Below are 57,671 nucleotides of genomic sequence, written 5' to 3'. Positions count from 1 at the left end.
GTCGGCGACGGCCGCGACCCGGGCCAGGAACCGCAGCACCTCGCTGCCCGACATCGGCAGCCAGTCCGGCAGCGTCACCTGGATCGCACCGGGCCGGAGCGTACGGGCCCGGGCGACCCGGGCCAGGCAGGTCTGTGCGCTCATGTGGCTGGCCCCGATCTGGAACGGCACGCCGCGCCGCTCGCAGCGCCGCGCCAGCAGCTCGTTGACCCGGTCGTACTCGTCCTCGCCGAGGGTGTGGAACTCGCCGGCGGTGCCGTGCGCGTACAGGCCGTCGAGCCCGGCGGCGACGAGGATGTCCAGGGCCGGGTCGAGACGCGCCCAGTCGATCGACTCGTCGGCGCGGATGGGGAGCAGTATCGTACCCCAGGTGCCGCCAAGCGTCTCCGACGTCAGTATCTCCACGATGCCGCTCTCCCTGGTCGACGAGACGTCCTATGTTCGCCCCGGATCGGCCGCGAGCGGGCAGGCAAGCGGCTGAGCGGGCAGGTGAGCCAGGTACGTCCGGCTGATTTCCATCCGGTACGGGCGGTGCCGCCGGTGTTACTTCCCGCACCGCCTGGCCTTCCGGGTCCGAGAGGTGGGATGTTATGACCCGAGGTTTCGACGAGCCTGGAGGCAGCATGCGAATGCGTAACGGTGGGTCGCTACAGGAGCGCATCGTCGCCCTGATCCACGAGCGCCGCCTGGCTCCCGGCGCGCCGATGCCGACCGAGCCGCAGCTGATGGACCTGCTCGGGGCGAGCCGCAACAGCGTGCGCGAGGCGGTGCGGGCCCTGCAGGCACTGGGCATCGTCGAGATCCGGCACGGCTACGGCACGTTCGTCGGTCAGGCGTCACTCGACGTGCTCACCCCGTCGCTGGCGTTCCGGGTGCGCTCCGGACCGGGCGGCGGGATCCGCGCGCTGCACGACCTGGTCGAGGTCCGTGAGCTGATCGAGACCGGGCTGATCGGCCAGGTGGCGCAGATCGTCAGCGGTCCCCGGATCGCCGCGCTGGACGCCCTGGTCACCGCCATGGACCGGGACCTGGAGGCCGACCGGGCGTTCCACTCGCTGCTCTACGAGTCGTGCGGCAACGAGCTGGTGCTCCAGCTGATCGGCCTGTTCTGGGACGTCTACCACCAGGTCGAGCCGGCGCTCGGTCCGCCGGAGGAGCGGACCGCGGAGATCGTGGTCAACCACCGCCGGATCGTGGCGGCGCTGCGCGCCCGGGACCCGGAGGCCGCCCGGGAGGCGATGCGGCTGCACTTCCGCGACGTGAAGGCACGCATCGCGCGGGCGGAGGCCCGGCCGGTCGAGGCGCTGACCGAGCCGGCCTGACCCCCGCCGGGTGGGCGGCCGGGCCCGGTCACACCAGGCCGGCGGCGGCAAGGTACTCCTTGACCCGGGCGACCTCGTCGGGGTTCAACGGGATCTGCGGCAGCGCCGTGGTCGGGTGCGCGATGATGCCGCGCAGGTGCAGCGCGGCCTTGAAGGCGCCCAGCGCCGAGGAGCTCATACCGATCCGGCCGGCGCCGACGTTTACGAGCTGGAACAGGCGCAGCAGGCGCTCCTGCTCGGAGCGGGCCGCCTCCCAGTCCCCCTTGCCCGCCGCCCGGAACAGCCTCGCGTACCCGTGCGGGTCGACGTTGCCAAGGCCCGGCACGACACCGTCGGCTCCCATCCACAGCGCCGAGTCGACGGTCAGTTCGGAGCCGGTCAGCACGCTGAACGCGCCGATTTCCGGGCGGTCCCGGCGCCCGAGGATCACCCCGCGCAGCCCGGCCTCGTCACCGCTGGAGTCCTTGACCCCGGCGAGCGTCCCCTCGGCGGCCAGCTCCAGCACCAGGTCGGTGCCGAGCTTGCTGTGTACCGAGACGGGCAGGTCGTACGCGTACAGCGGAAGTCCGCCGCGGGCCGCGATGGTCCGGAAGTGCAGGGCGATCTCGTCCGGGTGGGTCCGGGTGTAGAAGGGCGCGGTCGCCACCAGGCCGTCCGCGCCCGCCTCGGCCGCCACCCGGGCGTGGTCCAGCACCCGCAGCGCGGTCGTGTCGATGACGCCGGCCAACACCGGGACCTGCCCGGCGACGTGCCCGATCACCGTCTCCAGCACGACCTTGCGGTGACCGTCCGGCAGGTACGCGACCTCGGAGGTGGAGCCCAGCACGAAGAGCCCGTCCACACCGCCGGCCAGCAGATGGTCCACCAACCGGGCCAGCGACCCGGTGTCGACGTCGAGGTCCGGGGTCAACGGGGTGGACACCGGGGGGATGACGCCGGTGAGGGCGCTGGCGGTGGTCATGGGCGCTCCTGTGCTTGGCTGATCAGTTCGAGGTCGCTCGCCCCGTCCAGTACGGGGTGATGGCATCGGAACAGGTGGTCGTCGGGCCGGTCGGTGCTGGTCTGTACCGGCGGCATCGCCGAGGCGCAGACCTCGTCCGCCTTCCAGCAGCGGGTCCGGAAGGGGCACCCGCTCGGCGGCCGGGTCGCCGACGGCACCGGGCCGACCAGCGGGATCGGGTCGATCGGGGAGAGCAGCCCGGGCGTGGCGGAGAAGAGCGCCCGGGTGTACGGGTGCCGGGCGTGCTGCGGTACCGCTTGCGCGGGCGTCTGCTCCACGATTCGCCCCAGGTACATCGTGACCACCCGGTCGCTCATCCGGCGGACGGTCTGGATGTCGTGCGAGACGAAGACCAGCGCCAGGCCGAGCCGGTCCTTCAGGTCCAGCAGCAGGTTGAGGATCTGCGCCCGGACCGAGACGTCCAGCGCGCTGGTCGGCTCGTCGGCGATGAGCAGCTCCGGTTGCAGCGCGAGTGCCCGGGCGATCGCGACCCGCTGCCGCTGGCCGCCGGAGAGCTGGCTGGGCAGCAGGTCGGCCGCGCTGGACGGGAGGCCGACCAGGTCGAGCAGCTCGCGGACCCGCTCGTCGCGCTCCCGGCGGGTGCCTCGGTGGTGGACGTCCAGCGGGTCGCGCAGGATCGTCCGGACCGGCAGCCGGCGGTTCAACGCGGTGGACGGATCCTGGAAGACCATCCCGGTGGTCGATCCGATCACGGACCGGCGCCGGGAGGTCGCCATCGACCAGACGTCCTCGCCGCGGAACGACACCGCGCCGTCGGTCGGCCGCTGCAGCCCGACCAGTACCCGGGCCAGAGTGGACTTGCCGCAGCCCGACTCGCCGACCACCCCCACCGTCTCGCCAGCGGCGATGGTCAGGTCGGCGCCGGTGAGCGCGTAGACCCGGTCCCGGGAGAAGATCCCGCCGGACCGCGCCCGGTGCACCACGTGTACGTCGTGCAGCTCCAGCAGGGTCGCCGCCATCAGCGTGCCTCCGTTCCGACGGCCACCGGCGTCGCGATCTCGATCGCCGGATGGTGGCAGGCGACCGCGTGCCCGTGCACCGCACCGGTGAGCAGTGGCGCCTCGGTACGGCAGATCTCGGTGGCCATCGGGCAGCGGTCGGCGAATCGGCAGCCGGCCGGGAAGTCGGCCGGGGAGGGGACGACCCCGCGGATCTGGGTGAGCCGCCGCGCACCCGCCTCCAGCGAGAGCACCGAGCCCAGCAGCCCGCGGGCGTAGTGGTGGGCCGGAGCGCCGACCAGCGCCGCGGTGACGCCGGTCTCGACGATCTGCCCGCCGTACATCACCACCACCCGGTCGGTGACGTCGGCAACCAGGGCCAGGTCGTGGGAGACCAGGATGAGCGCGAACCCGAGTTCGGCGCGGAGCCGCAGCAGCAGCTCGATCACCTGCGCCTGTACCGTCACGTCCAGGGCCGTGGTCGGCTCGTCGGCGACGATCAGCTTCGGGTCCCGGGACAGGGCCATCGCGATGAGCACCCGCTGCCGCTGCCCTCCGGAAAGCTCGTGCGGGTACGCCGAGAGGGTCCGGGCCGGGTCCAGCCCGACCATCTCCAGCAGTTCGGTCGGGGTACGCCGGCCACCGCGTCGGACGACCTGCTTGAGCTGCGCCTTGATGGTCATCGCGGGGTTCAGCGAGGAGAGCGCGTCCTGGTAGACCATCGCCATGTCGTGTCCCATCAGCCGCCGGCGGGCCGAGCGGGACAGCTTCAGCAGATCCTTGCCGTCGAACCGGATCTCGCCGCCGATCCGGGCGCCCCTCGGCTGCAACCCCATGATGGTCAGCGCGGTCAGCGACTTGCCGCAGCCCGACTCGCCGACCAGGCCGAGTACCTCGCCCGGCCGGACGTCGAACGAGATGCCGGCCACGATGTCCACCCCGGCGTGCCGGCCCTCGAAGCCGATGGCCAACTCCTTCACCTGGAGCATCGGCGGACCGGACGGGAGCGGCCGGGCGCGTTCGGTCAGCCGCCGCGCCGCCTCGGCCAGGCCGGGCAGCTCGGTGAGCTCGCCGGACCCGGGGGCGGCCTGCTCCCACGCGTCGCCCTCGGCGGGCTTCTTCGCGCCGGGCACCCGCCGGGCCGTCGGTGCCGCCCAGGCGTCGGAGACCCCCTCGGAGAGGATGTTCAGCGCGAGGACGGTGACCAGGATCAGCAGGCCCGGGAAGACGGTGGCCCACCAGCCGCCGAGTAGCACCATGTTCTTGCCGTCGGCGATGACGCTGCCCCAGGACGGGTCCGGCGGCCGGACCCCGGCGCCGATGAACGAGAGCGACGCCTCGAAGACGATTGCGTCCGCGACCATCACCGTGCAGAACACCAGCACCGGCGCGGCGCAGTTGATCGCCACGTGCCGGATCACGATGTACGGCGTGCGGGCGCCGATGACCTTCTCGGCGTCCACGTAGTCCTCGCCGTACTGGGCCAGCACGTTGGCCCGGACCACCCGGGTCACCGAGGGCATGTAGAGGAACGCGATCGCGAGCACGAGCACCTGGATGCCGCCGCCGAAGACCGCCACCAGCACGGCGGCCAGCGCGATGCCGGGGAAGGCCATGATGACGTCGAGCGTCCGCATGACCCCCTCGTCGACCCACTTGCGGGAGGTGGCCGCGACGGCACCGAGCACCGCGCCGACGACCAGGGCCAGGGCGGTCGCACCCAGGCCGATGATCAGCGACCACCGCGCCCCGTACAGCAGCCGGCTGAGGATGTCCCGGTTGGCGCTGTCCAGCCCCATCCAGTGCTCCGCCGACGGGGCCCCGTCGGCGGTGGCCGCCTGTTCCAGCGGCGAGTACGGCGCCAGCAGCGGGGCGAAGAGCGCGGCGAGCGCGATGAGGAGGACGACGCCGAGCGAGATCCAGGCCGGTGCGGAGAGCCGCTTGAAGTTGATGCCCGGTCGGGCGAGACGTCTCGTCAGTCCTGGTCGCATCAGGCTGCGCTCCGAAGTCGCGGGTTGACCAGTAGATAGAGGATGTCGACGACCAGGTTGACCACCACGAACCCGGTCGCGATCGTCAGCACCACGCCCTGGACCACGGCCGGGTCCCCGTTGGTGACACCGTCGATCATCAGCTTGCCCATGCCGGGCAGGGAGAAGATGGTCTCGATGACCACCGCGCCACCGAGCAGGTAGCCGACCCGCAGACCCAGCACGGTCAACGGGTTGATCAACGCGTTGCGCAGCACGTTCCGGCCCACCACGACGATCGGCGGCAGACCGCTGCCGATGGCGGTCCGGACGTAGTCCCGGTCCAGTTCCTCGACCATCGACGTCCGGACGATCCGGGTCAGTTGGGCCGCGACCGGCAGCGACAACGACAGGGCCGGCAGGGTCATCGACCGCAGCCACCCGCTGACCGAGTCGGCGGGGTTGACGTAGCCGCCGGTCGGAAAGAGGCCCTGCTCCACGGCGAGGTACTGGATCATCAGCAGGGCCAGCCAGAACGCCGGGGCGGCCACCCCGCCGAGCGACACGACCCGGATGAGCTGGTCGGGCCAGCGGTCCCGGAAGATCGCCGCGGTGACCCCGAACACCAGCGCGGTGAGTACGCCGACCAGCAGGCCGAGGAAGGTGAGCTGGAGGGTCAGCGGCAGCGCGGTCAGCACCGAATCCAGTACCGGCGCGTTGGTGAGCACGCTGGTGCCCAGGTCACCCTGTGCCAGATCGGCGACGAACCGCACGTACCGCAGCGGCAGCGGATCCAGCAGGCCGTTCTCGACCTGGAACTGGTGGATCTGCTCGGGGGTGGGGTTGGCGCCCGCGAAGTAGGCGTACTCCGGCTTGTTCTGCGAGAACCGCATGACGATGAAGACGAAGAGGATCACGCCAAGCAGGAGCGGGATCAGGATGAGTATGCGGCGGACCAGCATTCTGGCGATCGCTGCCACGGTCGGACTCCTCGGCGATGAGTGCCGCGGCCGGCGGGGGGACGCCGGCCGCGGCACTGGCGATCAGCGGCGCTGTGCCTGTAGCAGGTTGAACCCCGGGTACGGCTGCGGGCGGATCCCGGAGATCTTCTTCGGGTCCCACGCGGTCATCAGCTCGGTGTGCACCACCGGGTAGAGCACCGCCTGCTCGGCGACCATGTCCAGGTACTGGCGGGTCAGGGCGAGCTTCCTCGCCTCGTCCGGCTCCCGGATCGCCTGGTCCATCAGGTCGAAGATGCTCTTCGCCGCCGGGCTGGTGTCCCACCGGGTGTACTTCATCCAGGTGCCGCCCGAGGTGTAGTTGTAGCGCAGGATCAGGTCGGCGTCGATGCCGAACTGGTTGGGGTTGGAGGCGGCGGCGACCACCTGGTAGTCCTGCGACTGGTCCATCTTGGTGAACAGCGCGCTGGTGTCCTGCGGCTGGAGCGTCGTCTTGACCCCGATCGCGTTCCAGGAGTTCGCGACGGTCGGCAGGCAGTCGCTGATCCAGCTCACGTTGACCGCCATCAGGGTGACCGACAGGTTGGTGACGCCGGCGGCGGCAAGCAGCGACCTGGCCTTGTCCGGGTCGTAGTTGTAGACGGTCTTCGCCCTGGCGTAGGACGGGTTCTGCTCGTTGAGGAAGCTGGTGGCCGCCGTACCGTGCCCTTTGAGCGCGACCTCGATCATCTTGCCGGTGTCGATGGCGTAGAGCAGCGCCTGCCGCACCCGTACGTCGTCGAACGGCTTGGCGCCGGTGTTGAACATCAGGAACATGTGGTTCATGCCCTTGCCGCCCTCGACGGTCAGCCCGGAGTCCTTCAGTTGGGCGATGTTGGCGTAGGGGATGTTGTCGGCGATCTGCGCCTCGGCATGTGCGCCGGAGATCTTCGCGACCCTGGCGGCGGCATCCACGATGGACAGCCAGTTCATCTTCTTGAACTGGGCCTTGCGCGGGCCGTTGTAGTCGGCGAACGCCTCGAAGGTGGTGTTCGACTTCGGGTTGTGCGCGGTCATCCGGTACGGGCCGGAGCCGACCGCCTTGCCGCCCTTGGCCGCATCCCAGCCGCCGGGCGCACCGAAGACGTGCTTCGGCATGATCTTGGCGATGGCGAGGCGCTTGAGGGCGTCCGGGAAGGGAAAGTTGAAGACCACCTCGACGGTGGTGTCGTCAACCTTCCTGACCTCCTTGAGCCAGGCGCCGAAGAAGCTGTAGAGCAGCACCTTCGCCTGGGGGTCGAGGATCCGCTGGAAGGTGAAGACGACGTCGTCGACGGTGACCGGCTGCCCGTCGTGCCACTTCGCACCCTGACGCAGGGTGAGCTTCCACGAGGTCGCCGCCGGGTCGGCGGGCAACGCGGTGGCGAGCGCCGGGTACGGCTCACGGGTGATCGGGTCGGTCTCCACGAGACCCTCGTAGATGTGCCCGATCGCGGCCATGGAGAAGGCCGAGGCCGTCATGGTCGGGTCCCAGCTCTGGTCGTTGCCGTACCCGATCACGGCGGTGACCAGGTCTTTGTCGTTAGCGGCGCCGACCGAACCGGTCGAGGCGGGGCCGGACTCGCAGGCGGAGACAGTGGCCGCGATGGTCGCCGCCGCGCTTAGCGCTCCGCTGTAACGCAGGAAGTCGCGACGGCTGAAGACGGGCCGAGATACCGGGGCGCTCACGGTGCCTCCTACAAGGCGTCGGCAGTTATGTGTGCGATGGAAGTTGGACGTCCCACATCCCATGTTGGCATTAGACTGGAGGCTAGAGGTCGATCAGTGTGCGGGTCAAGAGAGGGTTACCTGGAGATGTCAGCACGGTTTCGCCATGATCGGCAGGCGGTCACAGCGGCGTCACGACCTGCCGCCGAACATCGTCGTAGGACGTCCAGTCCGGATACGGCCCCGATCCGCCAGGCCAGCCGGCGTCGCCTCGGCGGGACGCCATGACCGACCGCCCGACCCAGCGGGAGCGCGCCGCGCCCGACCGCCGGGCCCGACCCCGGCTGAGCCGCGCGGTCGAGGTCCAGGAGGCGGTCAAGGACCTCATCCTCGAACGCCGGCTCGCGGCCGGGGACCCGCTGCCCACCGAGTCGGAGCTGATGAAGGACCTGCGGATCAGCCGCAACTCCGTGCGGGAGGCACTCAAGGCGCTGCAGGCCGTCGGCATCGTGGACATCCGGCACGGCTTCGGGATGTTCGTCGGCCGGATGTCGCTCACCGGCTTCGTCGACGAACTGGCGTTCCACAGCCGGATCACCCTGCAGGACGGGCGCAACGACCTCGGCTATCTGACCGAGATCCGCGAGGTCCTGGAGAGCGGACTGGTCCAGCGGCTGATCGACCGGCCGCAGGAGCTCGATCTGGCGCCGGTCGCCGAGGTGACCGAGCGGATGGAGGCGGAGGCGCTGGCCGGCATCGTCTCGCCGGAGACGGACCGGCTCTTCCACGAACTGCTCTACCGGCCGCTGGGCAACCCGCTGGTCGGCCGCCTGCTCGGCGCGTTCTGGGAGGTCTTCTACCAGCTCCGCAGCGAGCTGGGGACCCCGGACGAGACGCCGGCCGACGTCGCACGCCGGCACCGCGACATCTACACCGCGATCGCCGCCGGGGACAAGGCGGCCGCCGTCGCCGCGATGCACGCCCACTTCGACGGGGTACGTGGCAAGCTCGCCCGCCTCAACCAGCCGACCGACGATCCGGTGGCTGAAGCTCAGTAAGCTCCGTTCCATGGGCCACGGTCAACCTCCGTCAGTACCGGCCGGGACGCCACCGGCGGGCCTGCCCGGCCCACCGCCCGGCAGGCGAAAGGTCGTCGCGGTGCTGGTGGCGGGCGGGCTGGCCCTGGCCGTTCTCTGCGGTGCCGGGATCGCGCTGCTGACCGTCGTCGTCCGTGACCGGATCTCCGACGTCCCGAGCGGCAGCACCACGATCACCGTGGAGGCGATCGCCCCCGTCGCCGACGACGCGCTCGAACGGACCAGGCGGGCACTCGCCGGCCGGGCCGAGGCCGCTGGGTTGGCCGATCCGTCGGTGCAGCGGTCCGGCGACCGCAGGATCGTGGTGCGGGTGGCCGGTGCCCACCAGGAGGAGAAACTGCGCGCCCTGGTGGCCGTCGGCGAACTCGAGTTCCGTCGCGTACTCGCCACCACCACGCAGCGACCCGACGCCTCGGCCGCCGGCACCCCGCCGGTGCCGGGCCCGCAGACCGCACCGCCGCCCAGCCGGGACCAGGTGATCACCAAGCTCGGTCGGGCGTACGAGGTCGCCCAGTCGCTCGTCCGGGATCGGCCCGCTCCGGAACAGATCGATCCGGTGACGCGGGAGGCGCTCACCCCGTTCGCGGCGCTCTCCGGCGCCGAGGTCGCGGTGCTGCCGCCCGAGGTGGGATATGTGGTGTCGACGGTGACCTGTGCGCAGTTGCTGGCTCGCCCGGTCGACGTGGTCACCGCGCCCGGCGAATGGACCGCCACCTGCGACCGGGCCGAACCGCCGAGCAGGTATCTGCTCGACTCCGCCGCTGTGTCGGCGGCGGACATCAGCAAGGCGACGGCGACCCTGGAGACACATGGTCAGTGGGTGGTGACGATCGGCTTCACCTCGGTCGGGCAGCAGCGGTTCACCGAGCTGACCAGGACGGCGTCAGGTGCCGGGGACGGCGCGAACCAGGTGGCCATCGTCGTGGACGACGTGGTGGTCTCCGCACCGACGATCCAGACCGTACTCACCGGCGACGCCCAGATCGTCGGGAACTTCACCCGGTCGACGGCGGAGGCGCTGGTGAGCCAACTGCGCTCGGGGCCGCTTCCCGTCGCGCTGAGGGTCGTCGACCTGACCAGCGATCCGGGCTAGCCAGCATGAGGTGGCCGGCTCCAGTTCCGCCCAGTAGCCGATCTCGTGGGTCTTCCACGCCGAGCCGGGGGAGCCACACCGGAAGGAGCCGGTCGCCACGGGGAACGACGAAGCCCTCCGGCACCGAGCACGAAGCCCGGCGCCGGGGGCGCGTCGTACCGCGGGCCCGCAATGAACCTTTTTCAACCTCCCCTTGCGGTCCGACGGACCGCAAGGTCGGACGCGGTGCGTAAGCGCCGCGCGGTCCAGGTTGAAAAGGTTCAATCAGGTGGAGGCGACCGTTGGACGGGCGGGCCTAACTGTTGCTGGGTGGTACCGGTGTTGCGAAGCCGCCGTCGGCGGCCATTCCGGGAGTGCTGGTTCGTTCAACAGGTGCGGCGTGGGGCCGATTCATAGTCCCCAGCCGTACCGGACGCGGTCACGGCCGGACGCATTGCGGACCGTCAGGTTGAGATTGGTGCCGCTGCCGCTCAGGGCGAACATCGAGTAATGGTCGTAGCCGAGGCTTCCGGTGGGCTTGCCGCCAAGCGCGGGCCAGTAGGTGCCGCCCATCTGATTGTCACGCATGACCTGTGTGATGGCGCGAATGTGACGCACGAAGTTGTCGGTGCTGCTCGTGTTGGCGTAGTCGAGGCCGGTGGACATCGGCGCGCCGTACTCGGTCACGACCGCGCGGGAGGCGCAGTTCCCGAGGCGGGTCTGAATGTGGCTTCGGAAGGCGTCGTACGTCATCGCGCTGTAGAAGAAGGCGTAGTGGTGGAAGGACAGCAACGTTCCGCTGAAGCGGCTGTCGTTGCAGACGTCCCGTAGGTCTTGGCTGTAGCCGGTGCCGCCGATGAGCGTCCGGCCGGGCACCGCCGAGTAGTGGTAGCTGAGCCAGTTCGCCGCGACGTTGCGCCAGTCCGCCGAGCTGTAGCCGTGGGGCTCGTTCATCGGCTCGAAGTAGACGTTGGTATTGGAGCCGTAGGTGCTGGTCACGCGGGACCACATCGTGTTCCACGCAGCGATGTTCGTGATCCTGCCGCCGGAGGCGGCGCCGTCCTCCCAATAGGCGAGGATGACCTTGAACCCGCGGGCGGTGGCGGCATCGATGGCGCCCCGGTAGTTGTTCCACCACGTCGTGCCGACGGTGTGGGTGTTGATGGGCAGCCGGACGGTGTTGACCCCCATCGCCGCCATGTCGTCGTAGAGGGCATTGGCCTTGGCGCGCACAGTCGCGTTGCTGTCGGACTGGCTCAGGCCTTGGACGACGAGTGGGCCGGTGCTGAAGTTGTCACCCAGCACGGCCCAGTTCATACCTCTGAACTGGTTGGTGGCCGCGCTGGCCGGTGATGCGCCGCTGACGGCGCCGACCGGAATCAGCGTCACCGCGGCCAGAGCGCCGATGAGGACGCGACCCAGTGAACCTTTTTCAACCTGGACCGCGCGGCGCTCACGCACCGCGTCCGACCTTGCGGTCCGCCGGACCGCAAGGGGAGGTTGAAAAAGGTTCAGTGATCGCCGACGGGACGTCGATACCTCATCATGTCGAGTGTTGTTCATGGTTTCGACCGATCTGATGGCCTGTTGGATCGCCAAGGTCTCGTCCTTCCTCACGGGGATCCTGTTGCCAAGTACGGCGGATCCGTGCCGTCCTGCTTGTGTGTGGCTGCCCGCTCGGTGTGCGCCGGTGCGCCGACTCGGACTGGCGGCGACCGTGCCGGCGGCCGCGACGCCCCAGCAACATGTGTTTAATCCAATGTGAACTGTCGCGCCATTTATCGAACCAACTCGGTCAGAAACAGACATAGACGAACACGCGAGGGGTGGGGCGATTCCCCGGCTTTACCTCAGGTCGCGGCCCCGTGGCAGTCGGCGTTGCGTTCGTGGCGCCCGTGGCGGCCAGGGTTCGTCGCCGTCGGCCACCCGGATCGCCCGTCCAGGGGTCACGACTGGGTGCGTGTCCATTGTTGGTTGGTGCCGTTGCCGCAGGTGTATTGGGTGATGTCGGTGCCGTCGGTGGTGCCGGCGCTGACCACGTCGAGGCATTTGCCGCTGTGTCGGGCTCGTAGTTGGTGGTAGCTGCCGGTGGTGATCCATTGCCACTGTTGGTTGGTGCCGTTGCCGCAGGTGTACTGGACGATGTTCGCGTTGTCGGCGGTGGAGGCGGAGGCGACGTCGAGGCATTTGCCGCTGTTTTGGTTGATGATCCGGTAGTAGCCGTTGCCGGCGTCCTGGAATTCCCATTTCTGGTTTCCGCCGCCGTTCCAGCCGTATTGTTTGACCTCTGCGCTGTTGGCGGTGGAGTTGCTTACCACGTCCATGACTTTGCCGCTGTGCCGGGCGGTGATGCGGTAGTAGGGCGGTGACTGGCCGGTGATGGTGCCGGTGTCGGTGTCGATGGTGATCGACGGGTACCAGGTGAGGCTCATGCTGGTGGTGGAGGGGAAGGTGATCGGTAGCCAGACGTACTGGGAGTCGTTGACCGGTCCGTTCCAGGCGCCGGCCCAGCGGTCGCCCATGTAGAGGTAGCTGGTGGTGGTGGTGCCTTGGATCGGGAGGACGAACGTCGGCTGGGATCGGAACGTGGTGGAGTCGCCGACGTTGGTCCAGCCGGTCCATGGGCCGGAGATGCTCGGCGCGGTGGCGTACCGGGCCTGGTTGGGGTTCCAGCCGGTGGCTGCTGAGGTGAGGAGGAAGTAGGTGTTGCCCCGCTTGAACATCGCGGGTGCTTCGCGGTGGGCGTCGTTCCAGAAGTTGCCGACCAGGGTGGACACGTTGAGGAAGTCGGCGGTGAGTCGGTAGATGTGTAGGTCGTAGTTTTCGTCGGCGGCGGAGATCATGTAGGCGGTGCCGTTGTCGTTGTAGAGGGTGATGTCTCGGGACATGTGTTGTCCGAGTGGTCGGAAGCTGCCGTGGTAGGTGTAGGTGCCGTCGATGGTGGTTGAGGAGGCGACGGCGGCGCGGGCTTCGCTGTAGTTGGATCCGTTCTCCTTGTGCATCCACATCACGTACCGGCCGGTGCTGGTGTTGTAGATGACTTTCGGTCGTTCGATGTTGGCGACCTGGAGTTCGGTTGCGGATGACTGGGTGAGGACGTTGTTGCGGAATTCCCAGTCGCGTAGGTTCGTGGAGCGGTAGACGGAGACCGCGCGGAAGGTGTTGTCCGGGTTGCGGTTTTCGCCGAACCAGTAGTAGTGGTTGCCGACCTTGAGTACGCCGCCGCCGTGGGCCTGTAGCGGGTTGCCGCCGGTGTCTGTGAACTGCGTGCCGTTGGTGATGGTGACCGGTGTCGCCTGGGCGGGCGTGCCTGTCCCGGTCACCACGGTCATGACCGCTGCGGCGGTGACGGCGAGTGACATCCCGAGCGATAGGAAACACCTGCTCCGTCTCACTTTGTGTCCCTTCTGTTTGGTTTCTGTGGTCGGGTGGCCGAGGGCCTTCTGGTGCCGTCCTGGCGCATCCCCGGCCCGGCCCTCCCGCGGTGGCACCGGCCCCCGGCTGGCTGCCCCTCCGGACCGCGGGTGTTGACGGTCCGGCAACACCTTGGTAATCGAGCGTGCACCGGCACACCAGATCCTGAACCGATTTATCCATGGAAGTTGATAAATGAACGTCGGTGGTTGCCGCGACGCGTGTTGCTGGTACTAGGATTCTTTGCCCAGCTCAGGGGCGTGGCTGGAGGTCCTCCAATAGATCACTGACTATGTCCTCCCTGGATGGTCGGCGTCGTTGCGGGCACGTGGCGGCGGTGTCAGCACGGCGCGCCGGCTCGCGGATCGGCCACCAAACCGACTCGGATCGTCCTCCGGGGACGGTCGTCTCGTCCGTCCGGGCCTGCGTCGCCCCGAACGACGGCGGCCCGTCGTTTTGAGCAGGACCTCGGTGGGGCATATCCGTCAGTCAGCGGAAGGGAGCGGACGAGATGAGTGACCTCACCCGGGACGGCCCGGCTGGTCCCGCGCAGGCGTCGACCGCCGAACTGGTCCGCCAAGCCGCCGAGCAGATCTCGCGCCTGGTCCGGGACGAGCTGGCGCTGGCCAAGGCGGAGATGACCGAGAAGGGTCAGAGAGCGGGCCTCGGTGCCGGCCTGTTCGGCGGCGGCGGGCTGGTCGCCCTGTACGGGGTGGCGGCGCTCCTGGCCAGCGTCATCCTCGCGACGGCCGAGGCGATGCCCGGCTGGCTGGCCGCGTTGATCGTGTCCGTGGTGCTCTTCGCCGCTGCCGCCGGGCTGGCCCTCGTGGGCCGCCGGCAGGTGCGGCAGGCCAGCCCACCGGTCCCCGAGGAAGCGGTCCGCAGCGTCAGGGCCGACATCGATGAGATGAAGGAGAGGGCACACCCATGAGCACGAGTACCGGTAAGAGCGGGCATACCCGCACCACGGCCACAGGCGTGCCGGATGTACCGCCGACGGACGACCCGGACGTGATCCGTGCCGACATCGCCCAGACCCGGGCCGAGCTGGGCGACACCGTCGAGCATCTGGCGGAGCGGGCGGACGTCAAGACCCGTGCCAAGGAAAAGGTCGCCGAGGTCAAGGGCCAAGCCGGGCAGGTCAAGGACCGAGCGGCGGATACCGCCCAGGCGGCCGTGGCGGGCGCGAAGGACGCCGTCCAGGTCACCGCCGTGCGGGCTAAGGAGGCCACCCGGCGCACCGTCGGAAAGGCGCGACAGCGGCCGGCGCAGTACGTCGGCGTGCTGGCCGGGCTCGTCACCGCCCTGGCAGCGGTGCTGCTGGTGCGCCGCCGCCGCGCGGCCAAGGGTGCCCGGCTGCGGCGGTGGTGGTCGCGGTAGAGGCAGGCCGCTACGAGACCTGAGAGGCAGGCTCCGCGATGGTGGACAACAGCACCGACCGCGCCTATCGCGACCACCAGACCGCCGACGGCGAACCGACCGGCGGGGGTCGGGGCGCGTCGGCGCCGCAGGCCGGCTCGCACGGGGCGGGACAGGCTCCGGACCAGCCCACCAAGCTCGGTGTACGGGGCTGGTGGGGCGTCCTGCGGCGTACCGTGCGCGAGTTCGGCGACGATCGCCTGACCGACTGGGCCGCCGCGCTCACCTACTACGCGGTGCTGTCGATCTTCCCCGGCCTGCTGGTCCTGGTCTCGGTGCTCGGCCTGATCGGCGACTCGGTACTTCAACCGCTGATCGACGACATGGGCAGGATCGCGCCCGGCCCGGTCGGCGAGATCCTGAAGACCGGGGCGCGCAACCTCATCGAGGCGCAGGGCACGGCCGGACTGTTCGCCGTCATCGGCCTGGTCGTCGCGCTGTGGTCCGCGTCCGGGTACATCGCCGCGTTCATGCGCGCGTCCAACGCCATCTACGACGTACCCGAGGGCCGCCCGATCTGGAAGACCCTGCCGATCCGGGTCGCGGTCACCATCGTGGTCGGGATCCTGCTGGCGGTCAGCGCTCTGACGGTCGTCTTCACCGGCAAGCTCGCCGAGTGGGTCGGTGACGCCCTGGGCGCGGGCTCGGCGCTGATCACCGGCTGGAACGTCGCCAAATGGCCGATCCTGGTGGTGCTGGTCAGCCTGATGTTCGCCATCCTGTACTGGGCCGCGCCCAACGCCCGCCAAGGCGGCTTCCGGTGGATCACCCCCGGCGGGCTGGTGGCCGTCGTCGTCTGGATCATCGCCTCGGCCGGGTTCGCGTTCTACGTCGCCAACTTCGGCACCTACAACAAGACCTACGGCACCCTGGGTGGCGTCGTCATCTTCTTCGTCTGGCTGTGGATTTCCAACCTGGCGGTGCTGCTCGGCGCCGAATTCGACGCCGAACTGCACCGTGGCCGCGCCATTGCCGGCGGGCACCCTGAGGACGAGGAGCCGTTCGTCGAACTCCGCGACACCAGGAAGATCAAGAAAGGCAGAGACAGGGGTCTGGCCTGATCGGCCGGCGTTGAGTGGTGGTTGTAGGTTCACCCCATGGTGTCGAGCCCGGCGCACCGTCCGTTGATCTTTCTCGACGTGGACGGACCACTGATCCCGTTGGTCGCACGGCCCGCCAACCCTGGACGTCCCGCACGCCCCGCCGGGTCGAGTCCACCCGACACAACGGGGAACCCGCTCCTTGACCGGCTCCGTCCGGAGGATGGGCGGATGCTCCTGGAGTTGGGATGCCAGCTGGTCTGGGCGACGACGTGGATGGCGGACGCCAACGACGTCATCTCGCCGCGGATCGGTCTCCCGGAACTGCCGGTCGTGGACTGGCCCGACTCGGACGACGAGCCGCGGGCCGGCCTGCACTGGAAGACGATGTACCTGACCCGGTGGGCAGCCGGACGTCCGTTCGTCTGGCTGGACGACGAGATAACCGACGCCGACCGGAGATGGGTCTCGACCGAGCATCCATCGCGGGCCCTGCTGCATCGCATCGACCCCTACATCGGCTTGACCGGGGCAGACCTCGCACTGGTTCGCCGATGGCTCGCGGAGTGACGACAGACCTTCGGTTTCGTCCTGGCAGGCCATGGGAACGAGGTAGGCATGCATCCGCACCAGCCGGCCGTGCCCGGCATGCCGACCGAGCCGCTGCCCATCGCCCAGGTCAACCCGGGAATGTCGGTGGTGGACGCCGCAGGCGAAGCCGTCGGGACGGTCTCCGCCGTGCAGCAGCCCGGCACCGACGTGCGGCCGGATGCGCCAGCCGGCGAGGCGGAACGCCTGATGGCGACCGGATATCTGCGGGTCGATGTCGCCGGGCTGATGGCCGGTGACGCCTACCTCGGCGGCGACCAGGTTGCCCACGTGTCGGAGGCCGATCCGGGCATGGTGACGCTAACGGTACTGCGCGGTGCACTGGCTCGGGCAACCTGACGTCCGAGGTCAGAACGTGTGCCGGTAGAGGGAGCAACCCGGCACACGTCGGGTGGGTCGTCGCCGGAGAGACGCCGGCGGAACTCGCGGTACGCATCGCCGTACCAGATCTGGGAGAAGCTCTGCTCGGCCAACCGTCCCAGCGACACCCGGTCGTCGCCCATCACCATGCAACAGGGCTGTAGCACGCCGGTGCTGGTGACGTAGGCCGCCTCCCAGGGCCAGGAGCAGCCCCGGCCGTCGGGCACCCCGGTCACCGGTGGCGTGCCCGGGCGCGGCAGACGCAACCGTACCCGGTGGTCCCGCGCCACCCGCCTCGCCTCGTCGAAGACGGCGGCCGCCCGGTCGCCGTCCTGCCCGGTCCACAGCGCCTGCTCCGCGGTGAACCGGCGGATCTCGTGGTAGCGGCCGGTCGGGTCGGTGTCCGAGAAGCTGTGCGAGAGGTTCTGCACGTGCAACTCGTCCACGCCGAGGCGGCCGAGCAGGCGCACCAGGTCGGGTAGTTCGGCGACGTTGTCGCGCATCGCGACGAAGACCACCCGGACCCACGGGGTGCTGCTGCCGGCAGCGCGTCTGGCCCGGACGAGCCCGGCGAGGTTCGAGACGACGGTGTCGAAGTCAGCCGTGTCGCGGACCGCATGGTAGGTGGTTGCCGATGCGCCGTCGAGCGAGACATGGAGCCAGTCGACCCCGCTGTCCACCAGCTCTTCGGCCCGGTGGCGGTTGAGCAGGGTGGCGTTGGTGTTGAACCCGACGACGATCCGCCGAGCGACCGCCGCCGTGATCATCTCCATCAGGTACGGCGACAGGAGCGGCTCGCCGAGTCCCTGGAGGGTCAGCCGGTTCAGAGTGGGCACCTGGTCCAGGATCCGGTGGAACAGCTCCGGCCGCATGGCACCGGCGAGCTTGTTCACCGGCGGCCGGTACCGCACCAGGCACATGACGCAGCGCAGGTTGCATGCCGAGGTGATCTCGAGCTGCACGTGCGCCGGCAACGGCGGGTGCAGAGCGTCGGCCGGCATGTTCTCCGATGCCCCAGATCCATCCGAGCAAACCTGCCTGCCCCGCGCACGGTCGAGCATGATCGCGCTCGGACGGCCAGTGCGGCGGTTGGGTCGATCTTCGGCGGCATGACCAGCACTGAACCTTTTCAACCTGAACCGCGCGGCGCTCGCGCACCGCGTCTGACCTTGCGGTCCACCGCACCGCAAGGGGAGGTTGAAAAAGGTTCACTCTGTGTGGTGGTGGCGATCCGAGACGTACGGGAGTCGGAACCGGTGTGACTGGCCGGAGCGCCGGGGTAGGGGTATCCGGAAAGACCGATGAGAGAAGAGGTTGTCATGGATGTGCAGTTCCTGCGTCCGCTCTTCGACCGCCGGGGACCGTGGGCGTCCGTCTACCTGGACGCGACCCGGTCCGTCGAGAACGCCGACCGCCAGGTCGATCTGCGGTGGCGCGCGCTCCGCGACCGGCTGGCTGGTCAGGGCGCCGACGAGGGCACCCTGAACGCCATCGACAGCGCCCTCCGGGACCAGCCGTACCAACCCGGCCAGTACGGGTTGGCGGTGTTCGCCCAGGCCGGCGAGATTGTCATGGTCGAGCCGCTGCCGGCACCTCCGCCCAGCGACGAGGCCCGTTACGAGGCGCTGCCCCACGCGATGCCGCTGCTCGCCCAGCGGGGCGAGGAGGTGTCCTACGTCCGGGTGCTCGCCGACCGTACCGGTGCTGACCTTGAGGGGCTCGCGGTCGGCAGGGCGCCTCGGCGCCGTACCGTCGAGGGCGGCGAAGATTTTCCACTGCGCAAGGTGCGGGTCGGCGGGTGGTCGCACCGCCGGTACCAACGGGCTGCCGAGGAGTCCTGGGAGCGCAACGCGGGGGACATGGCCGCCGCCGCGGTCGACCTGGCCGAGTCCGTCGGTGCCGAGGTGATCGTCCTCGGCGGGGACGTGCGGGCAGTGCAGACGTTCGTCGAACAACTACCCAGGCGCTGGCAGGACAGGGTGGTACGGACCGACGCCGGCTCGCGGCGTGCCGGAGCCGACCACGACGCCCTGGACGACGTGACGGTCCAGGCCATCGCAGACGTGGCGGCTCGCCATGTCCGGGAGACGATCGACCGGTATCGGGCCCAACGCGGTGACCACGCCGCGGCCACCGGCCTCGTCGACCTGGTCTCCACGCTCCAGCGCGGACAGGTCGACACCGTACTGCTGGTCAACGACTCGTCCTCCACGGACACCCTCTGGATCGGCCCTGACGACCCGAGCCTGATCGCGGTGGACGAGGAGACGCTGCGCGACGCCGGCGTCCAGGAACCGCAGAAGGTACGCGCAGACGCCGCGCTGCTGCGGGCGATCGTCGGCACCGGAGCCCGTCTCGTCCTGGTCGGTCCCGGCGAGGCCCCGCTGGAACACGGCGTCGGCGCTGTCCTGCGCTACGCCGACGCCAGCACCGCCGCCTCCTCGTGAGATCCGGCCTCCTCCGGCGGCGGCCGGATCCCACAGCCGGCCGCCGCCGCGAACTCCTGCCCCGGTGTCAGGCGAACGGCCCGGTGCGGCCGCCGAGGTGCGGGTGGAGCGGCTCGCCGGGCTGGGAGGTTCCAGCGCTGGACCGGGTGCTGCTGCCGCGCGTCGGCCCTGGACGACGTGCTGGCGTGCGCCTACGTGCCACCGGGGCGGGCCGGTCGCCGGGTCAACGACTACGGCAGTAGCCGAGGCGGTGGTCCGCGTGGCGTGTGGCCCAGACGACGACGACCAGCGCCACCGCCCATAGTGGATAGTTCATCGCGATCTTCGAGGCCGTCAGCCAGCCGACCTCGTTCTGCGCGTAGAGCCGCTGCAACACGATGAACCGGGCCGCGAACACGGCCGCGAGCACAGCGGTGGCGATGTCGTACCGTCGCAGCGACGGACGGTCCCGGCGCCACCACAAGCCGACCCCCTGCGTGGCGCTCCAGAGCACGCCGACCAGCGGCCGGCGTAGCACGATCGAGATGACCAGGGCGACGGACGCCAGGAAGTACCACCAGATGTCGGCCAGGAAGAAGTCCCGAGCCTCTCCGCTGCGTGCGGCGAGGATCCCGGAGATCGCCACGCCGACGAACCCGCCGAATGCCGGACGCAGCGGCTGGCGACGCAGCACACGCACCAGGGTGACGAGCACACCGGTGCCGACGGCGATGGCTATCGCCGGGTACAGGCCCCACCACGAGTTGCTGATCACCAGCACCGTGGGTGGCAGGGACGACTGGATCAGCCCGGTCAGGCCGCCGGTACGCTCCCACACCGTTGTCGCCGCCGCCTTCTGAGCGGGGCGGTCGCTGTCTGTGTTGTTGTCGGACGGCATCGGGCTCCCCTTCCCTGAGCCTTTTTCCACCTCCCCTTGCGGTCCGACGGGCCGCAAGGTCGGACGCGGTGCGTAGGCGCCGCGCGGTCCAGGTCGAAAAAGGTTCACTGTGGATGTGTCTGACTCGCGGCTGCGGCGCGATTTCCCTGCTCGATCGACCGCCTCGCCCGTGCCGGGTCGTCCCCGTAGCCGATCAGCAGCCGGAAGGTCATGTCGTCGAGGACGAACCGCGCCTGCTCGTCCGGCAGGAGCTCGGCGACCGTCATGGTGACCATGCCGTGTCGCATGCTCCATATCTGGGCCGCCCAGACCGGGACCAGGGACGCATGCGCGGCCGGGAAGCGACCAGCGGTTACGCATCGGCGTATCACCGCGACCAGCCGCTCGTAGGTCGCGGCGCCGAGGTTGTCGTCCTCCGGTGGGGGGTCGAGGAACATCGCCCGGTACAGGTGATGGTTTGCCACGCCGCTGGCGAAGAAGACCGCGCCGGCCGCGACGAGGTCGGCGACCGGGTCGTCCGAGGCCGGCACCGCGTCGAGTCGCGCGTCGAGGCGGCCGAACGCCTCCTCCCGGACCGCCCGCCGAACCTCGGCCATGCTCTGGAACCGGCTGAAGACGGCCATCGTCGAGGAGCCGATCTCCGCCGCCAACCGGCGGCTGGTCAGCGCGGCGGGACCCTCCTGGGCCAGCACCCGCGCGGCCGCTTCGACCAGCATCGTACGCACCCTGGGATCGGCCGGTCGAGGACTCATGCCGGCAGCATACCATTGTTATATAACGTCGGTACAAGAACCTTGGGGCGACTTTTACTCATTCCTCCGAAAGTTTCGATGACTTGATCCAAAGTGGTACGGTCATCGACCTATCTTTTGTGCTGCGAGATCGATCCGACCGGTTCATCGGAAGGAAGCTGCCCGACCGCTGTCCTACCGGATCCGCACCCATCAGGAGGAACCGTGACCGCACCGAACCGACGGCACCCGCGCGGTCGAGCCGCGCTCGCGGGTGCCGCTCTGGCGATCCTTTCTGCCGCCGCCACCGTCACCCCGGCCATGGCCGCGCCCGTCGCCGCCGACATCCCGCCACAGGAACCCGGCGTCACCCTGCGCTCCTTCGACATGGGCGTCCCGCTGTCGGCGCTGTGCACCCTCAAACCGGCCCAGACCCCGAACGTCGACAAGCTCATGCCGCAGATCAACTGGTCCACCACCGACGAGTTCGGCCTCTCCGACCGGTTCATCAGTCATGCCGTCGCCAACCTCGCCGCGCCCGTCGACGGCAGCTACACGTTCCGGCTCACCAGTGACGACGGATCACGGCTGACCATCGGCAACCAGGTTGTCATCGACCACGACGGTCTGCACGGCGAGACCTCCGCGGAAGGGTCCGTCACCCTGAGCGCCGGCCTGCACCCGTTGTTCGTCGAGTTCTTCGACAACGGCGGCGGCCAGGTACTGCGGCTCGAGTGGCGCGTCCCCGGCACCGACCACTTCGAGCTCGTGCCGACCTCCGCGCTGAGCACCGACGCGGGCGTCGTGCGTGTCACGGCGCCGGGGTGGAAGTACTGCGAGGGCGCCACCGACTCGGCCGGCGACGGCCTGCCCCTCGACCGGGTGCACCCCGGCTACACCCTTACCGACCTGCGTCCACAGGGGGTCCAGCCACAGGTCACCGGCATGGCCTTCATGCCCGACGGCGACCTGGTGATCTCGACCTGGGGCGGCACCGACAACGCGACCGGCGAGGTCTACGTGGTCGAGGGCGCCACCGGCCGGACCGGCCCCGAGCAGGTGACCTACCGCAAGTTCGCGGAAGGGCTGCGCGAACCCCAGGGCGTTGCCGTGGTCGGCGGCACGGTGTACGTCAGCCAGAAGCACGAGCTGACGGCCCTGCGCGACACCGACGGCGACGGCGCCGCGGACAGCCGCCGGACGGTCGCCACCTGGCCGTGGGGCGGCAACTTCCACGAGTTCGCGTTCGGCCTGCTCTATCGGGACGGATACTTCTACCTCAACCTGTCGGTCGCCATCAACCTGGGTGGCGCCACCACGGTTCCTCAGCCCGCGCCGAACCGGGGTACCTCGATCAAGGTGAACGCCAGGACCGGGAAGATCACGTACGTCGCCGGAGGGCTGCGTACCCCCAACGGAATCGGCTGGGGCCCCCGGGGCGAGGTCTTCGTCACCGACAACCAGGGAGGCTGGCTACCCGCGTCCAAGCTGGTCGAGATCAAGCCGGGCGGGTTCTACAACCACTACACCACCCCGGCCGGCCCGTTCGACGACGAGCCGGTGACGCGTCCCATCGTCTGGCTTCCGCAGAACGAGATCGCCAACTCGCCATCCACCCCGGTGCTGCTGCGGCAGGGGCCGTACCAGGGGCAGCTGGTCGTCGGCGACGTGACCTACGGCGGCCTGCAGCGCGTGTTCCTCGAGAAGATCGAGGGCCAGTACCAGGGCGCGGTGTTCCGGCACACGCAGGGCTTGGAGTCCGGCGTCAACGAGGTGGCCCTCGGCCCCGACGGCGCGATCTACGTGGGCGGCCTGGGCGCCGGCGGCAACTGGGGCCAGGAGGGCAAGCTCACCTACGGCCTGCAGAAGCTGACGCCCAACCGCAGCTCGGTGTTCGAGGTCAAGCAGATGCGCGCGTCGCATGTCGGGTTCGAGCTGGAGTACACCGAGCCGCTGTCGACCGAGACCGCGCAGGAACTCGCGGATGCCTACCAGGTGACGCAGTGGCGCTACGGTGCGACGAGCCAGTACGGCGGGCCCAAGCTGGAGCTGGAGACGCTCGACGTCACCAGGGCCGAGCTGTCGCGGGACCGCCGTACCGTCAAGCTCAAGATCCCGGGCCTGAAGGAGAACCGCGTGGTGCACGTGCGCTCACCTCGCCCGTTCAGCTCGGCCGACGGCGAGGAGCTGTGGAACACTGAGGCCTGGTACACGCTCAACGAGATTCCGGGTCGCGTGGTGCAGCCGCAGACGTTCTTCGAGGCCGAGGAGGGCCGGACCGCCGGTGTCGGCATGGCGACCGACCACGCCGGCTACTCCGGTGCGGGCTTCGCCGCCGGGTTCGCCCAGGACGGCTCGTCGACCAGGATCGCCGTCGACGTCCGGGCGAGCGGGACGTACGACCTGGCGATGCGCTACAGCAACGGCCCGAACCCCTACTCCGGCGAGAAGCAGCTCAGTCTGTACGTCAACGGCGAACGGGTGGAGCAGACGGTCTTTCCCTCCACCGTGACCTGGAAGGAGTGGGGCACGGTCACCACGAGCGTGCGCCTGGGCAAGGGCCGTAACGTGATCGAATACCGTAAGGAGGCCACGGACTCCGGACACGTGAACCTCGACGTGCTCGCCGTCCGGCCGCACGGCAAGCGCATCACCTTGTTCAACGGCCGTGAGCTCACCGAATGGCAGCACAGCGACGGGCGTGAACCAGAGTGGACGGTCGCCGACGGTGCCATGACGGTGCGCAACGGAGACCTGCGTACGGTGCAGGCATTCGGCGACTTCCGCCTGCACGTCGAGTTCAACCTGCCGCTGTACCCGCCGGACGTGACCGGCCAGGCGCGCGCCAACAGCGGCGTGTACCTGCAGGACCGCTACGAGATCCAGGTGCTGGACTCGTTCGGCATCGACCCGCCGCAGACCAACGACTCCGCAGCCATATACCTGCAGAAGGCTCCCGACGTGAACGCGGCGCTGCCGCCCCAGCGCTGGCAGACGTACGACATCGTCTACCGGCAGGCCCGCTACGACGCGGCCGGCAACAAGGTCGAGAACGCGCGCGTCACCCTGGTCTGGAACGGTGTCACGGTGCACGACGACGTCGAGATCCTCGGCCCCACCGGCGGCAGCCGGCCCGAGGGTCCGGCCTCGGGCGCCATCCGGCTGCAGGACCACGGCAACCCGGTCCAGTACCGCAACATCTGGGTCGAGCCGCTCGACCAGTAGCAACGCCTGCGGCCACAACGTGGGCGGCCGGGACTGGTTCGCCAGTCCCGGCCGCCCCTGTCTGCTGCGGGTCGGGCTGCCGGTGCCTACCTGCCGGGTGTCGGGGTCGGACCGGTGCTCTCGCCCGGAACGCCCAACGGGACGATCGTGCAACGTTCCTCGTCGAGCGGAACGATGTTGACCTGCGTGGCGGCCACCTCGTCGCTGCTGTCCATGGCATACGCGGTCAGCGCCAACCGCTCGTCCGGATCCAGCCGGCCAGGATGGACGATGAAGCCGTACCCGTTGGTTTCCAGGCCCTTCTCGGACATGGAGAAGTCAGTACGTATGGTCTGCTGCGCGCAGACCGTGCCGGCGGGCGCGAAGCTGATGTACGCCGGGACGCCCGCCTCCGCCAGCTTGCGCTCCAGCCCTGCCGGGTCCTTCAGCTCCCAGATCTTCACCTCCACCGAGCCGTCGGCATGGGTCTCGACCGCCCAGGCCGCCGATCCCGCGTCCTGGCCGAGCACCACTGGCATACCGATTGCCGCGCCGGCGGCGAGCGTCCCGGCACCGATCAGCGCACCGACCCGCGTCGGTCGGATGCCCCGGCGCCGCTCGACGGCGCCCGGCGCCGCCGAGCGCCGCGCGATCTCGGTTTCGAGTACGGCCAGCAGCCGGTCTTCGAATGACGTCGAGTCCTTCACCGTGGTACCTCCATGATCGGATGAGGTGTCACATCGCCGAGACCGGGCGGGTGCCGGTGTAGGCGCTTCCGGGCGCGGTGCAGGCGGACCCGCGCCGACACGGTCGATATGCCGAGGGCCGCCGCCGCTTCGCCGACGGTGAGTCCCTCGATGGCGACGAACTCCAATACCGCCCGTTCGCCCTCGGTCAGTTCGTCGATGGCGGGCAGCATCCGCCGGATGGCCGTCTGTGCGTCGATCCGCTCCTCCAGCCGGACGATGTCGTCGTCGGTGAGCAGCCGCCGGCCGGCCACCCGGCTGATGGCACGCCTTTCACGTTCGGTACGCCGCAGATCAGCCAGGAGGACGTTCCGGGCGATGCCGTACGTCCAGGCCCGGACGGTTCCTCTCGTCGGCCGGTAGCGGGGGGCGCCATCGATGGCGGCCAGGAACACGTCGGCGGTCAGGTCCGCCACCCGCTCCGGCTCCCGAACCCGCCGGGCCAGGTAGTTCTGCACGATGTCGAAGTGCGCCCGGTAGTACGCCCGGAAAACCGCGGGATCCCGTGGGATCTGCCTGATGTCCCCAGCGAATCGGTCGTCATCCACCCGATCTCCTTCCCGTCAGATGTCTTCACCCGGAACTTGACCGCAGGGCGCCGGAACGTTACGCCGCCGGTAACCGGCCGACTGGGGGATGCCGGCCGCCAGGCGGCTTCGACACCATCGGAAGCCCTCTCCGGATGGCCGACCAGATCTTCGCCGGACCAACTGATACCGGCGGCCGTCCAATGAACCTTTTCAACCTCCCCTTGCGGTCGGACGAACCGCAAGGTCGGACGCGGTGCGTGAGCGCCGCGCGGTTCAGGTTGAAAGGTCCAATGACGATGCCCCCAGCGCGCCAGGTCGGCGTGCTGGGGGCCAGGGCTCGGGCTCGAAGTAGGGCGAGGTGGGGAACGCTCGTCGGTGTCCGGGCCGTCTCCGGCCGCATGGCGTCGATCGACACCATGCGGCCGGGAAGAACGGGTCAGACTCCCAACGAGCGCAGTTGGGGTAGCGCGGACAAGGCCGTGGGTCGGCTGGTGTTGCGGGTGGCGGAGTTCTCGGCCTGGGCGCGGACGGGTTCGGCCGGGGCGGTGACCCACTGGGACTGGCCCCAGTCGCCGTTGTAGGCGGTGCACTCCCACCACTTCTCGCGCGGCAAGCCCGGCTCCTTGAGGCCCTTCTTCACACAGTTCGTCGGGGTGAGCTTGGCGACGACCGCCTCGTAGCTGCGGATCTGGTCCTGGATGACCAGGTTGATGCCGTTGGGCAGGCCGGCGCGGCCCCGAGCCGCGATCACGATGGCGAACAGTGCGGGCAGGACGTGGCCGATGTTGTCGACCGCCTGCGGGGTCTGGACGGTGCTGACGTACGCGGTCGCCAGCGTCGCGCAGCCCGTCGCGTTCTGCGCCCAGAGCTGCCGCACCGTGTTCGACATGTTCTCGATGTCGGCGAACTCGATGGTGTGCTGGCGGGCGCAGGCCTGCACCTCGGCGCTGGCGATCAGGTCGGTGTGGGCGATGATGTCGTTCTTCGCGGCTTCCACGGCGGCGACGATCTGCTGGACCGCCGCCTTCAGCGAGGCGTCCTCGGAGCCGCCGCCGGACAGCAGGTGCCCGGCGACCGCGACGACGAGGCTGGTCCAGTCGAAGACCATGGCCCGCACGTCACCGGTGCGCGGCGCGGCCTGGGCCGGTACGGCGGGGACCACCGTGACCGCGACGGCCAGGCCGGCGGCGATCAGGCAGTTGCGCAGTCGTTTCCTCACGTTGCTCTCCTACTGTCCCTGTCCGGCGAGGATGTGCTTGGCCGCCGCCCAGCTGGAGTTCTTGGCGGCTTCGAGCTTGAGGTTCTCCAGGTTGACCGGCCCGCTGTGCCAGGTGTCGCCGACCTTGTGGTCGACGGCGTAGGCCGTCTGGCCGTTGGCCGCCGTGCACTCGTGACGGACGTAGATCCGGCCCGGGATGGGTTCGGGGTCGCTGACCCGGGTGCACGTCGGTTCCAGGTCGGCCACGATCTTCTGGTTGAGCTGGCGGTACACGGCCGCGATGTCGCTGAGCCCGCCGGTCCAGCCGGCATCGGTGCGGGTGGCCAGCAGGATCGGGTAGAGCACCTGTGCGCCGAGGCCGATCTGGTCCTTGGCCTTCTTTCCGACCGCCCCATACTTGTTGCTCGCGTTCTGCGCGTAGCGGCCGACCTCCATGGCGAACATCTCCAGGACGATCTCGTTGTCCCGGAAGTTGTGGTAGTCAAGCATGTCGATCTTGACCGAGTCGGCGTGCCCCAGCACCTCGGCCGCCTCGATGCCGTCGATGTGCTCGTTCACCTCGTTGTGCAGACCGGTGAGCGCGCCGGTCACGATCCGGACGAACTCGACGATCTGTTCCGGCGTCGCGCTGCCGGAGCGGTAGATGTTCCAGGCGATCAGGGACGCGTCCACGATCGGGCCGCTGATGCCGTCGGCGTTGGCTCGGGCCGGTTGCGCGGTCCCGGCCAGCAACATTGCGAGCGCGACGGCCGGCGCCGCGATGCCACGTAAGAGTCTCCTCCACATGGCGCAGAGTGTCTCGGCACCGGACGGGGCGCGTCTTCGTGAGCCGAGCGCAAGTCCGCGGTGACGTTTGTCAGTCCGCGTAGTGCGCCACGGCGAGCGTGCGCGCTACCGTCGCACTCAGCAGCCGGACCCCGACGGTCGAGCCGGGATCGATGCCGGTGACCTCGCGCACGCGGCGCAGCCGGTAGTCCAGCGTGCGCGGGTGGATGTGCAGCGCGGTGGCGGCGCTCGTCCGGTTCATGTCGTTGGCGTAATAGGCGCGCAGCGTCGCCACCAGGTCCGGGCCGGTGGAGAGCGCCTTCGCGTAGCTGCGCAGCCACCCGTCGAGTGCCGGCGTGCGCGCCACCGCCATCTCCACGAACAGGTCCGCGATCTCCGGCAACCGGTCCGGACGGTCCTGCGGCGGCGCCACCCGGCTCGCCTCGCGGGCCCACGCCAGCGCCTCGGCCAGTCCGCCCACCACGCCCTCCGCCGAACCCACGCCGCAGGGCTGGCCGACCAGCGCCGTCGCATGGCGTACCCGCTGAAGGATCCTTGCTTTTGGCGTACTGCCGGGTGTGAGCACCGCGAGCTCGTCGGCGGCGAGCCAGGTCACCGGGACCCGGTCGGCGGCGAACGCGGCGACCACCTCGGACTGCGTCTCCGGAGCCGTCGGCTGCGCCATTCTCAAGATCGAAATGTGGTACTGCCCGGCGAGGCGCAGGTCGGCGACGAACGGCTCCACCGGCTCGTCGGCGAGCAGGGTGCGGGCCAGGATCTCCAGCCGCGTCGACAACATCCGCGCGGTACCCACGCCCCGGGTGTAGCCGCGCAGGTAGGCGCTTCGAGCCCGGACGCCCTGGGTACCGAGCCAGCCGACCATCCGCAGCAGGTCGGTGACGTCCTCGGGGCGGGCCAGATCGTGCACCTCCCGCACCATCATCGCGGTGTGCAGGCCGAGTACCTGCTGCTGCGAGGGCACCGACAGTCCCACCTCGGCCCGCTGGCGGCCGACCGCGGCGATGCCCACCAGGTCCTCCTGGGTCAGCGGCAGCTCGGCCGCGGCGAGGACGAGCGAGCGGCGCCGGATGAACACCGCGAAGTCGTACATCCCGATGCGGTCGTCGACGCCGGGCGACATCGCCTGGTACTCACTGACCTCGTTGGTGTACGTCTCGACCGCGTGCCGCGCGTTGACCTCGACCCGTTCGCGCAGGGCGTTGAACAGTGCACTCATCGATGTGCTTCCTCTCCGTCGCAGATGCTTCGGAGCAGTGGCGGGTGCGGATGGGTCGCCACGTCATCGACCGTAACAGATACGGAGTGCTCGCTCGCCCTCGCGGGTGAAGCGCCTGGCCGAGCCAGGCGCTTCGGACCCGAGCGGGTTTACCGGCAGGATGCGCAGGCCCGGGTACACCTCGTCGTCGGGCGTCGAGTCGGCGCCGCCGAAGACCGGTGACCGACCTTCGGAGGCTCTGGATCCTCCGGAGATAGTTTGCTTTCTAAACTATTGACAAGCTGCACGCATCGATGTGAATCTCTGTTTCAGGGCACCGCCGCCGGAGCCGGGTGGTTGGTGCGGGAGCGCCGGGCAGCCTCCCGCGTACTCGCTCGTGCAATCGACGTCTGGGGATTCCCATGTCTTCACTCGCCCAACAACTCAACCCGGCCCGGCGTCGCGCCGCGATGGTCCTGCGGCTCGTCGCTCTCGCGGTGGCCGGGGCCGTCGCGCTCACCGTGGCCCTGGTGGTCACGCAGGACACCGCGAGTGCCCACGGTTCGACGATCAACCCGGCCTCGCGCAACTACGGCTGCTGGAAGCGCTGGGGCAGTGACTTCCAGAACCCGGCGATGGCCACCCAGGACCCGATGTGCTGGCAGGCCTGGCAGGCCGACCCGAACGCCATGTGGAACTGGAACGGCCTGTACCGCGACGGCGTCGCCGGCAACCACCAGGCCGCCGTGCCGAACGGACAACTGTGCAGCGCCGGGCAGACCGGCGGCATCCGGTACGCCGCGCTGGACAACCCGGGTAACTGGCAGGCCACGAGCGTCGGCGCCAACTTCGGTGTCAAGGTCCACGACCAGGCGCTGCACGGGGCGGACTACTTCCGGATCTACGTCACCCGGCAGGGGTTCAACCCGCTCACCCAGCGGCTGGGCTGGAACAACCTCGAACTGGTCCGGGAAACCGGTCGGTACGCGCCGGGTGCCGGCACCCGGGAGAACGACCCGGTGCTGAACGGCGTCTCCAACACGATCAACGTCAGCGCGCCGGGGCGCAGCGGTCGGCACATCGTCTACACCATCTGGAAGGCCAGCCACTCCGACCAGACCTACTACTGGTGCGCCGACGTCAACTTCTGAGCCGGGAACCGGTAGCCGGCCGCCCGCCGTCCTCCGGCTCGGGCTGCTCGCCCCGGCGGGAGCAACGGGGCACCGACCAGAGCCGCACCGCGGCCTGATCATTGAACCTTTTCAACCTGGACCGCGCGGCACTCACACACCGCGGCCGACCTTGCGGTCCGCCGGACCGCAAGGGGAGGTTGAAAAGGTTCATTCCGCGATGGTCAGGCACGGGCCGGGTCCGCGCCGCGCGTGGGCCCGGCCCGTGCTCCGCCGGGTGACTGGTCGGGTCGACACGCACCGAGGCACGCGACGAAAGCACCATGCCGACGACGCTATGCACCGGCCGAGGCCGCCGCCATGAGGTGGACCGCCGACCGCAACGGCAAAACCCCAGCAGTAGGGTGCGGAAAACCACACCCGTAGCCGGTTCCTATGATCGCCGTCCAGACGTACCCCTCACACCGCGGGAGCGATCTGATCATGGAGCCGATCACTGGCTGGGAACCGACCGTCGCGGGCATCCTGCGCCTGCCGTCCGGGCGCCTGGTGCGTGGCCGTGGCCTGCGCCGGCCCCTGCCGGCGGGGCCGCCGCCAACCTTGGGCGTGTACCTGTTGGGTCGCACGCCACCGCCGGTCGGGTGGGAGAGCCGGTGGTTGCGCTGGCCCGACTTCTGGCTGCCCAGCGACCGTCAGCAGGCGGCGAGGACGCTGCGCGAGGCGTGGGAGCGCGCCGCGACCGAGCGCGTCGAGGTGGCCTGTGGCGGCGGGCGCGGGCGCACCGGTACCGCGCTGGCCTGCCTCGCCGTGCTCGACGGGGTACCGGCGGACGAGGCGGTCGGGTTCGTCCGGCGGCACTACGACAAGCACGCCGTCGAGACACCCTGGCAGCGACGGTACGTCCAGCGCTTCGCCGTCGCCGCTATGCCGTGACGCTCCGATTGCTCCCGGACCAGCGCGTCGCGCCCGGCCCCTAGCCACGTCTCGACGGGTAGGCGGCAGTCCTCGGTCACCCAGGCCGGGCCGGGGCACGGCGGCCGGAGACGGTGACAGCGAACTGACGGATCCTCGCCGACCACCGGTACCCTCGCCTGCCGCGGAACCGCGTCCGTACACTCCCGGGGTGACCCCGTCCTCTCCCGGCACCGCCGACCAGGTTTCTCCAGACGGCCCGCGCTCCGGCATACGCCCGGCCTGGCTGCTGATCGGGCCCGCACTCGCCGCCTCGCTGGGTGCCTTCCTGCTCACCCTCACCGTCGGGCCGGAATGGGCCGCGATGCGGCGGGACATGGATCTGCCGGCCTCGGCGATCTTCTGGGTCTTCGTCGCCTACCTGTTGCCGGCGCTACTGGCGGTTCCGGTCGGCGCTCTGCTCGGCCGACGGTGGCCGACTGCCGTCGGATTGCCCGCGATCGCCCTGATGGTTCCCGGATCGGTGCTGATCACGTTGGCCTCGGGGAGCGGCTCGCTGCTGCTCGGCCGCGCGGTGGCCGGGTTCGGGGCCGGTCTGGCCTGGGGCGTGACGGCCGTGCTGATCGCGCAGGCGGGCCCACGGCGTGTGTGGGCGGCGCCGCTCGTCGCCGGCGCGGTGGTGCTGGGGCTGGGTTTCGGACCCGTGGCTGGAGCGCTGTTGGCGCGGACGCTCAGTTGGCGGTGGTCTTTCATGCTGGCCGTGCCGTTCGGGGTGGTGGTGTTGCTGGTGATCGCGGTGAGCGGGATCATCATGCTGATACGGCGCGCGTCCACGCCGACTCAGCCACCGGCCGCACCGCTGGCCTGAACCACAGCCGTACCCGGGACGCCGTCTCAGGGCGGGCGCTAACGATGCAGCAGTGCGGCGGCTCCGTCCGCCACCGCTCTGGCCAGCTCCTCCAGACGGCACCGCGCCGTTTCGGCATCGTCGGCGAGTACCACGATGTCCACCCGCCCGGAGGACGCGAGATGACCCACGTTGTGCACGAGCAGATCACCGCGCCCGGTGGACGGATTCCATAGCCTGTCATCCAATCGTTCGATCAGGACGTGGAACGGTACCGTGCGAAGCTCTGGGTGCCGCAGGAAGCCGAAGGCGTACGGTAGTTGCCCGTGGTGGGGAAAGAGGCGGTCCACCATGGCGCTCAGCACCGAGCCGCCGCTCCACCTGGCGTTGCAGTCGACGACCCGAACGTCCGCCTCCGCGAAGGACCGGCCGGTAACGATGAAGTCGAACGAGAGCCGCCCGACATATCCCAGTCCTTGCAGGAGTACCGCGATCGTCGAAGCCTGGCGGCGCAGGCGGCGCACGATCTCGTGCGGAAGAGTGCCGGCGACGCCGCCACCGAACTGGGACCGTTCGGGATCCGTGAAAAGCTGATCGATGACGCGGCCGCAGATCGGTGCCGCTGCTTCCCCCGGGGGGATCCTGACCTCGATGCTGGGTGAGGCGATTGTTTCCTCCCAGCCGGTCACCAGCACCGGAGAACCGTCGCGCAGATCCAGGTCGCGGTACACGTCGGCGGCCCAGTCGGCGAGAGCCTTGCGGTTGAGTCGACGCAGGGCGTCGGTGGCGAAGAAGCGCATTCCCAGGCCGCCGGCCGAATCTGGTATCCGTACGGCGAGCTTGGACGAGCGCCGGGAGATTTCCTGGACTGCGGCCGGGAACTCGGCGAAGCGGCGTGTCACCCGCAGCCGGGGGATCGCCTCGGCGCCGAGCAGTTCCGCGGCCGTGCTGAGGAACCAGGACTTGTCATTTGCCAGCCGGCACAACCGGGGCGGCGGTCCGAGCACCGGCACCGGCCGGTGCGCCGCCCGGGACAGCCGCTCGGCGAGCTGCCATGCCGCTTCGCACGCGTGGTAGGGATGCAGATAGGCGCCACGGCGAGCGGCTTCGACCAGGGCGGCCGACGTACGGCTGTCGTTCCAGGCCGCCGTGCACAGGTCCGCTCCGGAGTCGGGATGGAGCCATACCGGGTCACCCAGTCGAAGACGGCCTGAGTAATACTCGTCGAAACCGGATGGCGGACGTGGCCGACAGACGATGACGTCGCCGTCTCCGGCGCGCAGCCGGGCTCTCAGTTGAAACCCGTCGGGATATGAAATCTGACTCATGAGCCGGATCGCGCTGTAATCATCGAACAGGACAGCCGGCCCGACCGAGGCCCACGTCCCGTGATCTGCCGTCGCTTCTTTCTGCGCGCGTAGTTCCGGATCGCTGTGGAGAATCTCCGCTGCCATCTGCCGAGCCTTGCGCCGTTGCTCCGGTGTCGGATCAGCCGGTTCCTGCCGCTGCGGAGCTGTTCCTTCGCGGGGTTGCGATGACCGCATCTGATCCTCATCTCGCCCGGTGCGTTGAAGAGAAGGGATTTCCTCGTGTCCCGATCTTCCCGTACAGTCCCGTCGGGTCGATGGTAGAGGAATTCGTCGATACCTGCGGGTAGGGATGTTGCTGCGGTAACGCCCACGGCGTCCGGCGGCGGCACGGTCGCCGCCGTCCGTCGTACGCTGCACTGACCATGCCGGCATCGACGCGCTCGTGACCGACGTCTTTACCTGGGCGAGAGGCTGATTACGTGGGAGCACCAGCACGCAGCATGCCTGTCGTCGGCGTGCTCGCCTGTAGCAACCAGAGCGCCACCGGCACTACCTACTCCCGGGTCAACAGGACCGTCGTCAGTCAACTCGCCCGGCACGCCGGCGTTGCCAGTGTGTTGATTCCGGCGGCCGAGCCGGAGATCGCCGGCGCCGTCCTGTCCGTCCTCGACGGCCTCGTGCTGCCCGGTGGCCCTACCTTCGTGCACCCAGCCGGTTACGACGCAGCCGTGCCGGTCCAGCCGAGCCGCGAGTACGACCGCGCCCGCGATGCCGTCGCCGGTGCACTGCTCGCCGCCGCCGCGCACCTGCCCGACCTGCCGGTGCTCGGAAGCTGCCGGGGGATGCAGGAGATCGCCGTGCACAGCGGCGGACAACTGCGCGACACCGATCCCACCGACAGCCACCGGCGGCTACCGGATGACAACGGCGACAGGTGGGGCCCGGCCCACCCGGTCACCCTCACCCCCGGCGGCCTGCTGGCCGACCTGCCCGGTCTGCCACCCGGCGATCAGTTCCTGGTCAACTCCCAACACTCGCAGGTCGTCGCCCGGCTGCCAGACACCGTCGACATCGAAGCGATCGCGCCCGACGGTGCGGTCGAAGCCATCAGCGTCGACCGGCCACACCGGTTCGTGCTGGGCGTTCAATGGCACTTTGAACAGCACACCGCCGGCAGCCCGCTGGACCTCGCCGTCCTGGCCGAGTTCGGCCGGCGATGCCGGACCCGGCACGGCGGCAGGCCCGCAGGCTGATCCGGCCTGCCGCCCACCCTGACGCCGTGCTGGTGGCGGTGCTGGTCGCCGCCGAGGTCCCACGATTCCCCGGAGTGGCGGTTACCTGGCGCCGGTTGGCCCGGGCCGAACGACAGGTGCCTGCTGCCGGGTGCGCCAGCGCCACCCTCATGGTCAATTGCGACCGGTCACCACGAGCCCGGTGGGCCGGCATCGCGATCAACTACTCAGCTCCGGGGGAGCCTCGACGAGGATCTGCCGGCGGCCGGTGTCGTCTTGCGCCGGGGATGCGTCGAGGCGATATCATGTGCCAGCGTACGCATTCTCGGCTCCCCGAGCGCTGACGACGATGGTGCGGGCTTCGCCTTTGGGACACAATATGTTGGACTCGGAGTCGGCGTGAAGAGACAACCGGCACTCGCGCTGTATCTCAACGTCGCGCTGATATTGGCGACGAGCCTGCTCGGTCTGATCGGCAACTATCTGACCAGCCTGAGTGAACCGCCCACCTATCTGCGGTTGCTCCAGTCCGTGGCGATTCCGGCGTTCATCGCCATCGTGGTGCTACTCATCATCGGACAAATCGTTCTCCACGTCGTGACGAATCCGAAGGCGAAGCGCTCCGACTGGGATCCGCAGCGCCCGCCGTACCCCGGTCTGGAGCCCTACCGGGAGGAGGACTCCGCCGTCTTCTTCGGCCGGGACCAGCAGGTCTCGGACATCGTCCGGCGGATGCTCACCGCCTCGGCCGAGCCCCGGGAACGGCTGCTGGTGGTGGTGGGCGCATCCGGCAGCGGAAAGTCCTCGCTGGTGCAGGCGGGGGTCGTCCCGACGCTCAAGACACGGCGGTGGATCCCCCTGGCCACGGTCAACCCGGGCAGCGCGCCGGTGGGAAACCTGGCCAACGCCATCGCCGAGGCCCTCCCGGAGCCCATCGCCGCGCCGGTCATCGTCCGGGCGATGCGGCAGGATCCGGCCAGCGCGACGAACTACCTTGCCGAGATCCGTCGAGGACATCGACGCAGGTTCGGCCACCTCCTCCTGGTGATCGACCAGTTGGAGGAGCTGTACACGCTCGCCGGCGAGAGCGACCGGCAACTCTTCCTCGACGTCGTCGAGCGCCTGCTGCACGCCGACTCCCGGTTGTCGGTGATCGCCAGCATGCGCATCGAATACCTGACGCAGTTCCTCGACAGCGACAAGGCGGCGCTGTTCCAGAATCCGGTCGCGATCGGTGCCATCAAAACGGAGTACCTCAGCACGATCATCGAGGAGCCGGCCCGGATCGCCGGCCTGACGTTCGAGGCGAACGTCGTCAACCGGATCACCGCCGACGTCGGCACGACCGACGCGTTGCCGCTGCTGGCGTACCTGCTACAGGAACTCTTCTTCGAGGCCCGGCCTGGCGCCACGGTGAGTATGCACGCGTACCTCGCCACCGGCGGGGTCGGTGGCGCGCTCACCCGGCAGGCGGATCAGGCCGTCACCGAACTGCGCGGGGAAGGTGGCATCGCCCCGATCCTGACGACTCTGCTCCGGTTCGTCTCGCTCGACTCCAGCGAGGCGACCAAGCGGCCGGTACGGCTGCGGGAACTGAGCCCCGAGCAGCGCCGGATCGTCGCCGCGTTCGTGGACGCGAGGCTGCTGGTCAGCAAGATGCAGGACGGCGAACCGGTCGTCGAGGTGGCGCACGAGGCGCTGTTCCGGCTCTGGGCGCCGCTGCGGCAGGAGGTCGAGACACGGGCCGAGCACCTGCGTCGGCGTTCCGAGTTGGAGCGGTGGGCGGCCGACTGGCAGCACTCCGGGCGCAGCGACGACTACCTGCTGACCGGGCAGCGGCTGATCCTGGCCGAGCAGTGGCTCGTCGGCCTGGAGGCGCTCGGCCAGGCGAGTGACGTGGTCCGGGCCCTGATCCAGCAGTCGAAGCGCCGGGACATCGCCTTCCTGCGCCGCGTGTCGGAGAACATCGGCCGGTACGTCCTCGCCAACGCGGAGCGGTTCCCGGAGCTGTCGATCCTGCTGTCGATCGCGGCGATCGCCGAGGCGCCCGTCACCCCCCTGATCGAACGCGCCCTGATGTCCGCGCTCGCCTTCAGCCACCTGCGCCGGGTGTTCGCCGGACACACCGACACCGTTCGGGCGATCGCCTGGTCCCCGGACGGCCGCCTGATCGCCACCGGCTCCCGGGACAGGTCCACCCGGGTCTGGGATCCGGACTCCGGCCGGACGGTCGCCGAGTTCACCGGGCACGACGCCATGGTGGAGGCCATCGCCTGGGCGCCCGACTCGCGCCGGGTCGCCAGCGGTGCCCGGGACCGTACGGTGAAGCTGTGGCGGGTGGGCGCGGACGAGTCACCGCCGACCCTCTACGGCGCCGGCGACATGGTCCGAGGCGTGGCCTGGTCGCCGGACGGCGAGTACGTCGCCGCGGGCGCACAGGATCACCACATCCACGTGTGGCGGACGGACACCGGCGAACAGACCGCCACGCTGCGCGGGCACACCGGCGATGTCTACGGTCTCTCCTGGTCGCCGAAGGGCACGCTGCTCGCCTCGGCCTCGCACGACCGCACCGCCATCGTCTGGGACCTCACCGCCGGCCAGCAGCAGACGGTGCTGCGGGGGCACACCGACTTCATCGAGGGCCTGGCCTGGTGCCCGGAAGGACGGCGGCTCGCCACGGCCTCCGGCGACCAGACGATCCGGATCTGGGACGTCGCCGACGGCCGCCAACTGCTGCTGATCCGCGGGCACACCGACTTCGTCTGGGACGTGTCCTGGTCGCCCGACGGGCGGTCGCTCGCCTCCGCCTCCAGCGACCGCACCGTACGGATCTGGGACGTCAGCGACGCCCGGGAGATCGCGACACTGCGCGGGCACGAGGACGCCGTGTGGGGCGTGGCCTGGTCGCCCGACGGTACCGCGCTCGCCTCCGCCTCCAGCGACCGCACCGCCCGGGTCTGGTCGGTACTGCCGCACGGCGCGGAACGGCAGTCGTTCACCGGGCACGCCGGCGGGCTCCGCGCGGCGGTGTGGGCGCCGGACGGGGCCCGGATCGCGACCGCCTCGGACGACGGATCGGTCCGGGTCTGGAGCGTGGCGTCCGGAGTGGCCAGCACCTTCACCGGGCACACCGGAACCGTCTGGGGCGTGGCCTGGGCTCCCGACGGTCAGCGCCTCGGCTCGTGCTCGAACGACGGCTCGGTGCAACTGTGGCGCCCGGGTGGCGTCGAGCCGTACCTCCGGTTGGACGAGGAGACGATCTGCGAGGGTCTGATGTGGGCCCCGGACAACACGCGGATCGCCACGGCCTGCCGGGACGGCACGACCTCGATCTGGAACGCCACCACCGGTCGCCGGCTGCTGCAACTGCGCGGCCACACCGACTGGGTGGTACGCCTCGCCTGGTCGCCGAGTGGGCGCATGATCGCCACGACCTCGGACGACCGTACCGCCCGGGTCTGGGACAGCTCCACCGGTGAGGAGATCGCCGTCCTCCGCGGGCACCACAACTGGGTGGACGGCGTCGCCTGGTCACCGGACGAACAGTTCGTCGTCACCTGCTCGGCCGACTGGACCTCCCGAATCTGGGATCCCCGGACCGGTCGGCACGTCCGGACGCTCGAAGGCCACGAGGGGCGGGTACGGGCCGTTGCCTGGTCGCCGACCGGTGACCAGATCGCCACCGGCTCCTACGACCGCACCGTACGGGTGTGGAGCGCGCAGCACGACACGGAGCCGCAGGTCGTCGGCGTACACGTGGACCGGGTGACGTCGGTGGCGTGGTCGACCGACGCGCGGACGCTGCTCACCGCGTCGCTGGACAAGTCGGCCCGGCTCTGGCCGGTCCAGCCCGACCTCGACGACCTTCGGAGCCGGGCCCGCCATCGGGTGTTCCGGGAGCTGTCCGCAGCCGAGCGGCAGTCGCACATGCTTCCGCTGCCGGACGACCTGTCCGCGCAGCACTGAGCCCCTCAGCGCCGGTCGCGCTCGCTGTGCCGGGTCAGCCGCAGGACGGAGTCCAGCAGGACGGCGGCGGCGCCGGGGTCACGGGTGTCGACCACCGGCACGGCGTGGTGATCTCCCTCGTGGAACGGCTTGCGCCCGAATACCGAGAACCCGGCCAGCGTGGCCGGGATGCCGACCCGGCGGCCGAGGTCCGCGATCGTCTGGAGTTCGTCGGTCACCGGTGGGACCGGGAGGCCGGGAAACATCGCCCGGACCTGACGATCGGTGTCGTGGCACATGACGATCGCATCGGGGGCGGCCCCGTAGAGGAGATTGACCGCGTTGCCGCCGTAGACGCGGTGCAGGGTCGACGCCTGTCCCTCGACGACGACGAGTTCGTGCCCGGCGCTGGCCAGGCGGTGTACGGCATGCTGTACGGCGCCGGTGATGAAGTCCGCGAAGATGCGGTCGACCTGCACCACCGCGTCGGCGCCGCACATGGCCGCGATCTGCCCGGTCGCCAGGAAGGCACTGCGCATGCCCCGGGAGAGCGCCTCCCGGTGTACGGCCAGGGCGGTCGTCATCTTTCCGACCGCGCAGTCGGTGCCGGTCGTCAGCAGCACGGTGGCGTCGACCGACAGGCCGGCCGACAACGTTTCCCGGGGGCCGTCGCCCCTGATGTCGACCAGTTCGACACCGGCGGCGGCGGCCAACCGGACCAGCTCGGGATCGTCGTTCAGCCGGGCGTGGGTGCTGCAGATGACGTTGAGCCCGTGCCCGACCGCGTCGACGACGAAGGCTCTCAGCCGGGCGGGGACGACGGTGTAGGCGTCCATCGAGTTGACGCCGATCACCACGCTGCGGGCACCAGCACCTCGGGCCGCGGTGAGATCCGGCAGCACGGGCACCCCGAGCGGTCCGACGCCGAGGACCTCGCCGGCATCGGCACCGGCATGACGCGCGTCGACCACGCAGGCGACCGTCCAGCGGGCACCGGTCAGGATCAGGCCGGATGCCGTCTTGGTGCCGGGCAGGCCCAGCCGACCATCGGTCCACACGGCGACGGGATCCAGGTCGGACGAGTTCGCTCCCACGTTCTCAGCGGGTGCTTCCATGCGCTCGAACGCCCTCCCAGCTCGTCTTCAACCTCGGCTGCCCACCTGGAGTGCCGTGTCATCGAGCCCACTGCCCGACAACGGCACAGACCTTTCGAACGCTCGGTGTCATGTCGGGTCGGCACCGTGCCGAGCGCGAAGTGGCCGGCACCTGTCCTACCATAGACCGGCGGCGATGCAGGCGAGCGCCGCGTCCGGCACCGGCGGTGCTCCGATCGGGGACATGGCAGAGCTGCCACCCAGTCCTGGCAGCGTGGCGAAGGAGCATTCGACAATGGATCGGCTCGTGGCAGTCTTCGGCGTCGGCCTGGTCGAGGCGGACACGCCGATCGTGCACGCCGACGATCCGGGATTGCTGCGCGGCGACGGGGCGTTCGAGGCGTGGCTCCTCGCCGCCGGAGCGCCCGTACTGCTGCCCGCCCACCTGAACCGGCTGTACCGGTCGGCAACGAGCCTGGAGCTGTCGCTGCCGGAACCCGACGCACTGCGTACCTTCGTCCTCGACGTGGCAGCGGCCTGGCCCCGCGACGTCGAGGCCGTCCAACGCCTGGTGTGTACGCGGGGACGGCTCGGCACCGGCCGCCCCACCATCTTCACCACGGTGGAGCCCGTGCCGCCGTGGACGTCGCTCAATCGGCAGCGCGGCCTTCGTCTCGTTACCGGCACCGTCGGGTTCCCGGTCCATGAACGCGCGAATGCGCCGTGGCTGCTGGGCGGCGTGAAGTCCCTGTCCTACGCCGTGCATACCGCCAGCCAGCGGTGGGCAGCCAACCGGGGCGCTCAGGAGATGCTCTGGCTCAGTTCCGACGGTTACGCACTGGAGTGCCCCAGCTTCAACCTGGTCTGGATCCGGTCCTCGACGATGTTCACCGTGCCAAGCTGGTCCGGCATCGTCGCCGGTACGACGGAGGGCGCGCTCATCACCCAGGCACACCTGCTCGGCCTGGCCACCGACGAGGCCCTGGTGACCCCGGAGGAGTTGCTGCGCGCGGACGGCGTGTGGCTGACCGGATCGCTGAGCGGAATCCTAGCCGCGACCGAACTCGACGGACGCCCGCTGACCCGATCTCCCCTGCTCGGCGAGGCCAGGCGGCTGATCGGCTATCCGGAGACCTGACGGTAACCGTCCGAGGTCAGAGCACCGGTTCGACGGTGCGGATCTCCTCGTCGAGCAGGTACTCGTGGGGGTCCAGGCCCAACTCGACGCGCTCCGGCGAGCGCCAGTAGTCGGCGTTGGCCTCCTCGAACGACTGCGGGCCGGGGTGCGACACGACCCAGATGTGCTGCTGACGCTCGGCATCGACCCAGGACCCCGAGATCTCGAAGCCGAAGCGTCGGCGCAGTGGCACGACGAGCGTCCGCCACGCCTCCACCCACGCGTCGAGCCGCCCCGGTCGGGCGGTGTAGATCCGCAATTGCGTCGTCACGTCCCACCGCCGCCTCGGCAACCACAACGGAATTCGGGGCCTGACAATACGCCGACTCGGGGTACGGCGCAGCTGAGGTCTGTCGACGTCCGCAGCCGGCCATGTGCCCGGGCGGTACGCGGAGGGCGCGTTCACCGGCGGCGAGCAGGTCCTGTTCGAGGGACGGGGCGGGTGGTGGCAGGCGTCGATGGCCCAGCCGAGGCATGCTGGCGGCGCCCTTGCCCCCGGGAATGGTCCGCAGCGTCGGCGCCACGGTCGTCGCCGGTAGCTCGGCGCGACAGCGGGCACCGGCGCGCCGGTCGTCGAGACGACGCTGCGGGCGCCACCCGGCCGATGATGTCAGGACAGACGCCCATGGTGAGCGGAGAATGAGCAGGGATGATCGGCCACACACCTGGAACGGTCGTGCTGACCGGAGGGACCAGCGGGATCGGCGCGGCGACAGCACTGCGCATCGCCAGATCGGCCCGGTGCCTGTTCGTGCATGGTCCGGAGCCGCGTTCGGCGGTACAGTCGCTGGTCGAGCGAATCCGTGCCGCAGGGCGGGCCGAGGTGGTTTACGCGCAGGCCGACTTCGATCGACTCGACGACGTCGTGGCGCTGGCCCGGCAGGTGGCGAGCGCCACCGACCAGGTCGATCTGCTGATCAACAACGCGGGTCGTCCCGGTGCGGAGAGCCGCCGGTGCAGCGCGGACGGCTACGAGGCGACGCTGCAGACCAACTATCTGGCGGCCGTGCTACTCACCGAACGGCTCGTACCACGGATGCCCGCGACGGGCCGGGTGGTGCACGTGTCCTCCGCGACCCATCTCTCCGCCCACCTCGACCTCGACGACCTGCAGTTCCAACACGGCTACCAGCCGGCTGCCGCGTACGCGCGGTCCAAGCTCGCGCTGGTCGCCCACGCCGTTCGCCAGTCCGGGCACTACCGGCCCGGGATCGTCAGCGTCCATCCGGGGGTCATCGACACCCGGCTGCTGCACGCGATGTTCGCGGTCCAGGGCAAGGACGCGTCGTACGGGGCCGCGAACGTCATCCACGCCGCCAGTGACCCCGGCGTGCCGAGCGGGGCCTATCTGGACGAGAACCGGGTGGACGAACCGGCCGGACAGGTCCGCACGGCGAGCTTTCGAGACGATCTCTACCAGCGCACCATGGTTCTGCTCGACCCCTGGCTCGACGGCGCTACGGCCCGGTCGGACCCGGCGTAGGTACTGCCGCATGGCTGCGTGGCGGGCCGGAAGGACGGATCCTGCTGTGCGTGGCGGAGTAGTACGCCGTCGAGCCGGCCGGCACCTACCCGGTGCCGGCCGGTCCTGACGTGATGTCGTTTCCGTCACCGGCGAGGATGCACACCACATCGGAACCCGGTGAACGTCGGCGGGCGTTAGTAGGTGAAGGTCCAGAGGAAGTAGAAGCCGGGGCCGGTGGGGCCGTACTGGCGGTACTCGCAGTAGTACCAGCTCCACAGGCCGGTCTGGACACCTTCGCCGCCGTAGCTGTTGCAGAACTGGCCGTCGGAGTAGACACCACGCAGGGTGCCGCCCGGCGGGTCCGCAGCCGCCGGAGCGGCGCCGATCCCGAGCAGCCCGCCCAGTGCGAGCGCCAGCGCCGCTACCAGGGTCGCCCGTCTGCGTCCGCGCATGAGACTCCTTCCGTTACCGTCCACAGTGCAGAGCGACTCCCCGTCGAGCCGGCGCCCGGGACATCGAAGTTCGTAAAAGTCAGGCTCACATGGGAATGCATGATCCGGCTCACGACAACGGGTGATGATGTGGCGACGATCCGTCAGCGCGGTCTCCGTCGAACGGGCATCCGCCCTGACGGCGTGGGGGTCGGCCCCGGGCGGCCCCGGCGCGTCCGGCGGTCGCATCGACATGCCGACACACTCACGTCGGTACTTCCGGGCGCCTTCGCGTCGCGGCGTCGCCGTCGCGTACCGCGACGTCCGGCTGGCGGCGGTTGGGCGCGCAGAATTGATGCGAGGAGGGCCTTGTGGAGATTCGGTTCGACGTCGGCGACGAGCGTGGTCGGGTGTGGGTGGAGGTGGTACCCAACACCGACCCGGTAGCCGTCGGTAAGAGCGAGCGGGACCTGGGCATGCCGGTGTGTACTGCCTCCGTCGAGTTCAGTGCCCGCGGCTACCGGTCACTGCTGGGCTGGGTGCAGTTGGTTCGGGAGCCGAGTGCGACGGACCGGTTCGAGGTCGACCCGTTCGACCTGTTCGCCGATTCCAGCGCACCGTTTGCCTGGTACGGGGTCCGGCCGGTGTTGTTCGACGCTCCCTCCCGGTGGCGTACCGGTACCGTGCAGTGGCAGGCACACAGCTTTTTGACGATCGGGCCCTGGGACGGCGACCGGCGGCTCATTGCCCCCTGGTCGGGTTCGCCTGGGGCTACCGCCAGGATTCGCACGGTGAGCTTCACCTGTCGCCGCTGCGCCTGCTCGGACCGGCCGACTGGAACGGCCACCGTCCTTACCTGGCCGAGCGGTACCCGACCTGGACGTTCGACGACGGCAGTCCGCTCGCGCGACACCCCGGCACACCGCGTACCGGAGGTGAGAAGATCATCGCGGATGGTGGTACCTGATCGACGGAAAGATCCTGAGCGCCGAGGTGCGGTCGGTGGTCCCGCCCACCGCCGGAGCGGGGCTGATCGCGTTCCTGGTCGCGTACCGGCCGTCACCGCCTTCCTGGCTGCCCCGATCCTGGTGCTCCTCGCCGGAAACCTGGGCAGCGAAGCGGTAGGGCAGCGCCGGCGTCGCCGTCCCGGCCGGCCGGGCAGCCCCGCACGCTGGGTATCCGACAGACCGGATCCCAACCCCCAGGGCGACGCTACGATTTTCTCGACGCCGGGCAGAACCGCAGGCCAGCCTCCGGGATCGGGATTTGGAACGGTAAAGCGAGCGCCGCACGCACCTGGAAACTGGTTCGGCTCACTTTGTGCAATCGGACGGATCAGTTCGGGTGCGCATGACGTATTTGCGGAGTCGGTCGGTTCTTGCCCGGCCGCGTATCTATCGTTGATCATTTGATCCGGTCGGGGGAAGGGATCGTGCGCATGGCATGCGCGTTGAACCTTTTTCAACCTGGACCGCGCGGCGCTCACGCGCCGCGTCCGACCTTGCGGTCCGCCGGACCGCAAGGGGAGGTTGAAAAAGGTTCATTGTGGACACGGTCCATCGGATCGCCGCGTACCGGCCGTCCAGGCTGCGTTCAGTCACGATCCAGTCGCGCCTGGCATTGTCGGCCAATCCAACGACATTGAGTGAGTACTCGTGATGCTGGTACGGGATCCGAATGCGGAATCTCTGCACGGCAAGATCCAGGCAAGGGCTGAGCCGGAACGGATTCTCCACTGCGGAGGCGAAAGGGATCCGGCGCGTTCGTCGCGCAGGCCCGGTACGTGGCGCGTTCGCCACCGGTCACCGACTTGACCGCAATTCGGGTAAGTCGCCCGAAGTTTCTTCCAACGATCAGGAATATTCGTGGACGGCGTAGCCGAACCGAATTTCCCGAACGGCACAGTCGACATCTGGCGAGATGTCGGTGTCCGCGGCAGGGAGGGGGCAATCCGTGGACCGCATCCGGACACCACTGGTCGCACGATCCGGCCTGGTCCAGCAGATCATTACCGCGCTGACCACCGACCGGGGGGCCGTACTGGTGGGGCAGCGGGGGACCGGCCGTACGACTCTCGTCGAGATAGTGACCCGGCAACTGTCGACCGACCGCTACGCCGTGACCCGTACCACCGCCACCGAGGCGGGACGTCCAATTCCGTTCGGACCGTTCTGCCAACTGTTTCCGGTCACCGGCGACCCCGTCCTCGTCCCGGGCAGGATCCGCGCCGAGCTGGTGCGACGTGGACGATCGCGTACACCCCTGCTGGTCGTCGAGGACGCGCACTGGATGGACGACCGGTCGGCGAGTACCCTGCTCGGCCTCGCGCACGACAGTCACATCCGGTTGATGGTCACCACCCGGGCCGACGTGGCGACGCCCGACGCCGTCGTGGCGCTGTGGAAGGACCGGCATCTGCGTCGGGTCGACCTGCCACCGCTGGACCCGGCGGAGACGGCGACGCTGATGCAGGCGATGCTCGGTCACGCGGTCGCCTCGACCACCGTGCAGCTGGTCTACCAGTGGACCGGCGGCAACCCGCGCCTGGCGACCGAGCTGGTCCGGCACGGCACCGCCACCGGCCGCCTGGTCCGCGACCGGGGCCTGTGGTGGTGGCGTGGTCCGCTCAGCGTGCCACCGCATCTGGTCGAGCTGTTCCTGCCCGAACCCAACCGGCTCACCCCGACCCACCGGGACGCGCTGGCCGCGCTCGCCGTGAGCGATGACCTGCCGATCGAGCTGATCGACCGGGTCGCCCCGGATGCCGTCGAGGAACTGGAGGATCTGGACCTGTTGCGGACCACGGACACCGAGGACGGGGTGTCCGTGGGATTCAGCCATCCGTTGCTGCAGGCGATCGCCTGGGCACAGGTGTCACCGGCCCGGCGGCGCCGGGCCGCGTCGGCGCTCGTCGAGGCGGCGCGCGAGGTCGGTGGTACGGCACCGGATCCGGTCACGGTCGCCCGCTGGCAGGTGGCCGTGGGTGGGCCGGTCACCGCGGCGGTGTTGACGGATGCCGCCCGCCGGATACGGCCGCACGATCCGGAGCAGGCGCTCCGGCTGGCGCGGATCGCGTTCGGCCGGGACCGGTCCGCACGCGCCACGGTCGTGCTGGCCGACGCGCTCGCCGAACTGGGTACCGGACGCGAGGCGCAGTCGATACTTCACCAGGCGACCGCGTCCGACCGTTCGGCCGCCGGACGCATCGTGCTCTCGGCGGCGCTCGCCCTGCACCGCTGTGTGACCGAGCGTGACCCGGCGTCGGCCCACGCCGACCTGCGGGCGCTGCGCGCCGTCGCGTCACCGGACGCACCCGAGGTCGACGTCGTGGACGGCGCCGACGCGCTGGTCCTGCTGGTCGGTCAGCGCCCGGCCGAGGCCATCCGGGTCGCCGACAGGCTGCTGCGCCGGCTGCCCGGCGCCGGGTCGGCCGGCGGCTCTGCCGCACTGCGGTGCCGGATCGCCCGTACCGTGGCGCTGGCCCTCGTCGGCCGCACCGACGAGGCGGCCGCCGCCGGCGCGGCGGTACTGGCCGATGCCGGCGGCGGCGCCGGGGCCCCGGACACGGCGGGTCTGGCCGCGGCGGCCCTGTCCCTGATCGGGCTGTGGCGGGACGGCAGCGCGTCGCTGCCGGTCACCGATCCGATCCTCGGGCGCTGGCCGAGGCCACCGGGGACGGTACCCGGAACCCGGCTACGTGCCGTCGACTGGCCGCTGCTGGTCGGGTACGCGCGGCTGCTCCGTTCCGAGTACCCCGCCGCGATCGAGCCGCTGCGCGAGGCGCTGGCGCAACAGGCCGTCGGTTTCCGGCCGTTCCGGTCGGAGGCGTCGGCGTGGCTCGCCGTGTCGCTCGCCGCGGCCGGGCAGCCGCACGACGCGCAGCGGGTGCTGGACGTGTACCCGCCGGACCGGCTGGCGGTGCTGCCGGGCCTGCGGCCGTGGGCGGACGGGGCGGTCGCTGCTGCCCGCGGCGACACCCGGTCCGCCGGGCGGCGTCTGGAGGAAGCGGTCGCGGCGGCACACACGGCGGGTTGCTGGAGCGTCGAGCTGCAGTATCTGACCTGGGCGGCGCGGCTGCCGCCGGCCGACCAGCAGGTCGGGCTGGCCGACCGGGTCGCCCGCTGTCTCCGGTACGTGGACGCGAGGCGGCTGGTGACCGAGGCGCGCGGCGAACTGGCGCTGCTCAACCGCGACCGGGCGGGCCTGCTCGAACACGCCACCGGGCTCGCCGAGATGAGGCTGCACCGGCCGGCGTGGCGGCTGGCCGAGGCCGCCATCAGGGTGTCGTCCGGGCGCGACCAGGACTACGCCCGGGCCGTCGCGCTGGCCGGTCGGCTCCGTGGCGCCCTCGGCCTGCCCGCACCGAACCTCGAGTCGCCGACCCTGACGGCCCGGGAGAACGAGGTCGCGGCTCTCGCCGCCACCGGCCTGCCCAATCGGGAGATCGCAACCCGGCTGGTCGTGTCGGCCAGGACCGTCGAGAGCCACCTGGCCCGGGTGTACCGGAAACTCGGCATCGGTTCCCGTCGTGAGCTGCGGGCGGACTGGTTCAGCCGGGCGGCGGAGGGCGGGTCGGGCTCGCCGGCCACCCCGGACACCTACCTGGTCTGACCCGAGCCCGCCCCGACCCCGCCCCGGGTCGCCGCCGCAGCCGACTCCAGGACCGTCGGGCCGGCGACGTACGCGGCGGCGTGCAGCGCGTACATCTCCGCGTAGCGGCCGGCCCGGTCGACCAGCTCGGCGTGCGGGCCGTACTCGACTATCCGGCCCTCGTGCAGGACCACGATCAGGTCCGCGTCGCGCACCGTGGTGAGCCGGTGCGACACCACGACGGTGATCGGCGCGTCGGCGGCCGATCCGCCCGGCGAGAGGTACCTGCGCAGCAGTTCGGCCTCGCTGTCCGGGTCGAGGCTTGCCGCCGGCTCGTCGAGCAGCACCACCGCGGGCGCGGTCCGCATCCGGCCCCGGGCGAGCGCGAGCTTCTGCCACTGGCCGGACGACAGGTCGGTACCGTCCGGAAACGTCCGGCCGAGCCGGCTGTCGAGGCCGGCGGGCAACGCTGCCACCACGGTGGTCGCGCCCGCCGCTTCCAGCGCGCTGCCCACCGCCTCCCGGTCGTCGATCGCGCTGAGCCGGCCGACACCGACCGACTCCCTGGCCAGCAGCTCGAATCGGCAGAAGTCCTGGAAGACCGCGGTGACTTGGCTCCGCCACAGCTCTGGATCCACCTGCGCCAGATCCTGCCCGCCGAACGTGATGCGCCCGGTCGACGGCGGGTAGAGGCCGGCCAGCAGCGCGACCAGGGTGGACTTGCCGGCACCGTTGTCACCGACGACCGCGACGGTGGCGCCGGCCGGCAGCCGGAGGTCGATCGGGCCCAGCGCCGGAGTCGCCTCGCCGGGGTACCGGAAGCTGACACCGTCGAGGACGAGGTCGCCGCGCTCGGGCAGGTCCCGGCTCCGCCCGACGGTGGTTCCGGCGTGCGGGTATCCGGCCAGTCGCTGGTAGAGCGCGACGGTGTGCAGCGAACGACGCAGCCATCCGATCAGGAAGCTCAGTCCGGTGGTGGCGCCGACCAGCCGGGTGCCGAGCAGCAGCACCAGGACGGCCTCCCCGGCCGACGCGGTGCCGGAGAGCACGGACCGGGTGACGATGTACAACCCGCCGACGAGCGCGACGCAGAACAGCAGCCAACCGGCGGCCACCGCGACCGCGCCGCGCGCCCGGGCGGCTTCCCGGCGGCGCGCCGAGACGGCGAAGGCCTCCCGGTGGCGGGCGGCGATCTCGCCGCCCAGCCGGTACAGCCGGACCTCGGGGGCGGCGGCCGGATCGGTGGCCAGGGTCAGCAGCGCCGCGCGTTGGCGGTCGGCCTCGGCGCCGGCCACCTCGGCCGCGGCGACGATGCCTGCCTGCCAGCGAATGGCCAGGGCCAGCGGCACGATGAACACCGGCAGCAGGGCCAGCACCGGACTGACGACGGCCATCAGGGCCACCGCGCCGATGAACCGGGCCAGCAGGCCGGCGTTCTCCACCAGCGCCGCGAACGCACCGCCGAACTCGGTGCGGCGCTGCCGTACCAGCTCGGCCGTGTCGAGGAACTCGGGGTCGTGGTAGTGGCTGACGTGGGCGGGACCGGAGCACAGCGCCATCAGGCGGCGGTCGAACTCGAGTCCGACCCGCTGCTGGAGCACCTGCCGGAGGTCGGTGGCGACCGCGCTCGCCTGGTGCACGAAGACGGTGACGAGGACGAGGACGAGACCTCCGGTCAGCGCCTCGGTGACCTGCCGGGCGACCGCGCCGTCGACCATGCTGCGCAGCCCCAGCGCCTGCGCCGCCGCGACGATGTTGAACAGCGGGACGAAGACCATGACCAGCACCGCGCGTCGCGGGTCCGACCGGACCGCGACGCCCACCACCAGGCGGGCGGCGCTCCACCAGCTACCCACGACGGCCTCCTGCCGGATCGGTGAAGGGTGCGGACTGCACCCGGAACATCTGGGCGTACCGGCCGTCGGCCGCGAGCAACTCGTGGTGGCTGCCATACTCGCTCACCCGGCCGCCCCGTACCACCGCGATCCGCTCGGCCAGCCGGACGGTGGCGAACCGGTGCGACACCAGGATCGTGGTGATGCCGGCGGTGATCTCCAGGAACCGTGCGTAGAGTTCGTACTCCGCCTCGATGTCCAGGTGCGCGGTGGGTTCGTCCAGGATGAGGACCCTGGCGCCCTGCCGCACCGCGTAGAGCGCCCGGCTCAGCGCCAGCCGCTGCCACTGTCCGCCGGACAGCTCGGTCCCGCCGGTGTAGGCGCTGGTCAGCGGGGTGTCCCAGCCGTCCGCCAGCCCCTGCTCCACGCCGAGGAAACCACCGAGCCGGGCGGCCTCGACCACCGCCTCCCTGGTGCCGGCCGCCTCGACGGCGCCGAAGGCGATGTTGTCGCGTACCGAGAACGGGTACCGGCCGAAGTCCTGGAACACGACGGCCAGTTGCCGGCGCCAACTCGCGAGATCGTAGTCGTGCAGGTTCCGGCCGTCGACGAGGATCCGGCCGGCGTCCGGCCGGTAGAGCCCGGCCAGCAGCTTGGTGATGGTGCTCTTGCCGGCGCCGTTGTCCCCGACGATCGCCAGCGAGGACCCGGCCGGAATGACCAGGTCCAGGTCGTCGAGGACGGCGCGGGCGTCGCCGGGATATCCGAAGGAAACCCGCTCGAAGCGGATCTCCCGGTGCGGCAGCCCGGTCGCGGCCTGCCCGGCGACGGCGGGCCGCTGGCCTCCCAGCGCACTCACGGCGAGCGCCGGCGGTACCGCCGCACTGGCCAGGTGCAGCCGCCGTTGCAGGTCGCCGGTGAACCCCAGGGCGAACAGACCCAGTAGCGCCTGGAGGGCGATGGTCAGGTGTCCGACCGACGGGTCGCCGGTGCTGGCCCCGTACGCCAGCGGTACCACCACGACGACGTGTGCCGCCAGCAGCAGCCCGCTCGCCGCCAGGTGCCGCCGGCCGTCGGTGGTCTTGCGGCGCATCTCGATGATGCCGTCCCACCATTCCCGGGTGAAGCGTTCGGCGAGCCACTGGTGCAGGCCGAACAGGCGTAGCTCCTTGGCCGACGGCGCGGTCACCGTGATGTCGCGCAGGTACGCCGCGTGCCGTAGCTGAACGGTTCGCGCGGTGTTGGCGACGACGGCGCGGGCCATCTCCTTCTCCTGCCAGCGGCCGGTGACGACCCAGGCGGCGCCGAGTACGACCGGCATCCACCACTGCCCGGCCCAGCCGAGCAGGACCGCGGAGGCCAACCCGGTGAGCCGGAGCGGGACCAGCGCGGCCAGCGCGTTGACGGCCTGTCCCGGGGCGTGGCCGCCGATCCCGACCCCGCGCGCCTGCTCGATCTGGTCGGCGACGTCCGGGTCGTCCAGGTGCGCGACCCCGGCGGGGCGCAGTGCGCCCTCGACGGTGCGCTGCGCCAGGCTGCCGTCGACCGCGGTACTCAGCTTCGCGGTGACCATCGCGCGGATCGGCTCCAGGGCGATGTCCAGGACGAGGGCCAGCCCCAGGAGGGTGAGCCCCAACCACGCCGCCCGGGAGGCCGCCGGACCACCGCCGGCGGTCAGCGCCGTGACCAGTCGGCCGATCGCCAGCGGCAGCAGCACGACGCCCGCGACCTGTCCGGCGACGAGCGCGGCGAGCAGTGCGGTGAGCGGGGCGTTGACCCGCGGCAGCTCGCGGACGAGCGCCGACACACTGCCGGGGCGGCGGGTCACGCCGGCTGTCGGTGAGGTCGACACGGGCACACTCCTTGCGACGTCGACGGGTTCGGTCCAGCGCCGCGGTGGCCACCCGCGCGGGGTGGCCACCGCCATCAGGCACCTGGCCCCTTACGAGGCGTCGACCGGCGGGTAAGCGCGCATGATCCACCTCCTCTGCTGGCGACGGACAGTGCACCGTGGCGGCCGCCACGCCAGAACGCTAGGTGCCACGGCGCACCGGGGAATCGGTAGTCGGGTACGCAACCGCCGTGCCGGCGCCACCGAGGGCCGGCCGGTACGCGTACGCCGTCGGGGGGCCGGACCTGCGTATCCGGTGGTCCCGCTTGCGTATCCGTCGCCGATGTCCCGGGCGGTTCGCCGCCCATACAGTTCCGGCGACCGCACTGCCGATTCCTTCGGGAGACCCGTCTCATGAATGTCGACGCAGGTCCCAACGTCCTCATCTGGGACGTCACCTTCGCCTGTCCACTGCGCTGCTCGCACTGCTACACAGAGTCGGGCCGGCGGCGCCCGCAGAATCTCAGCCACGAGGAGATGCTGAAGGTGGCGGACGCGCTCATCACCTTCCGGCCGATCATGATCACGCTCTGCGGGGGTGAACCGCTCACCGTGCCGCGCATCGTGGAGGTGGTGGAACGGTTCGCCGCGGCGGGCGTACGGGTCTTCCTGTACACCAGTGGTTGGTCACTGCCCGAGCGGACGGTCCGGGACCTGGCCGGCATGGTCGCCAAGATGGTGGTCAGCGTCGACGGCGCCACGGCCGAGGTGCACGACCGGATCCGTGGCCGCGCCGGCTCCTTCGACCGGGCCATGGCCGCGCTGGCACTGCTCGACGCGGAGAGCGCCCGGCGTGTCGCCGCGGGGGAGTCCCCGCTGCGGTACGGCATCGACAACGTGGTGGTCCGCAGCAACTACCACCAGCTCGATGAGATGTGCCGCTCCGTCGTGCCGAGATTCCCGCACCTGAGCGAGGTGGCGTTCGGTGCGGTGGTGCCCACCGGCCTGGCCAGCCGGGTGTCGTACGGCGAGCACGAGATGCTGACCGACGAGCAGGTCGCGGCACTGGTCGACGAGGGGACGAGGCAGCGGCTCCAGCAGGCCGTGCCGGCGTCGGTCACCGTCACCACCACGGACAACTTCGGCGTGCAGATGCACCCCGACTACATCGCCAGCCACCCCGACTTCCGTCCGCTGGAGATCGAACCGGACGGCGAGGTGCGGGCGATGCCGATCTACGAGGGCACCGTCGGCAGCCTGCTGACCGAGGACCCCTTCGTGCTCTGGGAACGCGCCCGCAGCCGGTGGCACGACCCCTTCGTGCTGGAGTGCCTGCGCGGAATCCGTACCAGGACGGACTGGGCCGAGGCGGTGCGCCGGATCGACTACCGGTTCGGCTCGGACGAGGTCCGCGCCCGGATCGACCGCCGCCCGGTCTTCGATCCGGACCAGCCGCAGCGGCGGCTCGCGCTGCGGCCGGTCCGCGGCTGAGTCCTCGCCCTCGCGAAGGCGCCGGGGCCGGGGCCGGACGGGCCGGCCCCGGGCCGTGACGTGTCCGTCAGGAGGTGGCGATCCTGACCGCACCGACGTCGTCGGCGCTGGCCGGCGGGGCGCCGACCCGGGCTCAGGATCTGGCGACCCGGCGGGGGTGCCCGGAAATCGGCCGACTCCCCGCCGCTCGCCTCAGGGCGCCGGCGTCGCGGTGATGCAGGTGAGCACCCGGCCCTGCCCACGGACCTCCATCGAGCTGGTGGTGGTGAACCCCTGGGCGCGGAGCAGCCGCTCGGTCGAGGTGAGGTTTGCCCCGGGGTGCACGGAGCTGGGCCGCTCGCCGAACACGTAGAGCCGCCCGCCGGGAACCAGCAGGTTGCGCATCCGATGGATCTGCCGCGTCGCCGCACCCAGCCAGAACAGGTTGACGTTCACGGCGAAGATCTTGGTGAAGTACCGGGTCGGGAGGTCGGCCGACTCGAACTCGGCGAGTCGGATCTCGGCCCTGCCCGAGCGGATGTGGCTCGCGTTACGTTCGGTCGCGAGCCGGGTCATCGTCGCCGCGCGATCGATCGCGACGATCCGGCCGGTGACGAGCCGGCTGGCGACCAGGGAGACGGCCACTCCGCGCCCGCACCCGATCTCCAACAGGCGGTCGTGCGGGGCGACAGCCATCGTCTCCACCGCCCAACGCTGCCGGTAGGTGGCCGCGAGGGCCTGGGCCGACGCGTCTGGCAACGGGACGGAGTCACCGGCGAGGAGACCCGGATCGCGGGTCGGGAGGGTACATCTCACAACGTCACTCGCCGGTCCGGGTTCTGCTCACACACCCGATTTCACCTCTCTGGATCGCCGGATGCACCGTGTCCTCGGTCACGTGGGGCCGGGCCGAGCATCCGGGCAGGACATCGCCGGGCGCGCCGAGCGGATGGCGCCGGGGTGCGTCAGGCCGGCTACGAGCTGCGGCGGGCCCCGTTAGCCCTGCGGAGCTGGGCCGCGCGTCGGCGGGAACGCTGGGCGTAAGAGTTCCCCCGGTTGACTAAGGGTTCCCCTGGTCGATTACGAGTTCCCCCGGTCGACGAACAGAAACTGGCCAACCAACGGCGGGCCGCTGGCCGCCCACGGGCGTCCGGGCACCGACCACCGGCGATCCACTCGATTTCGGGTGAACCCGGATTGAACGGGCGATATCAGTCGCGCAGGGTGATGTGGTGCTTGTCCGCCAAGGTTTCTCGACGTCGGGCACGTCGTCCGGCTTGGGCGGCGAGACGGGCCCGGCGAACCGCGGTCACCGGGACGTCGGCCGGCGGAGAATGGCGCGGTCGGCAGCGGGTTCCTCGGTGTGGTCCCGGACCGGCCGCACCGGCCGGCGGCCGCGAGCGCCCCCTTCCCAACCCGCACCACGTTCTCGAGGTTCGCCAGGAACCCGCCGGTCCGGTACGCGAACTGGGTCGCCCGCTTCGCGCGGGAGCCGGCCGCGCCGTAGCCGACGATGCCGCCGGCGACGGTCGTGATGGTCACGGCGGTCGCCGGGGATCTGCCCGCAGTCGACCGCCGTGCCGTCCGGCGCGTCGGTCAGCCGACCGAGCGCGTCCAGCTCCACAGAAAAGGCCGCCATGGCTTCTCCCCCACCAGTGTCGACAGCACGCTGTGCCGCCGGTCCGGCAGCTCGCCTGTCAGCGAGCGTCGCAACGTGGCGCTGCCCGCCGGGGCGAGGCCGCGGCTGGTCGCGATGTGCTGAGCCGGCGTGGGGTAGAACCATGCAGGAGCAGCCGCCCAGATTGCGCCCAGACCCTGCACAGTCGCCGCCAGGGAAACGTTCCGGGTCGAGCAGCGCGACCTGCGGTTGACCCCGGACACGCCTTCGGGGAGGACCAGGGCGTTCCCGGGTATGTCGGCCGTCCCCCACCTCGCCCAGCCGGCTTTGCGAATCCGGTCTTATCCCTCCCAACTATCGCAGATACTCCATCCCGTACGACATTTCCGGGCAGGGGAGCGGGGGAGACGTGAGTCGAGACGACGGAATCGGGGGCGCCATGGGTCCGCCCGCACCGAGCGGGGCCACCCAGATCCAGCTGACGCTGACCGTGAACGGCGCCGACCACGGGCTGCGGCTCGACAACCGGATCACCCTGCTCGACGCGCTCCGTGACGACCTGGGCCTGGTGGGCACGAAGAAGGGCTGTGACCAGGGTGCCTGTGGGGCGTGCACGGTGTTGCTCGACGGCCGGCGGGTGCTCGCCTGCCTCACCCTCGCCGCCCAGTGCGAGGGCCGGCAGGTGACCACGATCGAGGGCCTGGCCGGTGACGGGCGGCATCCCCTGCAGGAGGCGTTCCTGCGCCACGACGGGTTCCAGTGCGGGTACTGCACTCCCGGTCAGATCATGTCGGCGGTCGCCCTGCTCCGCGAGGGGCGCGCGGGTTCCGACGAGGAGATCCGCGAGTTCATGAGCGGCAACATCTGCCGCTGCGGCGCGTACCCGAACATCCTCGCCGCCATCCGCGAGGTCGCCCGCGCGGGGGTGGCGTAGCCGTGCGGGCCTTCGAGTATCTGCGCCCCGACGACGTGGGTGCCGCGGTGGCGCTGGTCAGCGCCGACCCCGCGGCCCAGTTCCTCGCCGGCGGCACCACCCAGGTCGACCTGATGCTCAAGGACGGCATTCTCGACCCCGAGCGGCTGGTCGACATCACCCGGCTGCCGCTCAACGGGATCACCGCCGACGACCGGACGCTGCGGGTCGGCGCGCTGACCACCATGGAGGAGATGGCCGCCGACCCGACGGTGGCCCGGCGTCTCCCGCTGGTCCGCACGGCGTTGCTCGCCGGGGCGTCGCCGCAGTTGCGCAACATGGCGACGATCGGCGGGAACCTGCTGCAACGGACCCGCTGCCGCTACTTCCGGGATCCGACCGTGCCGGACTGCAACAAGCGGCGGCCGTCGTCGGGCTGCGCCGCCATCACGGGTGCGGCGGCCCGGATGCACGCCATCCTGGGGGCGGGCGAGAGCTGTATCGCGTTGCACGCCTCGGACCTCTGTGTACCGCTGGTGGCGCTGGACGCGGTGGTGCAGGTACGCGGTGTCGACGGCGAGCGGGATATCCCGCTGACCGAGTTCTACGTGCTGCCGGGCGACCGGCCGGACATCGAGACGGTGCTGCGCCATGGTGACCTGGTGACGGGGGTTTCGGTGCCGCTGCTGCCGCCGGCAGCCCGGTCGGGCTACCTCAAGGTGCGCGACCGTGCCTCGTACGAGTTCGCCCTCGTCTCGGTCGCCGCCGTGCTCGTGGTCGAGGACGGCATGATCACCGAGGCCCGGGTCGGCCTCGGTGGGGTGGGGACGGTTCCCTGGCGGGCGTGGGCCGCCGAACGGGTGCTGACCGGCGCCCCGGCTGTCGCCGAGACGTTCCGGTCGGCGGCGGCCGCCGAACTCCAGGAACCGTTCGTCGTGCCGGGCACGGCGTTCAAGCCGGAGCTGGCCCGGCGGACGATCGTGCGGGCGCTGGAGACCGTCGCGGGGTACCAGCCGTGACCATGACCGAGCCGACCACGGTCGTCGGGGCCGGTGTCGACCGGGTGGACGGGCCGCTGAAGGTGGCAGGCGCGGCGGCGTACCCGTCCGACGTCAGTTATCCCGGGATGGTCCACGCCGCACCGGTGCGCAGCACCATCGCCGCCGGCCGGATCAGCAGCATCGACACCACCGCCGCCGAGGCCATGCCCGGAGTCCTGGCGGTGCTCACCCACCACAACGCCGCACGGCTCAACCGGGGACCGGAGAACAATCTCGGACCGACCCCGCCCCCGCCGCTGCAGGACGACCGGATCCTGCACAACGGGCAGTACGTGGCGGTGGTGGTCGCCGAGCGGCCGTACCAGGCAGCGGCGGCGGCCCGGGCCGTCACCGTCGGCTACGAGCGCGCCGACCCGGTGCTGGAGATCGACGACCCGCGCGGTGAACTGCGTACGAACCCGTTCGACACCGACGCCGACCGGGGCGACGTCGCCACCGCGCTCGGCTCCGCCGAGGTCGTGCACGAGGCGACCTACAGCACGGCGGAGAACACCAACAACCCGTTGGGGCCCTTCGCGACAGTGGCGGCCTGGGACGGCGACCAGGTCACGGTCCACGACGCGACCCAGTGGACCTCGAACGTGCGGACCACCGTGGCCGAGGTGTTCGGGCTGCCGGAGCCGGCGGTCCGGGTGTACGCGAAGTACGTCGGCGGCGGCTTCGGATCCGGTCTGCGGGTGTGGCAACACGTGATCCTGGCGGTGCTTGCCGCCCGTACGGTGGGCCGGCCGGTGAAGCTGGTGCTCTCCCGTCCGGAGATGTTCACCGGTGTCGGGCACCGGCCCAACACGGTGCAGACGATCAGGCTCGGCGCCCGCCGGACCGGTGAGCTGGTCGCGATCGACCACGAGTCCGTGCAGACCGTGGCGATGGGGGACGAGAACATGGAGCCGGTGGCGTCGGTCAGCGGCAACTCGTACGCCTGCCCGAACGTGGCGCACCGGGACCGGCAGCGGCGGCTGCACATCCCCTGTCCCGGCTCGATGCGGGCACCCGGCGAGGCCCAGGGCAACTTCGCGCTGGAGTCGGCGCTCGACGAACTCTCCTACCGGCTGAACCTGGACCCGCTGACGCTGCGGATGCGCAACTACGCCGACACGCAGCCGCAGTACGGCCTGCCGTGGTCGAGCAAGGCGCTGCGCGAGTGCTACGAGGTGGGGGCGGAGCGGTTCGGCTGGTCCCGCCGTGAGCCCGGGGTCGGCGCGATGCGGGACGGCCGGTGGCTGGTCGGGTACGGGATGGCCGGGGTGAGCTACCTGTGGTGGCAGGTGCGCTGCGAGGCCCGGGCCAGCATCGGCCGGGACGGCACCGCCTACGTGAGCAGCGCCGCCACCGACATCGGCACCGGCACCTATACCGTGATGTGGCAGCTCTCGGCGGAGCTGCTCGGGCTGGAGTTGGCGCAGGTCCGGTTCGACCTGGGCGACTCGGAGATGCCCTGGTCGCCGCAGGCGGGCGGGTCGGGGCTGACCGGCGCGCTCGGCAACGCCGTGTACGCCAGCTGCCGTGAACTGATCCGGCGGTTCCTCGACACCGTCGCGGACGATCCCGAGTCGCCACTGCGCGGCTGCACGATCGACGACGTCGCGGTCAGTGGCGGGCGCATCCACCACCGTGCCAACCCCGGGCAGGGCGAGAGCTACCTCGCGATCCTCGCCCGACACGGGCTCGACGAGCTGACCGCCCAGGCGGCGAGCGCCCCGCCCGAGGCGCAGCAGGTGGGGATGGCGCCGGCCGGCGCGTTCGGGGCGAAGTTCGTCGAGGTGCACGTCGACCCGGATCTGGGACTGTTGCGGATTCCCCGGGTGGTCTCGGTGATAGACGGGGGCCGGATCCTCAACGAGAAGCTGGCCCGTAGCCAGATCATCGGCGGGATCGTCGGTGGAATCGGCCAGGCGTTGTTCGAGGAGACCCGCACCGACGCCCGGACCGGCCGGATCGCCAACGCCAACCTCGGCGACTACCTCGTCCCGGTGCAAGCGGACATCGGCGAGGTGGACGTGGTCTTCGTCGGCGCACCGGACCGGCTGACCCCGGTCGGCACCAAAGGGGTCGGCGAGGTCGGGCTGCCCGGCGTACCCGCCGCGATCGCCAACGCGGTCTACCACGCCACCGGCAGACGCATCCGTTCCCTGCCCATCACCATCGACCAACTCCTCTGAGTC

The 57,671-nt window shown here is 70.5% G+C and carries 46 protein-coding genes (1 of these 46 running past the window's edge); 23 read left to right on the top strand and 23 right to left on the bottom strand.

Annotated features, from left to right (window positions below; all coding sequences use genetic code 11):
* Positions 1-405 carry the 5' end (the start) of a dihydrodipicolinate synthase family protein gene (locus AAH979_RS30110; protein WP_346261515.1) on the bottom strand. It extends 528 nt beyond the left edge of the window, so only the first 405 of its 933 coding nucleotides appear in the window; its start codon is at positions 403-405; its stop codon lies beyond the left edge, outside the window.
* Between the two features lie 218 nt (positions 406-623).
* Between AAH979_RS30110 and AAH979_RS30105 the strand changes: the two genes are divergently transcribed.
* Complete coding sequence (locus AAH979_RS30105; RefSeq protein WP_346261514.1) at positions 624-1,322, top strand: FadR/GntR family transcriptional regulator; 699 nt, start codon at positions 624-626, stop codon at positions 1,320-1,322.
* A 28-nt stretch (positions 1,323-1,350) separates the two neighbouring features.
* Here the strand turns inward: AAH979_RS30105 and AAH979_RS30100 are convergent, their stop codons facing one another.
* From AAH979_RS30100 to AAH979_RS30080, 5 genes are all read right to left on the bottom strand, one after another.
* A complete protein-coding gene (locus AAH979_RS30100) occupies positions 1,351-2,283 on the bottom strand; it encodes a dihydrodipicolinate synthase family protein (protein WP_346261513.1) in 933 nt (310 codons plus the stop codon).
* Entirely contained in the window at positions 2,280-3,302 is a 1,023-nt protein-coding gene (locus tag AAH979_RS30095) for an ABC transporter ATP-binding protein (protein WP_346261512.1), read from the bottom strand. Before AAH979_RS30095 ends, AAH979_RS30100 begins: the two co-directional genes overlap by 4 nt.
* On the bottom strand, positions 3,302-5,272 hold the full coding sequence (locus AAH979_RS30090) for a dipeptide/oligopeptide/nickel ABC transporter permease/ATP-binding protein (RefSeq protein WP_346261511.1): 1,971 nt from the start codon (positions 5,270-5,272) through the stop codon (positions 3,302-3,304). The genes AAH979_RS30095 and AAH979_RS30090 overlap by 1 nt, the downstream gene beginning before the upstream one ends.
* Positions 5,272-6,231 (bottom strand): ABC transporter permease, encoded by a 960-nt coding sequence (locus tag AAH979_RS30085; protein WP_346261510.1) that lies wholly within the window; start codon positions 6,229-6,231, stop codon positions 5,272-5,274. Before AAH979_RS30085 ends, AAH979_RS30090 begins: the two co-directional genes overlap by 1 nt.
* A 63-nt stretch (positions 6,232-6,294) precedes the next feature.
* The gene (locus AAH979_RS30080; protein ID WP_346261509.1) at positions 6,295-7,917 is read right to left on the bottom strand and encodes an ABC transporter substrate-binding protein; all 1,623 of its coding nucleotides are present in this window, start codon (positions 7,915-7,917) and stop codon (positions 6,295-6,297) included.
* A gap of 263 nt (positions 7,918-8,180) precedes the next feature.
* On the opposite strand from AAH979_RS30080, the gene AAH979_RS30075 reads away from it, so the two are divergent.
* Positions 8,181-8,954: an FCD domain-containing protein gene (locus AAH979_RS30075; RefSeq protein ID WP_346261508.1), complete on the top strand. Its 774-nt coding sequence runs from the start codon at positions 8,181-8,183 to the stop codon at positions 8,952-8,954.
* A 100-nt stretch (positions 8,955-9,054) separates the two neighbouring features.
* Positions 9,055-10,086, top strand: a complete 1,032-nt coding sequence (locus AAH979_RS30070) for a hypothetical protein (RefSeq protein ID WP_346261507.1) — start codon at positions 9,055-9,057, stop codon at positions 10,084-10,086.
* Positions 10,087-10,476: 390 nt separating this feature from the next.
* Here AAH979_RS30070 and AAH979_RS30065 read toward each other — a convergent pair whose 3' ends face one another.
* Together AAH979_RS30065 and AAH979_RS30060 are read right to left on the bottom strand one after the other, a co-directional pair.
* Positions 10,477-11,682, bottom strand: a complete 1,206-nt coding sequence (locus tag AAH979_RS30065) for a cellulase family glycosylhydrolase (RefSeq protein WP_346261506.1) — start codon at positions 11,680-11,682, stop codon at positions 10,477-10,479.
* 329 nt (positions 11,683-12,011) lie between these two features.
* A complete protein-coding gene (locus AAH979_RS30060) occupies positions 12,012-13,427 on the bottom strand; it encodes an RICIN domain-containing protein (RefSeq protein WP_346261505.1) in 1,416 nt (471 codons plus the stop codon).
* 563 nt (positions 13,428-13,990) lie between these two features.
* Between AAH979_RS30060 and AAH979_RS30055 the strand changes: the two genes are divergently transcribed.
* Genes AAH979_RS30055 through AAH979_RS30035 form a run of 5 tightly spaced genes read left to right on the top strand, consistent with a single transcriptional unit; the run spans position 13,991 to position 16,886 of the window.
* Positions 13,991-14,410, top strand: coding sequence for a phage holin family protein (locus AAH979_RS30055; RefSeq protein ID WP_346261504.1), 420 nt, complete (start codon positions 13,991-13,993; stop codon positions 14,408-14,410).
* Positions 14,407-14,859 (top strand): DUF3618 domain-containing protein, encoded by a 453-nt coding sequence (locus AAH979_RS30050; protein ID WP_346261503.1) that lies wholly within the window; start codon positions 14,407-14,409, stop codon positions 14,857-14,859. Before AAH979_RS30055 ends, AAH979_RS30050 begins: the two co-directional genes overlap by 4 nt.
* Positions 14,860-14,897: 38 nt before the next feature.
* Entirely contained in the window at positions 14,898-15,959 is a 1,062-nt protein-coding gene (locus tag AAH979_RS30045; protein WP_346261502.1) for a YihY/virulence factor BrkB family protein, read from the top strand.
* Between the two features lie 36 nt (positions 15,960-15,995).
* Entirely contained in the window at positions 15,996-16,508 is a 513-nt protein-coding gene (locus AAH979_RS30040; protein WP_346261501.1) for an HAD domain-containing protein, read from the top strand.
* A 48-nt stretch (positions 16,509-16,556) separates the two neighbouring features.
* The gene (locus AAH979_RS30035) at positions 16,557-16,886 is read left to right on the top strand and encodes a hypothetical protein (protein WP_346261500.1); all 330 of its coding nucleotides are present in this window, start codon (positions 16,557-16,559) and stop codon (positions 16,884-16,886) included.
* Here AAH979_RS30035 and AAH979_RS30030 read toward each other — a convergent pair.
* Positions 16,790-17,908 (bottom strand): radical SAM protein, encoded by a 1,119-nt coding sequence (locus AAH979_RS30030; RefSeq protein WP_346261499.1) that lies wholly within the window; start codon positions 17,906-17,908, stop codon positions 16,790-16,792. The two genes, AAH979_RS30035 and AAH979_RS30030, sit on opposite strands and share 97 nt — an antisense overlap.
* Before the next feature lie 318 nt (positions 17,909-18,226).
* Between AAH979_RS30030 and AAH979_RS30025 the strand changes: the two genes are divergently transcribed.
* Positions 18,227-19,354 (top strand): ROK family protein, encoded by a 1,128-nt coding sequence (locus tag AAH979_RS30025; protein WP_346261498.1) that lies wholly within the window; start codon positions 18,227-18,229, stop codon positions 19,352-19,354.
* Positions 19,355-19,577: 223 nt separating this feature from the next.
* On the opposite strand, the gene AAH979_RS30020 is transcribed toward AAH979_RS30025, so the two are convergent.
* The gene (locus tag AAH979_RS30020; RefSeq protein WP_346261497.1) at positions 19,578-20,231 is read right to left on the bottom strand and encodes a DUF3159 domain-containing protein; all 654 of its coding nucleotides are present in this window, start codon (positions 20,229-20,231) and stop codon (positions 19,578-19,580) included.
* Between the two features lie 104 nt (positions 20,232-20,335).
* Entirely contained in the window at positions 20,336-20,983 is a 648-nt protein-coding gene (locus AAH979_RS30015) for a TetR family transcriptional regulator (protein ID WP_346261496.1), read from the bottom strand.
* A 204-nt stretch (positions 20,984-21,187) separates the two neighbouring features.
* On the opposite strand from AAH979_RS30015, the gene AAH979_RS30010 reads away from it, so the two are divergent.
* Positions 21,188-24,187 carry a family 16 glycoside hydrolase gene (locus AAH979_RS30010; protein ID WP_346261495.1) on the top strand — a complete coding sequence of 1,000 codons (3,000 nt, stop codon included), beginning with the start codon at positions 21,188-21,190 and terminating at the stop codon, positions 24,185-24,187.
* 86 nt (positions 24,188-24,273) lie between these two features.
* On the opposite strand, the gene AAH979_RS30005 is transcribed toward AAH979_RS30010, so the two are convergent.
* The 5 genes from AAH979_RS30005 to AAH979_RS29985 all read right to left on the bottom strand — a co-directional run bounded on the left by AAH979_RS30005 (position 24,274) and on the right by AAH979_RS29985 (position 28,663).
* Entirely contained in the window at positions 24,274-24,873 is a 600-nt protein-coding gene (locus AAH979_RS30005) for a hypothetical protein (RefSeq protein WP_346261494.1), read from the bottom strand.
* Positions 24,870-25,460 (bottom strand): RNA polymerase sigma factor, encoded by a 591-nt coding sequence (locus tag AAH979_RS30000; RefSeq protein ID WP_346261493.1) that lies wholly within the window; start codon positions 25,458-25,460, stop codon positions 24,870-24,872. The genes AAH979_RS30005 and AAH979_RS30000 overlap by 4 nt, the downstream gene beginning before the upstream one ends.
* 418 nt (positions 25,461-25,878) lie before the next feature.
* Positions 25,879-26,661, bottom strand: coding sequence for a hypothetical protein (locus AAH979_RS29995; RefSeq protein WP_346261492.1), 783 nt, complete (start codon positions 26,659-26,661; stop codon positions 25,879-25,881).
* A 9-nt stretch (positions 26,662-26,670) separates the two neighbouring features.
* Complete coding sequence (locus AAH979_RS29990; RefSeq protein WP_346261491.1) at positions 26,671-27,447, bottom strand: hypothetical protein; 777 nt, start codon at positions 27,445-27,447, stop codon at positions 26,671-26,673.
* Positions 27,448-27,517: 70 nt separating this feature from the next.
* Positions 27,518-28,663 carry a helix-turn-helix domain-containing protein gene (locus tag AAH979_RS29985; RefSeq protein ID WP_346261490.1) on the bottom strand — a complete coding sequence of 382 codons (1,146 nt, stop codon included), beginning with the start codon at positions 28,661-28,663 and terminating at the stop codon, positions 27,518-27,520.
* A gap of 401 nt (positions 28,664-29,064) precedes the next feature.
* Between AAH979_RS29985 and AAH979_RS29980 the strand changes: the two genes are divergently transcribed.
* The 3 genes from AAH979_RS29980 to AAH979_RS29970 all read left to right on the top strand — a co-directional run bounded on the left by AAH979_RS29980 (position 29,065) and on the right by AAH979_RS29970 (position 31,552).
* Positions 29,065-29,793: a lytic polysaccharide monooxygenase gene (locus tag AAH979_RS29980; RefSeq protein ID WP_346261489.1), complete on the top strand. Its 729-nt coding sequence runs from the start codon at positions 29,065-29,067 to the stop codon at positions 29,791-29,793.
* Between the two features lie 462 nt (positions 29,794-30,255).
* Positions 30,256-30,705 (top strand): protein-tyrosine phosphatase family protein, encoded by a 450-nt coding sequence (locus AAH979_RS29975; protein WP_346261488.1) that lies wholly within the window; start codon positions 30,256-30,258, stop codon positions 30,703-30,705.
* Between the two features lie 190 nt (positions 30,706-30,895).
* The gene (locus AAH979_RS29970) at positions 30,896-31,552 is read left to right on the top strand and encodes an MFS transporter (RefSeq protein ID WP_346261487.1); all 657 of its coding nucleotides are present in this window, start codon (positions 30,896-30,898) and stop codon (positions 31,550-31,552) included.
* A gap of 38 nt (positions 31,553-31,590) precedes the next feature.
* On the opposite strand, the gene AAH979_RS29965 is transcribed toward AAH979_RS29970, so the two are convergent.
* Positions 31,591-32,985 (bottom strand): hypothetical protein, encoded by a 1,395-nt coding sequence (locus AAH979_RS29965; protein ID WP_346261486.1) that lies wholly within the window; start codon positions 32,983-32,985, stop codon positions 31,591-31,593.
* 356 nt (positions 32,986-33,341) lie between these two features.
* Here AAH979_RS29965 and AAH979_RS29960 point away from each other — a divergent pair, with 356 nt between their 5' ends.
* Complete coding sequence (locus AAH979_RS29960; RefSeq protein ID WP_346261485.1) at positions 33,342-34,094, top strand: gamma-glutamyl-gamma-aminobutyrate hydrolase family protein; 753 nt, start codon at positions 33,342-33,344, stop codon at positions 34,092-34,094.
* 378 nt (positions 34,095-34,472) lie between these two features.
* Complete coding sequence (locus tag AAH979_RS29955; RefSeq protein ID WP_346261484.1) at positions 34,473-38,042, top strand: AAA family ATPase; 3,570 nt, start codon at positions 34,473-34,475, stop codon at positions 38,040-38,042.
* Between the two features lie 5 nt (positions 38,043-38,047).
* Here the strand turns inward: AAH979_RS29955 and AAH979_RS29950 are convergent, their stop codons facing one another.
* On the bottom strand, positions 38,048-39,136 hold the full coding sequence (locus AAH979_RS29950; RefSeq protein ID WP_346261483.1) for a DUF1611 domain-containing protein: 1,089 nt from the start codon (positions 39,134-39,136) through the stop codon (positions 38,048-38,050).
* A 274-nt stretch (positions 39,137-39,410) separates the two neighbouring features.
* On the opposite strand from AAH979_RS29950, the gene AAH979_RS29945 reads away from it, so the two are divergent.
* The gene (locus AAH979_RS29945) at positions 39,411-40,253 is read left to right on the top strand and encodes an aminotransferase class IV (protein WP_346261482.1); all 843 of its coding nucleotides are present in this window, start codon (positions 39,411-39,413) and stop codon (positions 40,251-40,253) included.
* 16 nt (positions 40,254-40,269) lie between these two features.
* Here the strand turns inward: AAH979_RS29945 and AAH979_RS29940 are convergent, their stop codons facing one another.
* Complete coding sequence (locus tag AAH979_RS29940) at positions 40,270-40,563, bottom strand: NIPSNAP family protein (RefSeq protein ID WP_346261481.1); 294 nt, start codon at positions 40,561-40,563, stop codon at positions 40,270-40,272.
* 405 nt (positions 40,564-40,968) lie between these two features.
* On the opposite strand from AAH979_RS29940, the gene AAH979_RS29935 reads away from it, so the two are divergent.
* On the top strand, positions 40,969-41,775 hold the full coding sequence (locus AAH979_RS29935; RefSeq protein WP_346261480.1) for an SDR family NAD(P)-dependent oxidoreductase: 807 nt from the start codon (positions 40,969-40,971) through the stop codon (positions 41,773-41,775).
* A 176-nt stretch (positions 41,776-41,951) separates the two neighbouring features.
* Here the strand turns inward: AAH979_RS29935 and AAH979_RS29930 are convergent, their stop codons facing one another.
* Positions 41,952-42,209, bottom strand: a complete 258-nt coding sequence (locus AAH979_RS29930) for a hypothetical protein (RefSeq protein ID WP_346261479.1) — start codon at positions 42,207-42,209, stop codon at positions 41,952-41,954.
* Between the two features lie 646 nt (positions 42,210-42,855).
* Here AAH979_RS29930 and AAH979_RS29925 point away from each other — a divergent pair.
* Together AAH979_RS29925 and AAH979_RS29920 are read left to right on the top strand one after the other, a co-directional pair.
* Positions 42,856-43,155 (top strand): hypothetical protein, encoded by a 300-nt coding sequence (locus AAH979_RS29925; protein ID WP_346261478.1) that lies wholly within the window; start codon positions 42,856-42,858, stop codon positions 43,153-43,155.
* A gap of 986 nt (positions 43,156-44,141) precedes the next feature.
* Positions 44,142-46,799: a LuxR C-terminal-related transcriptional regulator gene (locus AAH979_RS29920; RefSeq protein WP_346261477.1), complete on the top strand. Its 2,658-nt coding sequence runs from the start codon at positions 44,142-44,144 to the stop codon at positions 46,797-46,799.
* Here the strand turns inward: AAH979_RS29920 and AAH979_RS29915 are convergent.
* Both AAH979_RS29915 and AAH979_RS29910 read right to left on the bottom strand, forming a co-directional pair.
* Positions 46,787-48,634: an ABC transporter ATP-binding protein gene (locus AAH979_RS29915; protein ID WP_346261476.1), complete on the bottom strand. Its 1,848-nt coding sequence runs from the start codon at positions 48,632-48,634 to the stop codon at positions 46,787-46,789. The two genes, AAH979_RS29920 and AAH979_RS29915, sit on opposite strands and share 13 nt — an antisense overlap.
* Entirely contained in the window at positions 48,627-50,465 is a 1,839-nt protein-coding gene (locus AAH979_RS29910) for an ATP-binding cassette domain-containing protein (protein WP_346261475.1), read from the bottom strand. Before AAH979_RS29910 ends, AAH979_RS29915 begins: the two co-directional genes overlap by 8 nt.
* A 393-nt stretch (positions 50,466-50,858) precedes the next feature.
* On the opposite strand from AAH979_RS29910, the gene AAH979_RS29905 reads away from it, so the two are divergent.
* Positions 50,859-51,935 carry a radical SAM protein gene (locus AAH979_RS29905; protein ID WP_346261474.1) on the top strand — a complete coding sequence of 359 codons (1,077 nt, stop codon included), beginning with the start codon at positions 50,859-50,861 and terminating at the stop codon, positions 51,933-51,935.
* A 192-nt stretch (positions 51,936-52,127) separates the two neighbouring features.
* Here AAH979_RS29905 and AAH979_RS29900 read toward each other — a convergent pair whose 3' ends face one another.
* A complete protein-coding gene (locus tag AAH979_RS29900) occupies positions 52,128-52,673 on the bottom strand; it encodes a class I SAM-dependent methyltransferase (protein ID WP_346261473.1) in 546 nt (181 codons plus the stop codon).
* Between the two features lie 1,298 nt (positions 52,674-53,971).
* Between AAH979_RS29900 and AAH979_RS29895 the strand changes: the two genes are divergently transcribed.
* Genes AAH979_RS29895 through AAH979_RS29885 form a run of 3 tightly spaced genes read left to right on the top strand, consistent with a single transcriptional unit; the run spans position 53,972 to position 57,668 of the window.
* Positions 53,972-54,466, top strand: a complete 495-nt coding sequence (locus AAH979_RS29895; protein ID WP_346261549.1) for a (2Fe-2S)-binding protein — start codon at positions 53,972-53,974, stop codon at positions 54,464-54,466.
* A 2-nt stretch (positions 54,467-54,468) separates the two neighbouring features.
* On the top strand, positions 54,469-55,464 hold the full coding sequence (locus tag AAH979_RS29890; protein ID WP_346261472.1) for a xanthine dehydrogenase family protein subunit M: 996 nt from the start codon (positions 54,469-54,471) through the stop codon (positions 55,462-55,464).
* A 2-nt stretch (positions 55,465-55,466) separates the two neighbouring features.
* Positions 55,467-57,668: a xanthine dehydrogenase family protein molybdopterin-binding subunit gene (locus tag AAH979_RS29885; RefSeq protein ID WP_346261471.1), complete on the top strand. Its 2,202-nt coding sequence runs from the start codon at positions 55,467-55,469 to the stop codon at positions 57,666-57,668.
* The last annotated feature ends 3 nt before the right edge of the window (positions 57,669-57,671 follow it).

It is taken from the genome of Plantactinospora sp. ZYX-F-223, assembly GCF_039649625.1.
In the GTDB taxonomy this organism is placed as follows: Bacteria; Actinomycetota; Actinomycetes; order Mycobacteriales; family Micromonosporaceae; genus Plantactinospora.
Note: the sequence above shows the minus strand (reverse complement) of the source record. Positions and strands in the feature narration are given on the sequence as shown.

Bases quoted from the DNA above. Each gene is read 5' to 3' on its own strand.
- AAH979_RS30025 (WP_346261498.1), top strand. From the start codon at position 18,227: ATGGATGTGCAGTTCCTGCGTCCGCTCTTCGACCGCCGGGGACCGTGG.
- AAH979_RS29960 (WP_346261485.1), top strand. From the start codon at position 33,342: ATGCCTGTCGTCGGCGTGCTCGCCTGTAGCAACCAGAGCGCCACCGGC.
- AAH979_RS29985 (WP_346261490.1), bottom strand. From the start codon at position 28,663: ATGAGTGCACTGTTCAACGCCCTGCGCGAACGGGTCGAGGTCAACGCG.
- AAH979_RS29980 (WP_346261489.1), top strand. From the start codon at position 29,065: ATGTCTTCACTCGCCCAACAACTCAACCCGGCCCGGCGTCGCGCCGCG.
- AAH979_RS29895 (WP_346261549.1), top strand. From the start codon at position 53,972: ATGGGTCCGCCCGCACCGAGCGGGGCCACCCAGATCCAGCTGACGCTG.
- AAH979_RS29965 (WP_346261486.1), bottom strand. From the start codon at position 32,985: ATGGCAGCGGAGATTCTCCACAGCGATCCGGAACTACGCGCGCAGAAA.
- AAH979_RS30045 (WP_346261502.1), top strand. From the start codon at position 14,898: ATGGTGGACAACAGCACCGACCGCGCCTATCGCGACCACCAGACCGCC.
- AAH979_RS30050 (WP_346261503.1), top strand. From the start codon at position 14,407: ATGAGCACGAGTACCGGTAAGAGCGGGCATACCCGCACCACGGCCACA.
- AAH979_RS30060 (WP_346261505.1), bottom strand. From the start codon at position 13,427: ATGTCACTCGCCGTCACCGCCGCAGCGGTCATGACCGTGGTGACCGGG.
- AAH979_RS30100 (WP_346261513.1), bottom strand. From the start codon at position 2,283: ATGACCACCGCCAGCGCCCTCACCGGCGTCATCCCCCCGGTGTCCACC.
- AAH979_RS30015 (WP_346261496.1), bottom strand. From the start codon at position 20,983: ATGAGTCCTCGACCGGCCGATCCCAGGGTGCGTACGATGCTGGTCGAA.
- AAH979_RS30095 (WP_346261512.1), bottom strand. From the start codon at position 3,302: ATGGCGGCGACCCTGCTGGAGCTGCACGACGTACACGTGGTGCACCGG.
- AAH979_RS30030 (WP_346261499.1), bottom strand. From the start codon at position 17,908: ATGCCGGCCGACGCTCTGCACCCGCCGTTGCCGGCGCACGTGCAGCTC.
- AAH979_RS30040 (WP_346261501.1), top strand. From the start codon at position 15,996: ATGGTGTCGAGCCCGGCGCACCGTCCGTTGATCTTTCTCGACGTGGAC.
- AAH979_RS30090 (WP_346261511.1), bottom strand. From the start codon at position 5,272: ATGCGACCAGGACTGACGAGACGTCTCGCCCGACCGGGCATCAACTTC.
- AAH979_RS29950 (WP_346261483.1), bottom strand. From the start codon at position 39,136: ATGGAAGCACCCGCTGAGAACGTGGGAGCGAACTCGTCCGACCTGGAT.
- AAH979_RS29885 (WP_346261471.1), top strand. From the start codon at position 55,467: ATGACCGAGCCGACCACGGTCGTCGGGGCCGGTGTCGACCGGGTGGAC.
- AAH979_RS29930 (WP_346261479.1), bottom strand. From the start codon at position 42,209: ATGCGCGGACGCAGACGGGCGACCCTGGTAGCGGCGCTGGCGCTCGCA.
- AAH979_RS30105 (WP_346261514.1), top strand. From the start codon at position 624: ATGCGAATGCGTAACGGTGGGTCGCTACAGGAGCGCATCGTCGCCCTG.
- AAH979_RS30075 (WP_346261508.1), top strand. From the start codon at position 8,181: ATGACCGACCGCCCGACCCAGCGGGAGCGCGCCGCGCCCGACCGCCGG.
- AAH979_RS30035 (WP_346261500.1), top strand. From the start codon at position 16,557: ATGCATCCGCACCAGCCGGCCGTGCCCGGCATGCCGACCGAGCCGCTG.
- AAH979_RS29905 (WP_346261474.1), top strand. From the start codon at position 50,859: ATGAATGTCGACGCAGGTCCCAACGTCCTCATCTGGGACGTCACCTTC.
- AAH979_RS29975 (WP_346261488.1), top strand. From the start codon at position 30,256: ATGGAGCCGATCACTGGCTGGGAACCGACCGTCGCGGGCATCCTGCGC.
- AAH979_RS30055 (WP_346261504.1), top strand. From the start codon at position 13,991: ATGAGTGACCTCACCCGGGACGGCCCGGCTGGTCCCGCGCAGGCGTCG.
- AAH979_RS29990 (WP_346261491.1), bottom strand. From the start codon at position 27,447: ATGTGGAGGAGACTCTTACGTGGCATCGCGGCGCCGGCCGTCGCGCTC.
- AAH979_RS29945 (WP_346261482.1), top strand. From the start codon at position 39,411: ATGGATCGGCTCGTGGCAGTCTTCGGCGTCGGCCTGGTCGAGGCGGAC.
- AAH979_RS30020 (WP_346261497.1), bottom strand. From the start codon at position 20,231: ATGCCGTCCGACAACAACACAGACAGCGACCGCCCCGCTCAGAAGGCG.